The sequence below is a fragment of the Frigidibacter sp. SD6-1 genome, assembly GCF_030143255.1.
In the GTDB taxonomy this organism is placed as follows: domain Bacteria; phylum Pseudomonadota; class Alphaproteobacteria; order Rhodobacterales; family Rhodobacteraceae; genus TMP-24.
On the sequence record NZ_JARJNR010000010.1, the window covers coordinates 1 to 52,825 of the forward strand.

A 52,825-nucleotide genomic window follows, 5' to 3' on the forward strand; every position below is an offset into this window, starting at 1 on the left:
TCGATGCTGAAACTGTCCTCGGCATTGGCCCCGAAGATCCAGCCGTAGCGACCCTCGGCCGTCCATTCCTGCATCCGCTCGAAGAGATCGCCCTCGTCATCGGTCGAGACCAGCAGCGAGGCGAAATCCGACCAGTTTCGTAGGCCCGCATGTCCTGCGCTCGCGTTCTGGCGCACGACTTCCTGCAATCGGTTGGTCTGAACCGGGGTTAGCGGTCGATCGCGCCGCTCCAAGAGGCTCGCGAGCCAATCAGCAAGCCATGCCTGGCCCCGCACGTCGATCTCGGTCTGGAGCGGATTGAGGCCCGTGGGGCGCCCCGCTCGTACGGTCGAATAGCTGCCACCGAGCGCACGTACGGCCATTTCCATGCCAGCGCGATAGTCGAAGACGAAGACCCGCGCACCGGCGCGGCGGGCCATGGTCATCAGGAAGGCCGCCAGTACGGATTTGCCGGAGCCGGGACGGCCCAGGATCAGCGTGTGGCCTCCCGTGGGCTCGCGATCCGGCGCGCCCTGTTCGTGGAAGTTGAAGCGGAACCCGCTGCGCTCGGGCGTTGGGAAAAGCGTGATCGGCACGCCCCAAGGGACTTCCCGCCCTGTCTTTCCGAGCGGGGTGCGGTGGAAAGTGGCGAGGTCGGCGAAGTTGTGGTTCGTGATCGCAGCCTTGCGGCTTCGCGCCCCGGTATTGCCGGGATGCTGCGCCATGAAATGCGCCCGCGCCCCGAAGGCCTCCGAAATCAGGTTGATCCCGGAAGTGGCGGAGATGTTGCGGATTTCGGCCGCGATGTCGTCAAGCGCCGTCTGGGTGCGGGCATAGACCGCCACGGTCATGTGGTGCTCGCCGAAGATCAGGCGTTTGGATTCCAGATCGTCCTGCGCGAGTTCCAGTTCCTGGGCGAGGCTGACGGCCCCGTCATTGGCGGCTTGCATCAGGCGCAGCTGCCGCTTGATCCGGCCAGCCATGATGTTGGTGTTGATCGGCACAAAAGAGTGCGTGACGACCATGTCGACGGGCAGATTCAACTCGTCGAGCATCAGGCTATCGGTCTTGGCGGGGTAGTTCTTCACCGCGAAGATCGCGCCGAGCTTGTCGCCGACCGCACCGTCGGAGAGCGCGATGGTCGTGCCGCGGAAAGTGACGCGGGTATTGGCCACATCTTCGGCGATCACGCCAAGGCGCGACCTCGGGAAGAGCGGATGCTCCTCGCCCGTGTTGAGCGAGCCAAGGAAGCCAAGAAGCTCGCCAGTGCTGGCCGCAAGCAGGCGGGGCTTCAGCTCATCGAAGGACGACAGCAGAAACCCCACAACCTCGTCGAGTTTGCGCAAGCGGCGGGTGGTGTCGGCTGCATGCCGGGCGCGGGAAGCCCCAAGTCCGAATGGCAAGCGACCGCCGGTCTCTGGTCGCTTCAGCACCGTCAGGGTCAATGTCTTGTCGCGCAAGCCCGCGCGGCCGAGATGCGCGTGCCATCGTTTGTCGACGGCGGCAGCAAACCCTTCGCCCGGGATGGGCGGCAGGGTCACGTCGACCGCTTTCGAGACCTTGTGCAGGTAGAAGGAGAACTCGGTTCCGACCTGCGCGACGATCCCGGCGAGGAGCCCGCCGATCCGGTCGAGATGCGCGTCCTCGCTCGTGGTGCTGTTTACCCCTTCCAGCCGGATGCATTGCATCAGCTCGTTGCCGCGTGTCCGGATCGTCCGGTCGGTGACAAGGCTGACGTAAGGCAGCATGGATGAGAGCCGCTTCTCGCCCTTGACCCATGCGGGCAGCGCCGTCAGCGGATCGAGGGCCTCCTCCACGTCATTGGCAAGTCCATCACGGGGCATAGCTGTCACCTCCGTGCAGTTTGCGGTTCGCCGTGGGCGGGGTTTCCTGCAAGGTGATCACCAGGACATCGAGGAAGTTCGGATCCCAGTCCGCGGCTTTCCAAAGCGCCGGCCAGGCCAGCCCCGCGAACACAGCCACCACCCAGCTCTGGACCCAGAGGAACAGCAGCGTCGAGCTGAAGAGCCAGACCATGGCGTACATGATCGGCAAGCCCATCAGCTTGGGTGGCCTGAGAAGGCCGATGAACACGCGGGACTGGTCGGACATGGGTGCTTCTCAGGTCGTCCAGATGGCGGCGACAATGGTCGGCGCCGCGGCAATGCCCGCGATCGCGACCACGACCCAGAGCGCCTGACGGAAATCGAGGATGCCGAAGAGCCAGGAAAGGAACACGCCGATCAGCGCGAGTGTGCCGATCACGATGCCCAAGGGGCCGGTGATCGCATCGACAATGCCTTGAAGCAGGGTCTGCACCGGCGAAAGGTCAATGCTCTGCGCAAGCGCTGGACCCGCCAGCACGATAAGGGCCATCGCGCCGAGCGCAACGGTCGAAGGTCTCGGTGTCATGAAAGATCTCCTCTGAGCCGCTCAAACACGGCAGTCACACGGGCCACATGCCCTTGGGTTTCTCGAAAAGGGGGGATGCCGCCGTGGCGTGTGACCGCCTCAGGGCCAGCGTTGTACGCCGCAAGGGCCAGAGAGCCTTCGCCGAACTGGTCGAGCATCATCAGCAGGTAGCGGGCTGATCCGTCGAGGTTTTGCGCAATGTCATGTGGGTCCACGCCGAGGTCGTGGGCGGTATCTGGCATAAGCTGGCCAAGGCCTATGGCACCGACAGGGCTGCGTGCAGCCGGATTGTATGCGCTCTCGACTTCGATATTGGCCCGGTAAAGGAGCGCCCAATCAGTGACTGAAAGCCCTGCGCGACGCAGCGCACCATGCCCGGCATACCGCAGAGCCGTGGTCTCGATCGCATGGAGGATTTCTGGGGTGGCGCGGGCGGCAGATGGAGCCGGGATCGCTGTCTCAACAGTGGCGTCGGGAACGCGAGGTTCTGCGAAGAGAAAAAGACGCCCGTTTGCCCCTTGAGAAGTGGAAATCAATTGGCCGTCTGGGCGGACCTGGAAGATCAAACCGTCGGCCAGGGCCGGGGGCGCGGAACAAACGCCTGTACCCAAAGCAACGACGAGCGCAGTTGCGCGATCAGCTGCCTTTGACCGGAGGCGCGGCGTGGCGCTCGCGGCCACCTTCTTCAAGTGGGATGCTAGCGGTCGTACAGCCCATGTCGGCCAGGAAGCTGACAAGACCAACGATGGTTTTGAAGTCGCGGAGCTTGAGGACGCTTCGGCTGGTGACGAGCATTTTGTCGTCACGCCCATCAGTGGCGACGGCGCGGATGACCCACGAGCCGTACCAGCTGTTATGGCGCTTCTCCGCTCTCTCCTTGCAGACCACCTCAATGAGGTAGCCCTCGGCGAGCAAGCCGCGCAGTCCGTCTTCTGTAACCACATTCGGGGCTTCTTCTATCATGGCCTTCCCTTGGGTCCTTGTTCTGCCTGGGTGCAGTATCAGGCCCACGGGGTCGCAACACCGTGAGCGATACAAAACAACATTAATGATAGCAAGACAATAATAACGTGTTGACGAAGTTCGCCTTGCTCCGATAACGGTGATAGCCGACACAATGATAATCTTAAAGGCGGCAAAGGAGTTTTGCCCTGCGCTTGTTTATTGCGCACAACGCACCGTTGCTGTTCGCGCTCCTGCTTGGAAGCATGCCGGTAGCCGCGGCTGCGGATTGCGTACCTCCCGAGCGACCGTTCTTGCCTCAGTCGCGAGAAGACATTCGTGCCTATGCCGATCTGCTGCGTTCTGATTTCGAGGGCTACATTGCCGACATTCAGGAATACTTCCGCTGTCTTGATGCCGAGCGCCAACGCGCGTTTCAGGAGGCGCGCGAGGTCAGTGAAGACTATGGAAGACTGGTCGAGCTATTGGACTGAGCAAACGCATGGGCTTAACCGCCGTCGAGATCCTCGTAGTAGACGAGCGCGGGCATGTTACGGCGCTGATGCACGATGCGCAGGATGACTGCCGCGCCATCCGCCGCATCGAGCCGCTTGTAGAAGATCACGTGACGCTGGCAATTGACGGACCGCATCCCCGGGACAAAGAGACTCCTGTCCCGGCCCGCGTCGGGATCCCCAGTGATCCGCTCGAAGGCGGTGACCAACTGGCGGTAATAGACGAGCCATTGGTCCCTGCCCCAGGTCTCGACGGTGTAGGTGCGTATCTCTTCGAGGTCGGACTTGGCCTGTCCGGAAAGCCGAATCGTCATGCGGGTCAGCGATCAAACGCATCCGGCTCGAAGGCTTGGGCATCGAACTCAGCGAAGTCCCCATTCTCGGCCAGGGTGGCTGCCATCTCGAGATCGGCCTTGAGGGTATAGAACTGCCGCGCGCCATCCTTCTCCATCAGCATCCTTACGCCGGCGCGCACGACTTCGCTCAGATTGGCGTAGGCGCCGGACTCGATCTGCGCCTGCGCATATTTCTGCATCGGTTCGGTCAGGTGGACGTTTGGCATCAGACTCTCCTATCCATGCTCAATCGTATCAGATACTGCCATAAATCTTCAAGCGCATGTTCGATCCCAACATAGCCCACAACATAGGATCGTTGCTCCACCCGCCCTTCCGTTCCCGGATTCCAGCCGTGGAACCAAGCCCTACAGTTTTCCGGCACTGCCCTTCCCGGGACCATGGGCGCTGCGACACGCCGTTTGACGGGCTCATGCGGTCTGTTCTTCCGTGACCGCTTTCGTGGCCGCATGGAAACACGACATTTTCCTTTTTTCGCAAATGTTTGTTTGGCATCTAACGTGAAATGAAGCCGCAATTTTGGCCGCTTTCAAGACGCCACAAGAGCCCAAACCGGCGTCAGATCTTGGAAGCTGTCTCGCGACACAAGCGAATAATCGCAGGTCACCATCAATCAAATCTCCTTGCCATCATTAATGTTGTTTCGTATCGCTGCACCATTATAGATGGAGTCGGCATCATGAAGCACGTGATCCACGGCGTGGCCACGGCCACGGCACTAAGCATATCCGGACTATTGGCCTCGTCAGCACCGGCTCAGGCCTATCAGGTGGACTGTGCGATCCTCCTCTGCCTTGCGGGCGGCTGGCCTGCCTCCGCGCCCTGCGCCCATGCCAGAGCGGTCTTCATTCGGCGGATCACGCCATGGCCGATCGAGCCGCCCCTACAAATCTGGCGGTGTCCGATGGGTGTGTCGTTCAACGAACCAAGTCCGTTGTCGCCTATGGAACGCCTTTATGACATCACGTTTCGCGATCCGCCCGAACCGCAGGTATCGACTCCGATACCCCTTGTTCGCGTCCAGGCGGATGAACAAGCCGACATCGACATCTCGGGCGACGCCTTTGATTTCGTGCGCAGCATTCGCGTCTATCACATTCAGTACCGCCAGCACGAAAACCGAGATGGCGACTGCAATCGCAGCGACTCCACGCGGTTGGGGTCCTACGGCGTGCAGGGCGATTACCGATGGACAAGATCCAACGTAGGCCAGGTGCCGGCCGCATCCGGCCTGAGCATCCCGAATGGATGTGGCAGCTACTTCTACCGCTCCGTCTTCGTCGACTGGCGTGATCACGCCGGGAACTATGGTTCTGAAGAAGTTCGCTACTGACAAAATCTGCTCGCGGTCTTGCCGCGCGCGTCCTCATAACCCCGCACGGGAGGCTGTGCAAAACCCCCGAAAAGGAGACGACGCCAGACCGTGAAGCCTGACGCCGTGCAAGAAAACTCCGTGAACAAGAGTTTCCTAGCGCACGGCTAAGACACCTGCAACCAGCAAAGTTGTTTTGCTGGCAAGAATGTTGTTGTCTCACGACATGGCGTCGGATCTCCAAGGAGACCTCGACCATGGAACCTACGACCGGCCTGATCCTGCGACGGATCACGCAGACAAATCTTTCTGTTGCAGCGCACAAGCTGGCCACCCTCATCCTTGATGCCATCGCCTGGAAGGATGGCTACAACGGTTTGTCGCGCGGAACGGCAGCCTTCACCCTCTCTGCCCTGGCGGAGAAGATGGGTGTCTCACGACAATATCTTTCAGTTCTTTTGAGCGAACTTGAGACGTCGGAGTTGCAGCTCGAGCGGGCGAAGCCGAATGGCAAGTTCGCGCCTTGGATCTTTCGGTTTTCCGCCTTCGACGAGGAGATTGAAACCCATGATCTCGTGTCAGGTGAAGGTGACACATCACTATCTAGAGATAATAATAACAAAACTATCTTCTCAGGACTGATCGACATCACCGCGAGTTCGAACGTTTTTCAGACCAGTTGGGCAGAGCTCATCAAAGCAGCGAAGGCCACGCTGCCCTGCTGGAACGTTGACACCCAGGTCATCTGGGATCGCTTCCTCGCCTTCAACCGGTCCCGAGGCAACGGGAAGGTGCCGGCCGGCTTCCTGCTTGGCTTCATGCGCCGATGGCGGAATTCGTCGGGAACACCGCCTCGTCCCGCGGTCAAGCCGCCCGCGAGACCAATAACGGACCCCAAAGAGCGCGAATTGCTGAGACAGATGCAAGCCGCCCCGACTGCGAACCGCCAGTTCCACGCGTCCGACCTGTGTCGTTTGATCAGTCACGCTGCCTACGAAGCGCGGGTACTGGATGTAATCCGCAAGTTTGGGTGTCAGAGGTTTTCAGCAACTCTGGCGGTGCACGGAAGAGCGGTGTTGGCAGGGGAGATATCCAGGTGAACCCGGCTACAGAGCTGCGCTGGAGGGTCGGCCAGCCACGGTCTGACATCTCAAAATTGTACAGTCCAGCTTGGACTACTCTTTTGTAACGAGAGCCTATCCACAAGATTTGCTCTTGCGAGGCAGGAAAAATTTTAACTTTCGCCGGAAATGACCTTTCCATGTACTTCACTTGTCATCTTTTCAATGCGCTCGCTGAGATCACGCGTTAGCTCTGTCAGCTCCGTGTTCTGTTTCATCAGCTCGACGAGTTGGGCCGTCTGCTGTGCGGCAATGGTCTGGCGTTGCTCCGCGGCGGCGGCCAAGGCCTCGCGATGCTGCGCATCGGCGGCGGCGTCCAGCTTGTCGCGATCCGCCTGTCGCGTCTGGGCAAGAAGGATCAGCGGCGCGGCATAGGCCGCCTGAAGGCTGAACATAAGGTTCAGAAGAATGAAGGGATAAGTATCGAACCTGGTCCACCCGCCAACGTTGATCAGGATCCAGGCGGCCACGATCGCGGTTTGCGCAATGAGAAAGACGGGCGTCCCAAAAAACCGCGCAAAGGTTTCCGCACGTTTGCCGAACCAGTCATCTCCGAAGACCGACGTGGCGTGGTGTGTCGGCCAGTGGAAATGCCGAACTGATTTCGTGGGGAAGGCTTGCCGCCCCTCAGTTTCATAGCTCATGCATGGTTCCTTCAATATCTGCCGACCGGTGCTGCCGAAGTGCGGAGCCGATTAACTCGGCATCCGCTTCTCTATTCGGCGCTCGGCGGTGTACGTGATGGCATCCATTTCTGGTTGAACAGCCCAAAATAGTCCAGCGCCCAACCTGTCAATCCGCGGTTTCAGCTCCGCCCGGATCCTTTTCCACGTTCCCCTGAACTGCGGTGAAGCCGTCGGCCTGGACCGAGACCGTGACGTGCTTTCCAGCAAGGCTGGTCACATAGAGCGAGTTGGGGTTTGCCCGCAGATGGCTCGGTGCGGTGCCTTCGTCGACGTGGATGCGGACCTCTCCGCCGGCGGGCACGGTAACCTGCGGATGGTAGATGTAGCTTTCCTTCGCTCCGCTGTCGGCGTCGGTGATCGTGTAATAGACGGTCAGCCCCGAGAGATCAGCGGCGCCATCGTTCAGGACCTGGATCTCGAGGTGATCGGGCGCGTCCTTGTGCGTGGCGGGATCGACGTTGTTCTCGACCAGAACTTCGCCAATCCAGTATGTCGCCGCAGCACCGCCTGCGACGGTGGGATCGGCGGCGTTCACCGGATCGTTGTCAGCAAGATCGTTCTGACCGTCGCCATCGGTGTCGGGGTTCATCGGGTCGGTGTGCAGAAGCGGTTCGGAGATGTCGGGCACGCCGTCGCCATCGGTATCGGTCGTCGTGGTCTGGGCATGCGCAAGGCTGGTGCTCAGAAACAATGCTGTGAGGGTCATTGTCGTGATCGTCTTCATGTCAGGACTCCTTGGTCAGACGGTCGGGATTGATCGGACGCAGCAGCGCGAGGCCGCCCAGCCCGAGGGAGAAAAGGAAAAGGAAGAGCAGGTCGCCCTGCTTCTCGGCCATCACCTTGGCCAGCGGCGCACCGGTATAGGTGTCCTTGATGCCGAGTACGGCGAAGGTGAAGCGCTCGAAGTGCTTGGTGACAGACGCGACTTCGATCCCGTTGCGGAATGTCTCGTATCCGGCGAACCCGGCCTTGATCCGGTCTTGTTCGGCCTTGGGGATCGAAAGCTGGGCAAATACGCCGCCCGCGACCTGGTTGTCGGGGTCCATCGTGTCGCCGATCTGTGGCGCGACGAGCACGACGAGGATCCAGAGCGCGAAGGCGTAGATAAGGCCGCTGGCGGGGCTTTTTGCCCAGAGGCTGAGCCCGAAGCCGAGAGTGAAAAGAGCAGTAAGATACAAGACGCCAGCCGCCCATGTCAGGACCAGCCGCAGGGCATCGCCCATGGTCAGCCCGATTCCGGAAACGATGGGCAAGAGGATCGCCGTGGCGAGGAAGACGACGGCCAACGAGACCGCCGCAAGGCCCATGCCACCGATGATCTTGGCAAGGGTATAGGCCCAATGCGGCATTGGCCGGGTCAAGATCAGGGCCAGCGTCTGCCGCCCCCTCTCGGCTGCCGCAGCGCGGTAGCCTGCCACAAGGGCGATCACCGCACCCATGATCTCGATCTGCTCGATCATCCCGCGCATGAGTTTCAGCGGGTAGAATTCGGGCGCAGCGATGGCGGAGGCGCCCTTGCCGAGCGCCAGAAGCTGCGCCCGCGCGGCAGCATAGGTTGCGGCATCGCCATGGAGCGCGATGGCGCCCGTGACCAGCGATACGGCCGCGGCGGCGATGAGGGCCAGCGTCGCCCAGAGGAGAAATCGGTCGCGCAGTTGCTCGCGGGCATCGCGCAAGGCGATCGTCGTGACGCTGCCGGACAGGCTAGGAAGGAGATCAGGCATCGGGGCCTCCGGCGTTGAGATCGAGTTTCGCGGAAGAGTGCGCGGCGAACAGGCCGGCGAGTATCAGCGCGACCGGAAGAGCCACCGCCGGTGGGACCGGACCTCGCGGGGCCAGGCCATCAGGCAGGAAGCTCAGGAGATCCCCCGAAGCCCATGCGAAGCCCTCGGCCAGCGACAACGGCCCCAGGACCCGTGACATCAGATGGAAGAAGACTGAGTCTGGGGTGGTGGCCAGCGTCGAGACCGGGTTGATCGCGGCGGTCGGATGCACGTTCGCGGTCAGTTCGGGCAGGACGAAGGTGACGACCAGCCAGACCACAGTGGCAGCGATCAGACCGCTCGCGGTGGCGGGCATGCGGGCAGCCGCCCCAAGCGCCACGAACCCGAATATGGTGATGTAGGCCCAGCCGGCGACCAGGAACAGCGCGAGCCGCAGCAGGTCCCCCGGTCTGACGACCAGTGAGGGGATGGTAAACAGCATCGCGACCGAGATGACCGCGGCGACCGCCATCATCGCCCCGGTCGCCGTCACCATTGCCCGCATTTTGCCAAGGGCGAGGTCGCTGCGCTCGAATGGGCGCGCGCCGATCAGCGGCAAGGTCCCGGCACGGCGATCGGTCTCGATCAGAAGCTGGCCGATCACGATGGACCCGAAAGCGCCGATCAGGCTGATGTAGACGCCAAGGTTGCGCAGTACCGCCAGCGGTGCGGACTGGCTGACCGGGTTCGGCGGCACAGGCTGGCCCGAGGCGGCCAGATACGTGGCCGCGTCGACATAAATCGCGTCCACAGTATTCGTCGCAGACCAGCCGAGCCAGGCCGTGACCAGCACCATCGCCGCGAAGAAGGCGATCAGGATCAGCACGCTTCTGTCCCGCGTGAGTCCGGACAGGGATTGTCGGGCGATGAGCCGCGCCGGGGTCATGCCGCCACCTCGGGGCCACGCTCGGCCACGCCGACATAGAGGTCTTCGAGGCTGCGCTCGTCATATTTGTCCGCGACGGCCTGCATGCTGTCATGGAAGACAAGCTTGCCATGGGCCAACACCCCGATCGAGGTGCAGCTCCGCGCGACTTCGGACAGAAGATGCGTGTTCATGAAGATCGTCATGCCCCGCGCATGCAGCTTCTCGATGATTTCGCGAAGCTGGCGCACCCCCATCGGATCGAGGCCCGAGGTCGGCTCGTCGAGGAACAGGACCTCTGGCTGGTGCAGGATCGCCTGGGCAAGGCCGACGCGCTGCCGCATCCCCTTGGAAAAGGTGCCGACACGACGGTCAGCCAGCGGGGCGATGTCGAGGAAGTCGAGCGTTTCGCGCACGGCCTCCACTGGGCCTGCGACACCCGACAGACGGGCGAAGAAGGTCAGGTTCTCGCGGGTCGTAAATCGGTCATAGAGGCGCACGTTTTCCGGCAGGTACCCGATGGAGGCGCGGACTTTGATCGGATCGGATGCGACGTCATGACCGGCGACACGCGCGGTGCCGGAGGTGGGTGCGAGCAGCGTGGTCAGCAGGCGGATCGTCGTGGTCTTGCCGGCACCGTTGTGGCCGAGAAAGCCGAAGACCTCGCCCTTTGGCACGTCCAGCGACAGGGGATGCAGCACAACTGCGTCGCCGTAGGATTTGCTGAGGCCGGAGGTCGAGACGGCGGGAATAGCCTTGGTCATGGCCGAGGTCCTTTCAGGGAAGGCGCGGTCCCGGCGTAGGCCGGAACCGCACGTGTTTCAGGGGTGGAAGGTCATTCCGCGAGGTCGGGCGCGGCTCTGGTCGTCATCAGCACCACGGTCCCGGCGATCACCGCGAGGAAGGCAAGGCTGGTGACGATGGTTCCAAGCCCGAGGCCGCCAAACTCGGCCGGCTGTGCCAGGAAGTCACCGAAGGAAGCGCCAAGCGGGCGGGTGAAGATGTAGCAGAGCCAGAACGCCCACATCCCATCGAGGCCAAGCGCGAAGTATCCCAAGGCCAGCGAGGCGATGATCAGCCCGAAGAGGACGCCGGTTCCGGCGAAGCCGACACCGAAGGCCTCGGAGATCAGGTCGCCCACGGCGGTGCCAAGCGCGAAGGTGAAGAGGATCGCCAGCCAGTAGAAGGCCTCGCGACGGAAGGTGAAGACCTCGTGGATCGAAAGCGTCCGTTCCACCGCGAACCAGGCCGCGAAGGTGGCGGCGAGCGCCAGCGTGAAGCCGATGGTCGAGGTGATGAGCGGGATGCCAATCGCGTCGGTCATGTTGTCGGTGATCAGCGTGCCGACGACCGAGATCAGGACCACTGCGATCCAGTAAGTGGCGGGAACGTAGGCCTTCTGGCGGAACTGCCAGAGCATTGCCACGACAAGGACCGCGGTCATCAGGACCGTCGTCGCGCCAAGGCCAAGGCCGAGGTTGACCGCAAGGAAGTCGGCGGCGGTTTCGCCCATGGTCACGGCCATGAGCTTGATGAGCCAGAAGCCGGGTGTGACTTCGGGCACCCGATTTACGCCACCGGGTTGCGGCACGGGGCGGTCGAAATCGGCGAAAGTTGCGTCGGTCATGATGGAATCATCCGTTCAGAAGGGCCAGCGCCTGCGCCGAGAAGGCGTCGGCGTGAGCGTCATCGTCGGCATTGCAGCGCTCGAGCGCCTTGGACTGCAGGTCGGCGACAGCGGCGGGCGGAGTGGTGTTGCCGATTGCACTGCGAAGCTGGCCGATCAGGTCCTCGCAAGGGATGGCCCGGCCGCCCTCGTCGGTCACGGCGATGCCGGAGACGTATTGAATGGGGCCCGAGGCTGTTGCTGGCACAGGGGCATCAAGCGTGGTGGACAGGGCAGCAAGAGCGGCATCAACGGTCGCTTGGTCGGGAGTTCCCGCGCGCAAGGCCGCGAAGGCCTCGTCGGCGGCCGCATCGACCGTATTCCAGGCAGCCCGGTCGGCCTGACGCAGCGCCGAGGCGTTCTGGTCCCACAGAGTTTCAAGGTCGGTGATGCGGTGTTCGGCGGCTGCGAAATCGCCGGTGGCGGCGATTATCTGGGTATCGGCCACGATGGTCTTGTAGTCCGAGAGGTCGCCCAGCCCGGGCGATTGGGTTGCTGCGGTGGTTTGTGCGATGGGCGAGATCAACATCTCGGCCAGCGCGAACCCGGTCGCCGGGACAGCGATCAGCGTCGCTGACAAGGCAAGGTTCCTTAGGGTGGCGTTCATGGGAGGCGTCCTGTCTGAAAGCACGCGGGCCTCCAACCGAGGTCCGTATGCGCAGTTCTGACAGCGACTTTCCCGAAGCGTCTGGCGGACTTCTTACACTTCGGTAAGAAGCCGATTTTCTCAGGGACGGAGGATGGACACGACGTTGTCCGAGGTGTGCGACGCGGCGAGGACGGTCGCGCCACGTGCCACAAGGCCCTGAACAAGCGTATCTCGGAGCATCGGGCTGGCCCCAATGGTCTGAGTCGTTTCCGTCTCTCCTGCTTCGTCGACACCCACGGTTCCGACGAAGGCGCGCAACCCATCGGCGGTGACGAATTCGGTGCGCCAGAAGCGGAGTTTCGGATCGGCCAGCGAAGGCGTCGCCCCAGGCGGACGCTGCACGAAGGCGAGATCGTTGGGCTGCCCGCGCCAGAAATGCGAGACGGTCTCGACGGTTGGATCTTCGCTGCCGCCGACCGCTGCGAAAATTGCATCGAAGACAAGGCCCGGGGTCGGCAGCTGCGCCGCTGTCCAGTTCGATGCGAGGACAGCATCGGAAAGAGCAAATTCGTCTCGGGCGAAAACGACGAGCGAGACCGGATGCACCGGCGAGCCCATCAGCGACTCGGATTGCGCAGGGAGGCCCATTTGCGCCAGAGCAGCAGCATCTGACAGAACCTGATCAGCGACCTGGACAGGCACATTGCGGGGATGATCATAGCGCCAGACGTTTGACGCGGCCAGGACGGCCAGTCCTGCGGCCACGGCGAGTGCTGCGATCCTCGCTCTGCGGGCCATCGGCGCAGTCTCGACGGATGTCCGCGATAAACGCCATTCCGAAATCGCGATGCCGACCGTCACCCAGAGCGCACCGACCAGCCAGCCGTTCAGGACATCGCTGAGGTAGTGCTCGATCAGGTAGATGCGGCTGACGCCGATGGCGAAGGCCATGAGGCCAGCCAGCAGAAGCGCCATCTCGGCGCGGAACCTCCCCGCCCGCCAGACGACATACATCAGCATTCCATAGGCTGCGACCGAAGCCGCAGCATGTCCGGAAGGGAAGCTGCCAGAGGTCTCGGCGAAGACACCGAGAGGCGAGCGCGGGCGCCCGAAGGTGAGTTTGAGCACCGCAACGGTAATGGTGTTTCCGGCCACCGAAACCGCCAGTCCAACCGCGAGCGCGCGCCGCCCTTCCGTCATCAGCCAGATCAGCGCTGCCACCATGACCGGCAGAACGACCTGCCAGCCGCCAACTGCGGTGATGAACGACGCCACCTGGATCGGGCCCGGTGACTGGAAATGGTGGATCAGTTCGGACAGACGTGTGTCGAGCCCAAGCAATGGATCGCCGACGAGAAACTCGAAGACGGAATCGAGCCAGATGGCACCGATGTAGATAAAGACCACCGTCAGAAGGCTGAGCGTCAGCCCCGAAAACGCATTTCGGTCGAGGCGCGCCTCGACCCAGCGTGCCGTCTCGGGGTGGTCAGCGATCCGGCGCCGCACCGCAGGCAGGTCCGCGAGATTGCGCAGCGCGGCAGACATGACCGCCCATGCGAGCGGCAGAAGCCTCAGCGTCGAATAGAGCGTGGTCCAGAGTATGAGCAGCGCCAGAAGAACGATGCCGGTCAGTACAGCGACCCGGGTCAGCGATCCGCCGATCCGGCCCATGACATCGCCCAGGAAAAAGCCGATGGCGACATGGGCAAGCGCATAGGGAATGCTGCCCAAGATGTTCCAGATCAGGAACTTGCGGCGGTCCATGTCCGCCATGCCCGCGACGAGCGGCACGAGCCCCGCCACCGGCCCGAGGAACCGGCCGATCACCAGCGCCATTCCGCCCCGCCTCTCGAAAAGTCCTTTGGCGCGGGCAAAAGCGGCGGACTCCCCGATGCGCCGGCGGCCCGGAAGGCGGTTCATGGCCAGCTTGCCGGTCCAGTAGCTCAGTTCCGATCCGAGGACCGACCCGAGCGCGACGAACCAGGCGAGATCGAAGAAGTCCAGCAACCCGCGCTGGACGAGGATGCCGCCGGCATCCACGATCAGTGTTCCGGGAACGACGACGCCGGTGATGAAGAACGCTTCGAGCATCGAGCCCAGGCCGATGAGCCAGTAACTGAGAACGCCAAGCGCCTGGAGCGAAGGGAGGATCTGGTCGAGAGACAGGTTCATGAAGTCACTTCGCAATCAGGCCCCGCGCCGAGCCCGCAATCAGGAGGGCCACGTCACCCATTACGCGCATCGGCGAGACGTTGGGCGGCAGCGCCAGATAGCGCGGGCGCCAGTCCGGCTGAAACTTCTGCTTGAAGGTCCTGAGCCCCTCGAAGTTGTAGAATGCGCCGCCGTGACGATAGATGAGCCGCCCGAAACGGTTCCACGATCGCGCGACCGACCGCTCGGACAGCCCCGACAGAGGCGCGGTGCCGAGGCTGAATTCCAGCGCTCCTTTCGCCTTGTAGTGCTCGATCAAGCTGAGGAACATGTATTCCATCAGGCCGGAGGCCTCATCGGGCAAGTATCGCATCAGATCGACGGCCAGGTGCGCGCCGCCTTTTGACGCCAGGATGTTTGCGAAAGCGACGATGCGACCGTCCTTTCGCACAACCGAGATGTCGAACAGCGCCAGGTAGTCCGGATCGAAGCGCCCGACAGAAAAGCCCTTCTCGCGTCCCGTCTTGCCGCCAAGCCACGCATCCGAGATTGCACGAAGTTCTGCAATGAGTTCGGGGGTATGGGGCGATGTCAACATGGTGAACTCGTACCCGTCCCGCTGGCGCTTGTTCATCGCAGCGCGCATGGTCTTGAACCGACCGCCCGCGAGGCTGAACTCGGGAAGCCGGACGACCGCCTCCTCTCCGACCTTGTGCAGAGTCAGGCCGAGTTCGACCCAGAGCCCAAGGTTGCGCGCGCTGGCCTCGTAGAAGACGGGGCGCGCGTTGGACCGGGCGGCCTGGTCGGCAAAGGACCAGACAAGGGCCTCGAACTCAGCCCGATCGCCAACCGGGTCGCCGAGCGCAATCCACGATCCGCCCCGGACGGCATACATGATGAAGGCATTTCCGGTTTCGGAAAACAGGAACCGCTTGTCTCCGGTCTGGCTCAGCCAGGCCTGCGGGTCTTCGGACATGTCGCACAGGACGGCGGCCTGGGACATTACTTCTGGCCGCGCCTCCTCGGGCGGCTTCCGCCGGATCGGACGCGTCAGGAGGTAGATCCCGAAAAAGAACATGAGCGCGGTCGCCGCGAGCCCCGCTCGGAGCGCGCGGGGTGTGTTCGAGTCGTGCGAGAACTCCGACCACAGGTCATTCGAATACGGGACGGCCTTGTGCACGAAGAAGAAGAACGCGGCGGCTGCGACCCCGACGCCGATGACCGTGGCGAACCATCGGGTATCGAAGACGCCGGCCGTCAAGCGGCCGGGTCGGTCGAAGGCTTTCCTGAACGGCAGGAGCAGAAGCGCACCGGCCCCCAGGAAAGCCGCGTTCTCGAACCCGAAATCGTTCAGGAGCGACGCGACAGCCCCGGCCAACAGCGCACCGATGGCGAACCACCAGGCCGAGGAAACCCGGCGCGCGAGGCCTTGCGAAACGATGATCAGGGAGACACCGGCTACAGCGGATGCGAGAGTTCCGCCTTCGAGCAGAAGCACACCGACGAGATCGCCTTCTGCCATCGCTTCCGCGCGTACGGAAGGTAACATCGTGATGAGCAAGAGCCAGGCACCGAAGCCGAAGGCAACGGTCGCGACAAGACCCGGCGAGAACCCGTGCAGAGTGGCAAAGGCCGGTTGCAGGGCCGGTGCCCGGGCAAGAAGTCGGCTGCCAAAGCCGCTGGCCAGCCGGATCTCGTTCAGGGCGACCAGCAGGAACGCCAGAGCGAAAGGCACCAGATAGTAAACCAATCTGAAGAGGAGCAGCGCTGCGGCTGCATCTCCGACCGGCACCGAGGTCGGCAGCGTACCGATGACCACCGTCTCGAAGACACCGATGCCGCCGGGCACGTGGCTGAGCACTCCGATCATGGTCGCAGCGGCATAGACGGCGACGAAGGTCGCGTAGTCGGGCTTTCCCGCGGGCAGAAGAACCCACAAGGCGAACGAGGCAGCGGCGATGTCGATCAGGGTGACGACAAGTTGTCCGGCAAGGTCGGCAGGCGGCGGCAGGTGCAGTTCATGACCGCGAATGCTCAGCGAACGCTGCGAGACGGACATCCAGGCGATGAGGGCAACCGAAACCGCGGCAATCCCGGCGGCAACGATCTGGATAGTTGATGAGGAATAGGGGAGCCAGGCACCGACGGCGCCGGGATGGACGGCAAGGGACAAGATGCCAACGAGGGTCAATCCAGTGCCGAGGGCAATGGCAATGTAGCCTGAAACGGCGGCCACCTCGAACGCGTTCAGGCCGACGGCAGAATAGATCCGGTATCGCACCGCGCCGCCGGAGATGACGCTGACGCCAATCGTGTTGCCGAAGGCATATCCAAGGAAGCCGCCTAGCGCCACGATGCCCCGGTCAAGCGTTTTCCCGATGAAGCGAAGGCCGAACCAGTCATAGAAAATGAGCGCGACATATCCGATGGCGGTTGCCCCGAGTGCCGCGGCGAGCGCGCTTGCCGGCGTCGCCCTGATCTGCGCTGCGACGTCGGCCGGGTTGACGGGCTTCAGGAGGTGATAGAGCGCATAGAGCCCCAAGGCGAAGAGACCGGCGCCCAAAATGATGGGTGCGGCGCTTCGCAGGAATTGTAAGTTCAGGCGGGCCATCCCACACTCCGGTCCGTTCGGCATTCTTGTGATCGGGATGTGATTACCCTCAGGAAACCCTATCTGAAAACAGCAAAATTCCCAAAGCCTTGGTTCTTACGAAGTTGTAAAAAGCCGGAAAAGCGATCCTTGGACTCGATGCCCAGTTGTAGAATGCAGGCGAAAAGACCTGTGCATTAAAAGGAACCTATCCCATGCTTCGCAAGACCATGATCCTCCTTCCCGCCGCGCTCCTTGGGGCCCTGCCGTTCGCGGCATCGGCCGAAACCATGGACCAGAGCGAGCTCGACATGTTCCGCTCCGCATCGCTCACGATCAGCCAAGCAAGTGATGCCGCCCTTCAGGCCCATGCCGGCACGCTTGCGGCCGTCGCCTTTGGCGACGAGAACGGGCGCGCGGCCTACGAGGCGGTGGTGATCGGCGGCGACGGACAGCCCTGGACCGTCCTGATTGACGCCAAGACCGGCGAGGTCTTCGCCTCGGCGCTGTCTTCGTCTATGGATGATCACGAGGATCAGGGCGACGGCCAGGACGAAGAAGATCACGACGGCGAAACGAACGACGGCTGATCGAACGTCCCCTCGAAAATTCAGACCATTCCCCGGCCGCGTCATGCGGCCGGGACGCATTCTTGGAAAGACCGCGGCGCATGAAGATTCTTTTGGCCGAAGACGATAGCGAAACAGCCGCCTACGTGGTGAAGGGTCTCTCCGGGGAAGGCCATGTCGTCGACCATCTGACCAACGGGAAAGACACGCTGTCTCAGGCCATGTCGGGTGACTATGAGCTCTTGATCCTCGACCGCATGATGCCCGGGCTCGACGGTCTGTCGGTGTTGAAGTCACTGCGTGCGGCCAAGATCGACACACCCGCGATCCTGCTGACGGCAATGGGCGCGGTCGACGACCGGGTGGCGGGCCTGCGGGGCGGCGCCGACGATTACATCGTCAAACCCTTCGCCTTCGTCGAACTGCTGGCTCGGATCGACACGATCTGCCGAAGGCCAGCGACGCGCGATGAGGTACTGGAGCTCGTCATCGGTGACCTGCGGCTCGACTTGCTGAAACGCGAAGTCACGCGAGATGGCGAAAGTATCGACCTTCAACCCCGCGAATTCCTGCTCCTGAAGCATTTCATGGAACGGCCCGGTCGCGTTCAGACCCGCACCGTGCTTCTGGAATCGGTCTGGGGGCTCCATTTCGACCCCAAGACCAGCGTGGTCGAAACCCATATCAGCCGACTGCGCAACAAGATCGACAAGCCCTTCGACAAGCACTACCTCGTGACGCTGCACGGGGTCGGTTACGTGCTCCAGCCATGAGGCGGCCACTGTCCTGGTCGATGCGCTTCGCTCTGGCGCTGTCGGCGGTGTTTGCCATCGGCACACTGTCCGCGGGAGGGCTCTCCTACCTGTTCCTGTCGCGGGAAATGACTGCCCGTCTGTCGGCCGATGTGCGGTCCAGCGCGGAAAGCCTTGCACAGATCGCGGCGACAGGGGACAGGACTGACCTGCGGGAACAGATCCTCGCGCAAGTACGATCCAGTCGCGACGGTGCAAGCCTCTACGCATTTGTCGATGCCGGATCTGGTCAGGTGCTCGGATCATTGCATTTTGGCGAACCGTTCGAGGGCCCGCGACGGCTGCTGGTCGGACAGGACATTCCAGAAAGCGACGTGACCGGTACCGAGAACGCCGAGGCCTATCTTGCCTACGGAATCCGGACCGACCTAGGCTGGGTTATCGCGGCACGTGACGAGGCATGGGTCGCTGAAAGCGGCGAAATCCTGATCCAGACAATCGCCTGGTCGCTGGTTCTTGCCACGCTCCTGTCCATAGGACTCGCGGTCGTTATCGCCCGTAAGAACGAAAGGCGCATTGACGGGATGGACAGGGTCCTGGACGAAGTTGGCGAAGGCAGACTCGACCGCCGGATCGGCGACACCGGCAACGACGATCTGGCGGCGCTGGCAGTCCGGGTGGACCGGATGCTCGACCGGCTCGAAGCGGGGGTCGCGTCTATTCGGCAGGTCTCCACCGATGTCGCCCACGACCTGCGCGCCCCGCTCGCGCGTCTCCGGATGCGGCTAGAGCCTCAGGCCCTGTCCTCCGACGTGCCGACCGAGGCCCGGCACGAAATCGGCTCCGCCCTCATGGACATCGACGCCATCTCGGCGACATTCGATGCGATCCTGCGTCTTGCCCGCCTGCAGTCAGGCACGGAGGAGCGGCGCAACGATTCCATCGACCTGACATCTCTGGCCGCCTCAGTTCACGAAATCCTGCAAGCCACTGCCGAGGAAAAGGGCCATACCCTTGATCTCGACCTGCCCATGATGCCCATCAAGGTGGAGGGAGACGAGGAAATGCTCTCGCAGGCCCTGACCAACCTCGTGGCCAACGCCATCGGGCATTGCCCGCCCCCGACACACGTCCGGATCAGGGCCGGACTGCGCGATGCGCGGCCTTTCCTAGAGGTTTCGGACAATGGCCCGGGCATTCCCGAAGCCGACCGCGCCCGGGTACTGGAACGGTTCGTGCGGCTCGACGCCAGCCGATCGATACCCGGAACCGGGCTAGGTCTCAGCCTTGTCGCGGCCATTGCCGCCCTGCATCGGGCCGAGCTCGTTCTCGAGGACAACGGACCAGGACTGCGGGCTTCGCTGGTTTTCCAACCGCTCGCTCCAGTGGCAACAGTTCTTACGAAAGAGTAAGGTGGCGGCAAGGCAATCCGAGACGGCGGCTGCCATATGAGGCGAACAACCCGCCAAAAAGGCTTCCCTCCAATGTCCCTCGCACTCGAAACTCCCCAGCCGGATCAGCACGCACATTCTACTCGCTTGGTCCATGCAGGGCTCGCCCTGTCCATCTGCACCCAACTTGCCACAAGCCTCATCATGCAGGGCCCGACCGAAACTGCGGCAGGCGACGCGATCTTCCAGCTTCACCGCTATTCCGGTTTCGCGGCGCTGGCGTTTGCCTTCCTGTTCTGGATGACCCTGGTGTTCCGGCGTCGGGGGACGGCTCCCTCGGCACTATTCCCATGGTTCACAGGCGAGCGTCGCCGCGCCTTCGCGGCCGACTTGGGCAACCACTTGCGCACCGTTGTCCGGGGACGCCTACCTGCCTACGAGGAAACCGGTCCCCTCGCATCGGCCGTCCACGGCCTCGGTCTGCTCTTGATGACGACAATGGCGGTCAGCGGCGGTGTCTACGCAGCGCAGGTCTGGGCGGGCCTTCAATCGCCCGAGCCCGATGGTTCGGTGGCCATGACCGTTCACTTCGCTCTCGCCAACCTCGTGTGGGTCTACCTGATCGCCCATGCCGGCATGGCGACAATTCATCACTTTGCGAGATCGGCATCTCTGGCCAAGATGTGGAGGTTCAAAGGCTGAGGACGTACGAACGATCATGGCGGCGGCAAGAACCAATCGAGCCCGCAAAAAAAATGAACGTAGGCCAATTTTGACGCACGGCACGGTGTCAGATAGCGGCCCGCCACATCCGAAAGCGGCCCTGACCTGTGACTTCCCGGACCAAGCCTTTGTTTTCTAGCCACGTCAGGTTTCGCTGAACCGCGGCCCGGCTCGTGCCGGTCATTGCCTCGGCCATTGGCGCGGAGACAAGTGGCCACTCCGTCAGCACCTGGCGTAACGCTGGCGGCGTTTTCCCCGAAAGCGTGGCAGTGATTGCCTCCGCCCGCGCCGCCCAAGCTTCGATATCGTCCAAGTGACGCATCGCCGTTAGAATTGCGCTGTTCATCCCATCCAGCCAACGGGCCATGCGTTCGGGCGGCAAGCCCGAAACACGCAGCCCCCCCGAATGGTTCGCGGCCCCACCCATGGCGAGCGGTGCGAAGATGGCGCCGCTTCCATCGCTGGCCGCGATCCTGGACGCGGTGACGGCGGCTTCCATCTGGCCGCCGTGCCGTCCGAGACCGGCCAGGTTCCAGAGATGAAAGCCCATGCAAGCCCGCGTGATCGGGTGGAGCTCGGCTGCTGCAGCCATTACGTCCAACCATCCGCCCGCGCGATCTTCGAAACGCTCGGCACTGTCTTCGATATTCTCGGGATCGCGGCGATCCAGAAAGGCGGCCAAGTCGACTTTTGGTCCGGGACCGCCTGTCAGGCGCCGAACAGCCCATCCAACCCTTGCCAGGGCATGTGGGTCGTCCTGTGCGCCCGAGAGCCGCATCGACACCCAGAGCGCCAGACGATCAGAACTCACCCGGTCCCCTGCGAACCAGCTAAGGTCCGCTGCCTCGATCAGAGCAAGCCGATGCCGCCAGCCTTTCGGACTGCGAGCCAACCGGTCATCCAGAGCACCCAGGCGTCCAGCCACGCGTGCCAGCCGCGCAGCGTGAACGCCTTCTGCCTTTGCCCAGTCATGGACGACAGCGGTGTCGGGCGGTTCCGCACGCGGTCCGGGAGGCAAATCATCCAGTTCTTCTTCGAGTGGCCCAGGCAGGAACCAGAGATCCTCTTCGTGAGCCTCTTCATCCTCCTCGATGGTGTTGAGGGGGTCATTGAAATCATCAGTAAAAGCGGATGCTTGGATCTTCATATGCGCAAAATACTGTTCTTTTGCACATTACCCAAGTGATTTTGTGGCGGTTGCCTTCGCTCTTAATATAGTATGCGCGCGCGACTGCCGGTGAAGCCTCTCAGATCGCGCTCAGCGCAAGGAAGCCAAGTGTTTTTGGACGAGCGCGACGAGAGAGCACCTGCTTGCATTCGTTTACAAATGGTCGTTTATTAGTGGTATGTGAAACTGCAAACGGCCTGTTTTGATGCCCCTGATCGGCTATGCGCGCGTCTCAACCGAGGATCAGACCCCCCTGCCCCAGTCGCAGGCCCTGAAATCCGCAGGCTGCGTCGAGATCCACGAGGAGCAGGCCTCGGGCGGAAACCGCGCGCGGCCCGTGCTGGCCCGGGTGCTGGAGCGGATCGGCAAGGGCGACACGCTGGTGGTGGTGCGCATCGACCGTCTGGCGCGGTCGCTCTCCCACCTCCTCGAGGTGATCGAACGGCTGGAGGCCAAGAACGCCTTCTTCCGATCGCTCACCGATCCGATCGACACATCCTCCCCGCAGGGTAAGTTCACCCTCCAGGTCCTCGGCGCCGCAGCTGAGTTTGAGCGCGCCCTGATCCGCGAACGCACCAAGGCCGGCCTGGCCAGCGCACGAACCAAAGGCCGGGTTGGCGGCAATCCGGGCCTGCGCGTCCGGGATCCGGCGGCGCTGCGCAAGGTGCGGCTGGCCCGGCAGGACGGCTATATGGAACGCCTGAACGAGACGGCGCAGGACTGGGTGCCCCATGTCCGCCGCCTGCGGCCCGACTTGGCTTGGGAAGATGTGGTGCGCATCGTCAACGGCCCCCTGCCCCGCGAGCGGCATTGGACGCAAAGCCGACTCCTGCGCGCGGTCAACGCCTATGTCCGGGACGGCTTCCTACCGCCCACGGTACTGGACCGCGCCGGCCGCCGCGAAATCGACGACCGCCTGCCCGCCATTGTCGCCGCCATCAAGGGCGCGGACCCCGAGATCACGCTTCAGGCGATCTGCACCAGACTGGAAGCGATGCGCGAGCGCACGCCCCGCGGGCGGACAAGCTGGCAGCCGTCATCCGTGAAGATGCTGCTGGAGAGGGCTGAGAGACTGGGGCTGCTTGAGTAGTCGCGCTACCTTGCAAATCCTCCACGACATGGAAGGATTACAAGGCTGTGGTCAGGACCACGCTCAGTAGCTGTCCGGTCATGTAAAGGGGTTGACGATGCGAAGCTGGCCTTCGACCAGCAGGCCATCTTGCATGTCCTCGCTCCACAGCGTGGTGCAGCCCGCAACCAAAGCGCTGGCCACGATCATGGCGTCGTAGATCGAGAAGCCGTAGCGTTCCGCCAAGGCGCGGCCGACGTCGTGGGTCTGAAGGGTCAGGTCTTCGACGGGGCACAAGGCGCGAATGCCCTCAAGAAACGTCCCTGCTTCCTCCCACCTCAGGCCAGCCTTGCGGCGACAGTTCACCAGCGTCTCGTTCAGGACCTGAACGCTGATCCGGGGCCCCTGCCCCAGGATGACCTCGGCGCGATCGGCCTTCGAGCCGGTGTCGAGCAGGTAAAGAACGACATTCGTGTCCGCGAACTCAGCGCTCATGCGCGTCATCGCGGCTCAGGCGTTCCGCAGCGGGCAGCTTGCCCCGGAAGCGGCGCAGACCCGTCAGCACCTCATCCGCGCGCGCCAGACGACGGACTCTGACCTGGCCGTCGTCCTTGACCAGGTCGATCTGATCGCCTTCCTTGAGGCCAAGTTCGCGGACAAGCTCAGCGGGCAAACGGACGGCAAGCGAGTTGCCCCATTTCGCGACCTGCATCGTGACCTCCTGAGTGGATATACGATCAAGAATGTATATCATGCTGGTTGCATGGGCAACCCTGTCCACGAGCCCAGGCTACTCTTGTGCGTCACGCAGTGGCTGACACCAGATTTAGAAAGAGCTTGCACGAATCTGAGTCCTCCGGCAATAGTCACGGAAAAGGGCGACTAAACGCCAAATTCCGTGAACACGCCACGGGCGCGCGAGGGCAGATGAGCAGAGCCGATACACAGGAAGACCTGAACGCTGTGATCCGTCAGCATTCCGAGGTGCTGGCGGCGCAACTGCATTCGCAGCGTGAGAGCCTGTTCCCGCCCGACGCATCCAAGTCTATGCGCAAATTCACCTCTGGGGAAGCTGCTGCTCTGCTGGGTGTCAACGACTCATACCTCCGAAAGCTTCACCTTGATGGCAAGGGACCGTCGCCAGAAGTTTCATCGGGGAACCGGCGGCACTACTCAGCTGACGATATCCATAACTTACGAATTTTGTTGGAGAAAACGGCTCGAAAGCCCGGAGATTACCTGCCCGGTCGTCGCGCCGGTGACCACCTGCAGATCATCGGCGTGATGAACTTCAAGGGTGGGTCCGGAAAGACGACCTCCTCGGCGCATCTCGCCCAACGGTTGGCCCTCAAGGGTTACCGTGTCCTGGCAATCGACCTCGATCCGCAGGCTTCGCTTACGGCGTTGCATGGGGTTCAGCCTGAGTTTGACTTGCTGGACGGCGGCACGCTCTACGATGCGATCCGTTATGAAGACCCGGTTCCGATCGCCGCGGTGATCCGCAAGACATACATTCCGAATCTCGACCTGATTCCTGGGAATCTCGAACTGATGGAGTTCGAGCACGAGACGCCACGGGCGCTGTCTCGCGGCAACGCGGGTTTGTTCTTCTTCCGTGTGAAGGAGGCGCTGGCGCAGGTCGATGAGCGGTATGACGTCGTCGTCATCGACTGTCCTCCGCAGTTGGGGTTCTTGACCATGTCCGCGCTGTCGGCCGCGACAGGCGTTCTCGTGACGATCCATCCCGAGATGCTCGACGTGATGTCGATGAGCCAGTTCCTCAGAATGACGGCCGACCTGATGGACGTCATTGCCGACAGTGGGGCTGACATGTCGCATGACTGGATGCGGTATCTCTTGACCCGGTATGAGCCGACAGACGCACCGCAGAACCGTATCGTCGCCTTCTTGCGGACGATGTACGGCGACAAGGTTTTGAACGCGCCGATGCTCAAGTCGACGGCCATCTCGGATGCCGGTTTGACCAAGCAGACCCTTTACGAGGTCGAACGCAGCGCGTTCACCCGGACGACCTATGACCGGGCCATTGAAAGCCTGAATGCGGTCAACGACGAGATTGCCCAGCTCATTCAGAAGACTTGGGGGCGCTGATGACCGACAGCAAGAAGAAGCGCATGTCCATGCTGGATAGTCTTGCAGCGGCGGGGACGCCCCCTGCTCCCGGTAGCATGATGTCTAGCAATCGGGCCCTGCGGTCGGCGCGTGATGCTGTCGATGCTCACCATGTTTGGGAGCTCGATCCGGCTGAGATCCAAGACGAGCGATACTCGGATCGCCTCGACCCAAAGGATGTGCACGATCTTCGCGCGTCGATTGAACAAAACGGGCAGACTGTGCCCATCCTTGTTCGGCGCCATGCGACCGAGCCCAATCGGTATCTCCTCGTCTATGGACGCCGCCGTCTTGAGGCCATTCGTGCCTCCGACAAAGTGAGCAAGGTTCGCGCCCTCATCGCTAACCTGGACGATACGGCGGCACTGCGCGCTCAAGTTTCAGAGAATACTGGTAGACGTGACCTGAGTTACATCGAGCGCGCCCTCTTCGCTCAGGAACTGCTCGATAGTGGCTTTGGCTCGCAGGCACAGATTGCCGAAGTGCTCAACGTGACCCGTTCGGCGGTATCGATGTCGATCTCGGTTGCCAAGGCGATAGGAACTGCACTGGCCCATGCAATCGGACCGGCGCACGGCGTCGGCCGTCCCAGATGGGAAGCTTTGGCCAAGGAGCTTGCCGACAGCCGGATCGAGAACGACGATCTCTCCCGAGTTGCTCTTGATGTTCGCGCCAAGGCGGCCGCGAACGAAGAGGCGGATGAGGATCCGCAGGTTGATCCTTCGGTGGCGGCTTTTGAGGCCGTTGCGCGGCACGTAAAAAAGAGTGTGAGCTCGACGCTCGGCAAGAAGCCGAGATCGAAGACCACTGCCCTTGTGATCGATGGCACCCCCGTGGGCGCTATCAAGAGATCTGGCCGGGCGCTTCGCCTGGACCTGACGGATGTGGATGATGCCTTTGCGGAGTGGCTTGATGCCCGCGCGCAGGACGTCCTCGAAGAGCTTCACGATCGCTGGAAAGGCGAGACATGAAGAGAGGCAGAGCAGCAACAAAAAGGAGGCACGGTACAGGCTAAAGAAAAGGTCCCGCAAAGCTTGCGCTCCACGAGACCCCAACTTTGATCTTAGCACTTTCAAGGTAGTGGGCCGGCGCGCAAACCGCAAGTCATATGTGATTCGCGGACCAGCTTTTCTATGCCTTCGTGAATGACATCATGGAGTACACACCGATTTCGCCGTTTATGCGGCCGATCTCGCATGCCCATCTGCGCGTGGTCGAGCGGCCTGAGGCGTCTGTTCCGGGCAAGCCCGTCAACAAGTGGGAGCTCCTTCGCGAGCTGTCCAAGGCGCAGGCGGCCTTTGGGGTTTCCGAACGCGATCTGACCGTTCTGCAGGGGCTTCTCAGCTTCTTTCCGGATGACGCGCTTGGCGGGAATACCGAGATGGTCGTCTTCCCGTCGAACAAGGCAATCTGCGAGCGGCTGAACGGCATGCCCTGCTCCACGATGCGCAGGCACATTGCCCGCTTGGTGGATGCTGGCTTGCTCATGCGCCGCGATAGTCCCAACGGCAAGAGGTATGTCCGCAAGCATGGCGAAGAGCGCGTGGCCTTCGGCTTCGATCTCTCGCCGCTCTACTGCCGCTCCGAAGAGGTGGCTCGAGCCGCAGAGGCCGTGCGCGAGGGCGAAGACCGAGTGCGGCGACTGCGGGAGGTTGTGAGCCTCATGCGGCGCGATCTCGCCGCCCTGGCGGAATTTGGAGAGGAGATCCAGCCGGGCCTTGGCCTCTGGGATCAGCTGCGTGACAAGGCTGTCCTGACAGCGCGCGCCCTGCGCCGCAAGCTGACGCTCGATGAGCTCTTGGCGTATCGGGCAGATCTCGAAGCTCTTCTCGATCATGCACGCAACGTCATTGATGGCCCTGAAACAGAAGAAATGAACACCAATGATGCCAGTTTTGAGCGTCACCATCATAATTCAAATGAAGAATCTATAGATCTTGAACCTGCCTTAGAAAAAGGCGGGGCGGCGGCCGGCGCGCCAGATGTTGAAACGGATGCGCCTGGTGCTGACGTGGAAGAAGCCGACGCAAGACGCGTACCGAAGATCCCGCTCCATCTGGTAATCGCGGGCTGCCCGTCGCTCAAAACCTTTTACCAGGGCGACATCCGCCACTGGCATCAGCTTTTCGACGCGGCTTGCCATGTACGGCCGGCCATGGGGATCAGTGTGTCCGCTTGGGAAGAAGCGCAACGGTTCATGGGGCCCGAGCAGGCATCGATCGTTGTTGTCGCCATGCTGGAACGCTTTACCGACATCCGATCGCCCGGCGGATACCTCCGTGCGCTGACTTCGAAGGCGGCGGCGGGCGAGTTCTCTTGCGGGCCGATGGTCATGGCGCTGATGTCCCGGCGAAACGCGGCGTGATGTTCACAGCTGTGAACATTCTCCCCGTCGACGCCCCAATCGACGAAGTTCACAGCTGTGAACTCTCTGCGCCGTCTGATGAGCAACCAGCAGACAGAGGGAAAGGTTGGGGGTTTGAGGGGTGACGGGAAGTGAGATCGGGAGAGTGGCTTCCGGCGCCCGTCGTGGAGAAGATCTGATGGCGAAAGCAGCCCAGAAAATCACGCTGTCCCCCTCGCGGGACATCCCCTTCGACAAGCTCGTCCTGAGCCAGTCCAACGTACGGCGCATCAAGGCTGGCGTCTCAGTCGAGGAACTGGCCGAGGACATCGCGCGACGCGGGCTCTTGCAGGGATTGAACGTCCGGCCCATGCTCGATGCCGATGGGGTCGAGACCGGCATGTTCGAGATCCCGGCCGGTGGCCGCCGCTTCCAGGCGCTGTCGCTGCTGGTGAAGCAGAAGCGGCTGGCCAAGACCGCGCCGATCCCCTGCATCGTTCGGGATGCCGCGTCGGATATCCTGCCCGAGGACGACTCGCTGGCGGAGAACATGCAGCGCGTCGCCCTGCACCCGCTGGATCAATTCCGCGCCTTCGTGGCTTTGCGCGAGAAGGGTCAGGGCGACGAAGCGATCGCGGCGGCCTTCTTCGTCACGCCCCAGATCGTGAAGCAGCGCCTGAAACTCGCGTCCGTGGCCCCTGCCCTTTTGGAAGTCTATGCCGAGGATGCCATGACGCTCGAGCAGCTGATGGCCTTCACGGTGAACCCGGATCATGCGCGTCAGGTGCAGGTCTGGGAAGCGGTGAAGAACTCCTGGAACAAGGAGCCCTATGCCATCCGGCGCATGCTGACCGAGGCCTCGGTTCGGGCTTCGGATCGTCGCGCGGTCTTCGTTGGTGTCGATGCCTATGAGGCGGCGGGCGGTGTTGTCCTCCGTGATCTCTTCCAGGGCGACGACGGTGGCTGGCTGGAGGACCCTGCCCTGCTCGACCGCTTGGTCGCCGAGAAGCTCCAAGCTGAAGCCGAGGCTCTGGCCGCCGAGGGCTGGAAGTGGATCGAGGTCGCGACCGACCTGCCCTATGGCTACAGCCACGGTCTGCGGCGTCTGGCCGGTGATCCCGCCCCGATGACCGACGAGGAACGCGCGGCCCATGCGACGCTCCTCGCCAAGTATCGTGCGCTGGAGGAGGAGTACTCCGGCCAGGACGAATATCCCGAGGAGATCGATGCCCGGCTCGGTCAGCTCGAGATGGCGATGGAAGCGCTCGAGCAGCGGCCGCTGATCTACGATCCGGCCGAGGTCGGGCGCGCGGGCGTCTTCGTCACGCTTGATCGGGACGGCAGTCTCGCGGTGTATCGCGGCTATGTCCGGCCCGAGGACGAGCCGCGCGAGGAGACCGCGGTTCAGGATGCCGATGGTGCGGATGTCATGGGGCAGGGGGGTGATGTCGGTGTTTCCAGTTGGAAACCGTCGGCGACCTCCGCCGGGGGCACGGTCATCACCTCGGGTGGTCAGCCGATCGGTGCCGATCCGACCGAGGAGGACGATGACGGCGCGATGAAGCCGTTGCCCGAACGGCTGGTCATAGAATTGACCGCCCACCGGACCTTGGCGTTGCGTGAGGCCATCGGACGTTCGCCGGACGTCGCGCTGACGCTCCTGCTCCTGAAGCTGGTGACGGATACCTTCCGCACCTCCTCTGCCTCGGACAGTTGTCTCGAGGCCTCGGTGCGTCACGTCTACATGTCGGCGCAGGCGCCCGATCTGAAGGACAGCATCGTGGCGAAGCTGGTCGATGAGCGGCACGCCGCTTGGGAGGCCGATCTGCCTCTTGGTGACGATGCCGCGCTCTGGGACTATCTGACGGTCCTCGACCAGGGCAGCCGTCTGGCTCTGCTGGCGCATTGCCTCAGCTTTGGGATCAACGCGCTCCATGAGAAGGTGAACCCCTATGGTGCGGGCATCTCCGCCAACGGTCTGACGCGCCGCATGGCCCATGCCGATCTGGTGGCCCGCGCAGTCGATCTCGACATGGTCGAGGCTGGTTGGGAGCCGACGGTCGATGGCTACCTCAACCGCGTGCCCAAGGCTCGGATCCTCGAGGCCGTGCGCGAGGCGAAGGGGGAGGGGACCGCGCAACTTCTCGATCACCTGAAGAAGGGCGAAATGGCGACCGAGGCCGAGCGGCTTCTCAAGGGCAGCGGCTGGTTGCCCGAGGTCCTGCGCCGGGTCGATCTCGCAGCGCGCGACGGCGAGGCGATCGCAGAAGGGCAGGGGGAGGATGCGGCAGAACCCGAGGATGTCGATCTCCCGGCTTTCCTGACGGCTGATTTGCCCGACGGCAATGCGTCGATGATGGCGGCAGAGTGATCTGAGCCATCCGGGGGGGCGGGGGTGCCCGCCCCCTATCTCACAAAATACAGCAATATCAATACGATGAATGCGAATATTCGCATTCGGGATGAGGAATCATGTCTGCAACAACCATCATCGACACAGCCCCTCTCGGGGCGCTCATTCGCTACACCGACGGCAGTCCCAAGCCGCCGGCACGGTTCACGAAGAAGCTCGCGGCCTGGGAGCGTTCGAACGGCGTCGGTCGACTCGTGAAGAAAGAGCCGCCCCGGGTCTATCTGACCTGGACCGCTCCGGCCTCCTTCACGCTGCATGAGGGGAATTTCTCCTCGGACGGGGTCATCCTCGTCACCATCATGCGCAGCCACTCGGCGGACAGCCGGCTGGTATTCGAGGTCGACGAGGAGCCGAAGCCCGGGCAGGTCCGCGTACTCCTGGACTTCGGAGGCAACACCGAGCTGCTGCATCTTGCGGAGTCGATCACCGCGGCCGAGCTCTGGATCGCGCGGGAGGGCTACCGAAACGCGCGGCTCGAGATCGTCGGTGCCGAGGACGGCGATAGGGCAGGGGGCGCGGACCTGGCCGCCTGAGCCCTGACAAGGCGTGAGGGGCCCACCCATGTGCGGGCCCCTCACCGACCACAAGAACCTCGTCCCGCGATGCCGCGGGGCGCAGAGTTATCCATCCCCCAATTCGGAGGTTTTCAACCAAGAGTCTGCCCGGGAGGTTGGCGGCGTTAGCAACATCAGCGGGACAATTGGCTCCAGTCGTCAGGGCACCTCCCCCGCTCGCCATTCCCTTCCTTGCCCCGAACCCTGTCTTCGAGATCAACCCGCGAGGGGTCGGACTACGGGCGAGCCCGTGCCGCCGGGTGGATTCGGGCAAGCCGAACGCACCCGGTGATGTCAGCCAGTCTTCGGGCCTGCGGGGTCCTGTCGCGCGGGGGATGGTCCCCCGCCTCCAAGACAGGAGCCAAACAGATGTCCCGTAAAGATGCTCACGCTTTCGCCGCCTCCCTCGCCGCCACGCTGATGGTCTCGATCGTCGTCTTCCAGGCAGGGGATGGAACCTTCGGCGCCGTCCCCGCCGATGAAATCGACGGCGACGAGGTCGTGATCGTCTCGGAATACGATCCCTTCGGGTGAGGCTTCGGCCTCACTTCCCAAGGGCCCGGGCACGGCGCTGGTGCGCCTCCGGGCCTATCGCCGACCGAGTGGCCTTGCGCCGATCAAATGGACGGTCATCGAACTATTGCGCGCCTGCCATCAATGGCAGGCCATCCTCGCGCCATTCCGGCAAACCGCCGTCAAGGCGGCGCGCATTGAGGCCGTGTTTGCGAAGTGCGGCGACAGCCTGGTGGGCATAGATGCAATAGGGGCCCCTGCAATAGGCCACGATTTCGGTGGCCGGATCGAGCGTCGGGACGATCCGCTCGATCTCCGTCAGCGCCATGTTGAGCGCACCCGGAATGTGGCCCGCGGCGTATTCGTCGGCCGGCCTCACGTCGAGCACGGTGACGGAGCCTTCCGCGAGCCGTGCGGCGAGGTCCGCGCGGCTGACGGCTTCGGGGGCGTCCTTGCCGCCTGAAAGCCCTCGCAGGATACGCTCGACTTGCGCGAGGTTCCGTTCTGCCACGATGCGCAGCAGATCCATCAGCGCGAGTGTCTTGGCATCGGTCAGCCGATAGATCACTGCCTTGCCGTCGCGGCGGCTGGTGACGAGAGCGGCGCGGCGCAGCTGTTGCAGATGCTGCGAGCAGTTGGCGATCGTGAGGCCTGTCTTGTCCGCAAGTGCCTCCACCCCGCGTTCGCCTTGCGCGAGTTGTTCCAGCAGCATCAGACGCGCCGGTGCTGATAAGGCGCGTGCGACGAGGGCATATTCCTCCAGCAGGGCCAACTTCGGGCTGATTGACAAGGCCTGTCTCCTGACGCTAGATCATTCAAGCGATAACTTGAATAATAGCGATTCCATCGCGCCCCACAAGCCCCAAGGCCAGCGATCCATGTCCGAGACCATCCTTGCCACCGAGGCGACCATCCGTCTTGCCATCTTTCTGGGTGTTCTGGCGGGCATGGCGCTGTGGGAAGTGGCGGCCCCGCGGCGCAGGCGAGAAATCCCGCGCGTCATCCGTTGGACGAACAACCTTGCTCTGGTGGTGGTGGATACGGTCATCCTGCGGCTGAGTTTTCCGATCCTCGCGGTCGGTCTGGCCGTCATGGCCGAGGATCGTGGCTGGGGCCTGTTCAACAATCTCGATGTGCCAGTTTGGGTCGCAATCATCGTCTCGATGCTGCTGCTCGATCTGGCGATCTACCTTCAGCACGTGATGTTCCACGCCGTGCCCGGGCTCTGGCGGCTGCACCGGATGCACCACGCCGATCTCGATTTCGACGCGACCACGGGACTGCGTTTCCATCCCGTGGAGATCCTCATTTCCATGGGGATCAAGCTGGCGGTGGTCGCGGCGCTCGGCCCCCCCGCCGTCGCGGTGCTACTGTTCGAGGTGATCCTGAACGCCACCGCGCTTTTCAACCACGCCAACATCGACCTGCCGCGCCCGGTGGACCGCGTGCTGCGCCTCATCGTCGTGACGCCGGACATGCACCGCGTCCACCATTCCACCGACCCGCGCGAGACCAACTCGAACTACGGCTTCAACCTGCCGTGGTGGGACAGGCTCCTCGGCACCTACATCGCCCAGCCCGCCAAGGGACACGAGGGGATGGAGATCGGCATCGAGCAGTTCCGGACACGCCGCGATCTCTGGCTCGACCGGATGCTGGTCCAGCCGCTGCGCGGACCGGCATCGGGCCATGCGCTCGATCCCCGGAACACGACAAGGAGCCCGCAGAATGACCGCAAGTGAATTCACGCGCGGCATCCGCGAGAATAGGGTCCAGGTCGCGCATCAGCTGATCCAGGTGATGCTGGTGGGTTTCGCCATCGGCATGACTCGCACGGTGGTCCCGGCGCTGGCCGAGAGCGAGTTCGGGCTCGAGCGCGGCTCGTTCCTGCTGCTGGCGTCCTTCGTCGTGGCCTTCGGTGCGGTCAAGGCGGTGATGAACTTCGTCGCCGGGCGCTGGTCCGAGCGGATCGGTCGCAAGCGGGTGCTGGCCTTCGGTTGGGTCATGGCGCTGCCGATCCCGGTGATGATCTGGTACGCGCCCGACTGGAACTGGATCGTCGCGGCGACCGTGCTGCTGGGCGTCAACCAGGGCCTCTGCTGGTCGATGACGCAGACCGCGAAACTCGACATCACGCGCGCCGAGGAACGCGGCCTCACCATGGGGCTCAACGAGTTCTCCGGCTATGTCGGCGTGGCAATCGCAGGCATCCTCACCGCATATGCCGCGGAAGGGCTGGGCGCGCGGACGGGCCTGCTGGTCTTTGGCATGGCCGTGGTCCTGCTGGCGCTGATCCTGACCGTGGTCTGGGTGAAGGACACGCTGCCTTGGGCCAAGGCCGAGACGGCCGCGCACAAGGCAGCACCCCCGAAATCCCTGCCGCGTTATCCGCAGGGCAGCTCCGAACACCCGACGACGCGCGAGGTCTTCGCGCTGATGAGCTGGCGCGACCGGCGGCTCTTCGCGATCTCCCAGGCGGGGCTGGTCGAGAAGTTCGTCGATGCGCTGGTCTGGGCGCTGTTCCCGGTCTTCCTTGTGACCCAAGGCGCGACCCTGACCGAGGTCGGCTGGATCGTCGGCACCTATGGTTTCGTCTGGGGCGGCTCGCAGCTCTTCACCGGGCGGCTGTCGGACCATGTGGGCCGCTTCTGGCCCAACGTGCTCGGCATGTGGATCTGCGGCGCGGGCGTGGCGATGGTGGTCATGGGCACGGGCGCGCTCTGGTGGTCGGTCTCGGCCGGGGTGGCGGGCTTCGGCATGGCGCTTCTCTATCCGAACCTCTCGGCGGCGGTTGCGGACATCACCCCGCCGGCCTGGCGCGGCTCGGCCATCGGCATCTACCGCTTCTGGCGCGACCTCGGCTACGCCATCGGCGCGCTCGGCCTCGGGCTAGCGGCCAGCCTGACCGGCGCTGCGGAAGCGGCCTTCTGGTTCGTCGCGATCTCCATGTTCGTCTCCGGCGGCCTGCTCTTCTGGCTCGGCGAGGAGACGCACCCGCGTCTCAACCCCGCCACCCAAGAGGCCCCTGCATGAAACACCTGATCCTGCTGAACGACCCACCCTACGGAACCGAGCGCAGCTTCAACGGCCTGCGCATGGCCTACGCACTGGCGAAGAACGATCCCGAGGCGGATATCACCGTCTTCCTGATGGCCGACGCGGTGCTCTGCGCCAAGGCGGGGCAGAAGACGCCCGATGGCTACTACAATCTCGAGCGCATGCTCCGCCGGGTCCTGTCCGCCAAGGGGCGCGTCCTGATGTGCGGCACCTGCCTGGACGCGCGCGGCCTTGCAGAGGGCGACATGATGGAGGGGACGAGCCGCTCCACAATGGACGAACTCGCCCAAGCGACGCTGGCCGCCGACAAGGTCCTGGTGTTCTGATGGCCGGGATGCTTACGCTCGCCGCCCTCGCGGCCGACCCGGATCGCTTCCACCTGATCGACGTCCGCGACGCGGAAGACTTCGTCGCCGCCCATTTGACGGGCGCCGTCCATATCCCGCTGGCCGAACTCGAAGACCGGGCGGGAGAACTTCCTGCTGGCAGAACACCCGTGACCATCTGCGGCAAGGGCGGCGGTCGGTCGGCAGAGGGCGCGGATGTCCTGAACAGGCTCGGCCACCCGGACGCCCTATGGCTCGAAGGCGGCACGATCGGCTGGCTTGCGCAGAACACCTGAACACCAAGAAACCGAAACGGAGGAGACCCCCGGATGACCCTGAAGCACCTACTTTTGGCGACAACCGTCGCGCTCGGGATGCACACATTGCCCGCCTTTGCGCAGGACGCGGCTATCGACGCCATGCAGGAATACATGATGTTCTCGGAATACGAGGCCGGCATCATCCTGCCCCAGCAACTCGACCAGACCGTCTTCGAGACCGCGCTTTTCGTCGACACCCGGGACGCTGGCCAGTTCGAGGCAGGCACGATCCCCGGCGCAGTCAACATCGAGTGGCGCGAAGTGCTGGACCGCATCGACGAGATCCCCGAGGATCGGATGACCATCCTGTTCTGCAACACCGGCAGCCTGTCGGCGCAGGCGGCCTTCGCGCTGCGTGTTGCGGGCAGGTCGAACGTGGTCGTCATGCAGACCGGCTTCACAGGCTGGCAGCAGGACGCGGCCTACAGACCCTGATCCGTTAACCCCTCGGTCGGGTGATGGCCCGCTGGGCCCGCCTCGCAGGAAACACCATGTCCGACGCCAAAAAGCCGCTCCCGCCGATCCTGTCGGACAAGCATCATGATGCCCCGTCGGCCTTCACGCCCGAAAGCCTGCTGCGCGAGGCACGCCGCCAGAAAGGGGCGGCGGCCGTCACGGTGCCAAGGATTTGCCTGCTTGACCCTGACGGCGATATTGTCCGCCAGCTCCGTATCGGAGGCCGCGCGCGGCGGAATGAGGGGTGGGTCTGCTACCACACCGAGATGTGGGTGTTCGACCTGGATGGCCATGACATCGGTGTGGTTGGTTGTGCCGTCGGCGCGTCATTCGCTGTACTGGTCGCCGAGGAGATGTTCGCGTCAGGTTGCGAACTTCTGATCAGTGTCACCTCATCGGGGCAGATCACGCCACAAGGCCCGCCGCCGTACTTCATTGTGATCGAGCGGGCGCTGCGCGACGAGGGCACGAGCTATCATTACATTCCTCCGTCTGACTGGAGTGAGGCGCCCTCGCACTTGCTCTCGCAGCTGACGGGCGCGTTCACCGAAGGCCCGCGTGTGCTGACCGGTGCGACTTGGACCACTGATGCGCCGTTTCGTGAGACCGAAGTTGCAATCGCCGCAGCGCGCGATCGTGGAATTCTCGCGGTCGAGATGGAGGCGGCAGCGCTCTACGCCTTTGCCCAAGCGCGAGGGCGGGCAGTCATCTGCCTGGCACATGTCACAAACCAGATGGGCACGATCGAAGGTGATTTTGAGAAAGGCAAAGCGAACGGTACGTCTGACGCCTTCATCGTACTTTCGCACATCGCCAAGCGCTGCGGATGATGACGTCGCCTTGATCTTGCATCATCTCGCAATGCTCAACCAATAGCCAAATCAGCTGCAGTTTTTCCGCCCGCCAACGCCTCAACGAACCACTGCGGTTTGCGTCCCCGGCCGGACCAGGTGAGCGCCGGGTTCTCAGGGTGCCGGTATTTCGCCGCGGCCGGTGCACGGGAGGACTTCGCCTCGGTTCCGACAAGTTCGGCCAGGGAGTAGCCGAGGTCTCGGGCGAAAGCTTCCACCTTGGCGCGGGCTTCCGCCTTCTGCCGATCCTCGAATGTGGAAATCGCCTTGGCGACGTCCTTCTGCATTTTCTTCAGCTCGCTGAGCGACAGTGCCTCGAGATCGTAATCAGCCATTGGTGCGGTCCGTGTCCTGAATGATCCGGTATCGATAGCCCGTCGCGGCAGGGCGCCGCAACTCCCGGAAGGCTGGGGCAGGGTTGGCGGAGGCTGTTGATCGCCGTTTCGTCGCCAGTAAGGGGCTGGACTGGGGGTCAGGCTGTTCCGATGGGCAAGGTGACGGGTTCAGGCATGGGCTCCCCGCGCATCTCTTTCTTCTGGGCCATCCCTTCGACTGACAATCCCCTAATCCCGTTCGTTTGCCTGCGTGCAACCCCGCGTCGGTCCGGGCCGTGTTGCCCCTTCGGGGCTGCCCGCTCCACCCCGGTCCTCTGGGGGTTTCCGGCGTCCGTTCCGTCCACCGTGCACGCGTCACCCGACGGGCTTTTTCCGGGTCTTGTCGAAGGGACGGTCCCGAAGACAGGAAACACAGGAGCTTAACATGCAGAACATCGTCATCCTCGCCGGCAACATCGGTCAGACCCCCGAAGTCCGCACCACCCAGGGCGGCACCAAGATCACCAACTTCAGCCTCGCCACCTCTCGCCCCCGCCTCTCGGAAGGTCGCGTCCTGCGCGACGAGAACGGCTACCGGGTCATGGACACCGAATGGCACCGCATCACCTGCTTCAACGGTCTCGGCAAGACGGTCGCGGAGCATTGCGAAAAGGGCATGAAGGTCCTCGTCCACGGCCGCATCCACTACACCAAGTGGATCGACAGCATGGGCAACGACCGCTACGGCTGCGAGATCATCGCCGAGAAGGTCGACTTCCTGAGCCGCCAGAAGTCGGCCGAGAACGAAAACCCCGAGCTGGTCGACCGCGACGACGAGATCCCGTTCTGAAGAGAACGGGGTCTCCCCCTCGGGCCCGGCGGGGAAACCCGCCGGGTTCGGGCGATCTCGGCTATAAGCCGACCATCATCATGCTCGGTCTCGCGCGCCCGAGACCGGGCATTCGTTCATGCCGCAGTATGCCGCGGCTCACTGTGTGATGGGAGCCTCTGGCTGAGAGCCTCGCCTCCGCTTCTCCATCCGGAGCCTCGGATTGTCGCAGGACAAGTCGGTCCGAGGAGGGGTGACGTTCGACCCTTGGCCAGTCTGGACAACGGAACCCCCTACGCCCTCGGCGCGAACAGGATGACGGCGGCACCGGCGAGGCAGATTGCGACGCCGGTCATGTCCCAAGTGTCCGGGCGTTGCTTCTCCACTGCCCAAAGCCAGACGAACGACGCGGCAATGTACACGCCACCGTAGGCCGCATAAGCGCGCCCTGCGAAATCGGAGGGGGCCAGGGTCAGGAGCCAAGCGAAAACGGCGAGGCTGAGGAGGCCCGGGACCAGCCAAAGCGGGCTCGCCCCTTGCCGCATCCAGGCCCAGACGGCAAAGCAGCCCGCAATCTCGGCCAAAGCGGCACCGATGTAGATGGCGAGTGTGCCCGGCGCTGTCATGACTGCACCTCGCTTTCCGGATGGCGGTGATCAGTTGCGCAAAGGGAATGGTCGCTCAAAACCTCGATCACCCGGCAATCGGCAATGCTCCCGCCCGCACATTGCACGACCATGCGTTCCAGTTCGGTCTTGAGGGCGGTCAGGCGCGCGAGCCGGCTTTCGACCTCGGCCAGTTGCGCCTTGGCGATGGCATCGGCGGCGGCGCAGGATTGGTCAGGTCTGTCGGACAGGCTGAGCAGGTCGCGGATCGCCTCCAGCGTGAAACCCAGATCGCGGGCGTGGCGGATGAATGCCAGCCGTTCCTGCGCCTTGCGGCCGTAGAGCCGCTGGTTGCCCGCGCTGCGTTCCGCCTCGGGCAAGAGGCCGATCTGCTCGTAGTAGCGGATCGTCGGAACCTTCACCCCCGCGGCCTCGCCCAGTTTTCCGATGGTCAGCATCAGATTCCCCTTGAAGCTATAGTTGCTAGAGACATTAGGTTCCTGATTCGATGAAAGCAACTGCCCGCACTGCGGCAGGAGGAATGACGATGTCGGAAGCTGCACGCGAAACGTCCTGCGACTGGACTGTGACGGGCATGGACTGCGGATCCTGCGCGACCAAAATCAAGGATGCGGTGGCTCGCCTGCCGGGGGTGAGCGGCGTCGAGGTCGGGATCATGACGGAACGCCTGCGGCTGACGCTGGATGAGGCGCAGACCGGGCGGGACAAGATCGAAAAGACCGTCCGGGCACTTGGCTACCAGATTGCGCCGCGCGCTGCCGGTGCGAAGAAGGATTTTGTGCTGCCTGATGCCCACGATGGGCATGACGATGACCATGCGACACATGAGGGCCACGATCACGCCGGGCACGACCACGGCCCCAAGGTCACCAGCGCAAAGCGCGATGACAGTGGCCACGGCAGCCCCGGCCATGTCCATGATGACCCCGCTGACCGGGGCAAGCGCTGGTATCAGACGGCCAAGGGCAAGCTGGTCATCTTCACCGCGTTGTTGCTCGGTGCCGCCTGGGTTATCGAGTATCTTGCACCCGAGATCGGCAAATGGGCCTTCGTCGCTGCTTGTCTGATCGGGGTAGCCCCAGTAGCGCAACGCGCCTTTGCAGCGTTGCGGATGGGTCAGCCCTTCACCATCGAAAGCCTGATGACGATTGCAGCCGTCGGGGCCTTGTTTATCGACGCAGCCGAAGAGGCGGCGTTGGTCGTCTTCCTGTTCGCCGTGGGCGAGGTTTTGGAAGGCGTGGCCGCAGGCAAGGCGCGCGACGGCATCAGGGCCTTGGCGAACCTTGTCCCGAAGACCGCGCAACTGGTCACCGGCGACATCACGCGCGAGGTGCCGGCCGCAAGCCTGACCATCGGCCAGACCGTGCTTGTTCGCCCCGGCGACCGGATTCCGGCCGATGGCGAGATCGTGGATGGCACCTCGGGCGTGGACGAAAGCCCGGTCACCGGCGAAAGCGTCCCCAAAACGCGCGGGCCGGGGGATGCGGTCTTTGCAGGCGCAATCAACACTGAGGCGGCGCTGCGGGTGAAGGTCACCAAAGGCGCGGAAGACAACACCATCGCGCGCATCATCCGGCTGGTCGAAGAGGCCGAAGAGGCCCGCGCGCCGACCGAACGCTTCATCGACCGCTTCAGCCGCTGGTATATGCCCGCCATCGTCGCGGTTGCCGCGCTGGTGATCGTGGTGCCGCCGCTGGCATTTGGTCAGCCTTGGGACACGTGGATTTACCGGGGGCTTGCGCTTCTCTTGATCGGGTGCCCCTGCGCGCTGGTCATCTCAGTCCCCGCCTCCATCGCCTCTGCCATGTCCACCGGCGCGCGGCGCGGGCTCTTGATGAAGGGTGGTGCGGTGATCGAAGCCGCAGCGAAGGTCGATGTCGTGACCTTCGACAAGACCGGAACGCTGACGCATGGCCGCCCGCAGGTGACGGATGTGGTGCCGTTCGGGTCAACGACCGAGGCCGAGCTTCTTGCCGTTGCTGCGGGCGTAGAAACAGGGTCGAGCCACCCGCTGGCGATTGCGATCCTGAACAAGGCCAAGGATGCGGGCGTTTCCGCGCTGCTCTCGCAAGACGCCAAGGCGCTGATGGGCAAGGGCGTTGTTGCAACCGTGGGCGGCGCTGCGGCCTATGTGTCCTCGCCCCGTTATGCGATGGAGCATGGCGGGCTCGATGGCTTCGGTCTTCGGCAGGCCACGATTTTTGAGGAGGACGGCAAGACCGCCGTCGCCGTGTTCCGCGAAAAGACCCCGCTTGGCCTGATCGCCATGCGGGACGAGCCGCGCGCGGATGCCAAGGACGCGGTGCGCCAGTTGACGGCGATGGGGGTGACTTCGGTGATCCTGACCGGGGACAACCCGCGCACGGCCGCCGCCATCGCCGGAAGCCTCGGGCTGAAGTTCGAAGCCGACATGATGCCCGAGGACAAGCTTGCCTACATCCGCGAGATCGGCACCCAAGGCGGCGTAATGATGATCGGCGACGGTATCAACGACGCCCCCGCGCTGAAACAGGCGAGTGTCGGCGTGGCGATGGGATCGGGCACCGACGTGGCGCTGGAAACCGCCGATGCGGCGATCCTGCGCGACCGGGTGACGGACATTCCGGCCACGATCCGCCTGTCGCGCGCTGCGATGGCCAATATCCGCCAGAACGTCACTATCGCTTTGGGGCTGAAGGCGGTTTTCCTGGTGACCTCGGTCTTCGGCTTGACCGGCCTCTGGATCGCAATTCTGGCCGATACCGGCGCGACTGTGCTGGTGACGCTGAACGCCCTGCGCCTGCTGCGGTTCAATCCGGAACGGGAGGCGTAAGGCCATGATCTCCGGTTTCGGCTGGGCAGCATTGGCCCTTCTCTTCGGCTATCTGGCTCTGTTCTTCTGGGGCAGCGCGCTGGCCGCGAAAGCGGTGGGTCGGCCGGTCTGGCTGTTCGCCCGTGCGACCGGACGCGACCGGCTGGCGGCAATCGGGTTCCGCGTGGCCTTTGCGCTCGCCTTCTTCGGGCCGCTTCTCTGGCTCGCCGTGCCTATCCTGCACAAGATCGATCCGCTTTGGACCGAGGGGCGCGCCGTACTTCTTGGCTTGGTCGGGGTCTTTGTCGCAGGGCTCGGCGCGATGGTGGCCTTTGCCGCGCAGATGTCGATGGGATCCTCCTGGCGCGTCGGCGTCGTCGGCGGCGAAACCGGCGATCTGGTCTCCGGCGGGCTTTACCGCTTCAGCCGCAACCCGACCTTTGTGGGGCAAGCGGCGCTGCTGGCGGGTGTTACCCTGGCAGTGCCCTCTGTCCCGACGGTCCTAGCCCCACTCCTGTTTCTCTGGTCCGCCACCACGCAAGTCCGGTCAGAGGAGGCTGCCCTGCGCATGGCAATCGGGCCGGACTATGACCGCTACACCGCATCGGTTCCTCGCTGGATCGGCATGAAGAGCAAGGCTGCGGAATGACCAAGATGACGCTGATTTCGCTGATTGCTGCCGCAGTGGTGGCAGACCAGTTGACCAAGGCAGCGGCACTATCGCTGCTGTCGCAAGGGACGGCTGTCCCTGTCTTTCCGAGTTTCAACCTCTCCCTCGGGTTCAACACAGGCGCGAGCTTCGGCATGATGGGCGGGATAATGGCGGGTAAGCCCCTTCTGATGGCCGCGCTGACGGGCGCACTGACCATCGCCTTCGCCGTCATGGCATTCCGGGCGCAGCACGCGCTGGAACGTGCCGGCTTTGCACTGGTCGTGGGCGGGGCGCTTGGCAACATCATCGACCGGCTGCGACAGGGTGCCGTGACTGATTTTCTCGATTTCTATTGGCGTGACTGGCACTGGCCCACGTTCAACGTCGCCGATATTGCGATCACCCTGGGCGCGGTCCTGATCCTCGCCGCATCTCTTCCCGTTCGCCGCCGCAAGGAGCCGGTTCTTGACCAAAGCTGACTCGGAAACCCTGTCGCGCGACGACCTTGCCTTGACTGCGGCCTTCCTGATTGCGCTGGCGGCCACACTTGGCGCGCTTTTCATCGGTGAGGTGCTGGGCCAGATGCCCTGCACGCTCTGCTGGTATCAGCGCATCGCCATGTTCCCGCTGGTGCCGATCCTTGGCTTGTCACTCTGGCGGGGCGACGGCGTGGCGCGCGCCTACGGCTTGCCCCTGGCCCTCGCCGGGCTGGCGCTGGCGGCGTGGCATTCGGGCCTTTACGCTGGGTTTTTGCCCGCGCCAATCGTGCCCTGCACCGAAAATGGCCCCTCCTGCACCGGTGAGGCGCAGATGATCCTTGGCCTGCCGATCCCCTATCTTTCCGCGGTCGCCTTTGCAGCGATCCTTGCCTGTCTCATCCTTCCGAAAGGACACCGCCCATGAACCGCCGCACCCTTCTGATCGGAGCCTCTGCGCTTGGCCTTGCCGCCTTCGCGGGTGGCGCCTACGTGCTGAACCAGCGCCGCGCCGCCGAGGCAGAAGTGGCGGCCGCTGCCGCGCCAACAGCCGATCAGGCACTACTGATCCGGGACTACTCCCCCAGCTTCGGTCCTGCCGATGCGCCCGTCACACTGGTTGAATTCTTCGATCCGTCCTGCGAGGCCTGCCGCGCCTATCACCCGGTGGTGCAAGAGATCCGGCGGCAGTTTCCGACTCAGGTCCGGGTCGTGCTGCGCTATACCGTCTTCCACGAAGGCTCGGACGAAGCCGTGCGCATCCTTGAGGCTGCACGGATGCAGGACAAGTTCGAGCCGGTACTGGATGCGCTGCTGGAACAGCAACCGGGCTGGGCCGTGCATGGTTCGCCGCAGCTGGACGTGGCCTGGGAAATCGCCGGGGCCGCGGGGCTCGATCTCGAAAGGGCGGAAAGCGACAAGCTCTTTCCGGGGATTACTGGCATCCTCAACCAGGACGCAGCCGACGTCGAAGCCTTGGCCATTCGACAGACGCCGACCTTCTTTCTGAACGGCAGGCGGCTGGAGAACTTCAGCGCAGACAGCCTGATCGCAGATGTGCGGTTTGCAATCGAGAACAGCTGATGCCGATCAGGACCGATTGGCGAAGGCCGCGAAGAGCGCCAGCGTTCGTTCGCTGACGTGATGCTCGATGCCTTCGGCGTCGCGCTCTGCCGTCTCGGGGTCAAGGCCAAGGCTGATCAGGAACCGCAGCACGATCTCGTGCCGCCGCCGACATTCCTTGGCCAGCGCGCGGCCCGTGTCGGTCAGAAAGACCGACCGATACTTTGCGCGGGTGATCAGCCCTTCGCGCGCCAGCCGGTCGAGGGTCTTGCTGACCGTCGGCACCTTCACGCCAAGGCGGGTGGCGATGTCCACCGGGCGCGCCTCGCCCTGTTCGTGGATCAGCTCAGCGATCAGTTCGACATAATCCTCGGCCAGTTCATTCCGCCGTGCCTCGCGCACGCCCTGAAACGCTTCGGTGCGCGGGTCTGCGGGGCCGTCGAGCGGCGCGGTGCGGGTGTCAGGGTGGAACTCGGTCATCTGCAGAGTGTCGCATGGGATGGATTGACAAGTAAAGTCGCGGGACAGATTGTTAGCACTGTCTAACTTTATGCGCCACGTCTTGTCGGGATCGTGACGAAACCCGGGAGCGCCCTAAACCATGTCCATCCCAGCCTGGCGACAAGAGCGCGAGACGCCCTCACTTTCCGAGGTCTTCCGCACCATTGCGGTCGGCAACGGCGGCACCAGCCGGTTCCGCCGGTTCCTCGCCTTCATCGGCCCCGGCTATCTGGTGGCCGTGGGCTACATGGACCCCGGCAACTGGGCGACCTCGCTCGCCGGCGGGGCGGCCTTCGGCTACACGCTGCTGTTCGTAGCCCTTCTGTCGAACATCATGGCGATCCTCCTGCAATCGCTCTGCGCGCGGTTGGCGGTCGCCTCGGGTCGCGATCTGGCGCAGGCCTGTCGAGATGCCTTTCCGAAATGGATGTCGGTGCCCCTTTGGGTTTTCGCCGAGCTAGCCATCATCGCCACCGATCTGGCCGAGGTGATCGGCACCGCCATCGGCCTGAACCTGCTGTTCGGCATCCCGCTGGAGATCGGCATCTTCATCACCGCCGCCGACGTGTTCCTGATCTTGTGGCTGCAGAACAAGGGGTTCCGCTGGATCGAGGCGCTGATCATCTCGCTGATGGCACTGATCGCGGCCTGTTTTGTCGTGCTGATCGCGCAGTCCGATCCGGTCTGGGGCGACGTCATCGCCGGGTTCGCCCCGAGCCGTGAGATCGTCAGCAACCCGACCATGCTCTACCTTGCCCTTGGCATCATCGGAGCCACGGTCATGCCGCATAACCTCTATCTGCATTCGGGCATCGTGCAGACCCGCGCCTTTGGCATGGACCTGCCCGCCAAGCGCGAGGCGTTGCGGTTGGCGACTTGGGACAGCACCATTGCGCTGATGTTCGCGTTGACGATCAATGCCTCGATCCTGATCCTTGCCGCTGCCGCCTTCTACACCGTCGGCGAAAATGACGTGGCCGAGATCGACAAGGCGCACCTGTTGCTGGAGCCGCTGCTGGGGTCGTCACTGGCGCCGGTCCTGTTCGGGGTGGCGCTTTTGTGCGCAGGCCTGAACTCCACTGTCACAGCCACGATGGCCGGGCAGATCGTGATGGAAGGCTTCATTCGGCTGCGCATCGCCCCCTGGGCGCGGCGGCTGATCACCCGCGGCCTTGCCATCATCCCGGCGGTCTTCGTGATCCTGCTCTACGGCAGTGAGGGCGTGGGTGAGCTGCTGATCCTGAGCCAGGTGGTGCTGTCCTTCCAACTGCCCTTCGCCATCGTGCCTTTGGTCATGTTCACCGCCAGCCGCGCCAAGATGGGCGAACTGGTCGCCCCACGCTGGCTGACGGGCCTCTGCTGGTTGATCGCCGCCGTCATCATCGTGCTGAACGTGAACCTGTTGTCGACCGTGCTTTTGGGCTGACCCTTCACCCTTCGGTGAGAGCACGAATTCGGGCTTGAACCTCAAGCGGCTGGAGGTTTTAGACAGAGAGCAATAAACAGGCAGGTTACGGATGCGGTTGACAAGGTTACAGAAAATCCTCTGGGCGGCGGCGGGACTGGCCACGCTGGCCTATGGGCTGCTCGTGCTGTTGCCAAACCGCGCGTCGGAGGCTGTCCCGCAAGCCGCCTTCCGACCGACCTTCACGCTGCCGGATGCCGAGGGTCGGGTGCGCACCCCTGCCGAGTTTGCGGGCCAGCATCTTCTGGTCTTCTTCGGCTTCACCAACTGCCCGGACGTCTGCCCGACAACACTTTCCGAAGTGGCGCAGGTGATGGACGATCTGGGCGACGACGCTGCCCTTGTGCAGCCTCTGTTCATCTCGATCGATCCCGAGCGGGATCGCAGACTGGGGCTGGCCGAGTTCACTGCGGCGTTCCACCCGTCGATCATCGGGCTTGCCGGGGACGAGGCACAGACCCGCGCCGCGGCGGACAGCTTCCGCATCTTCTACGCGCGCGAGGGTGATGCCGCCGCCCCCGACGGCTACACCATGTCGCACAGCCCGGCGCTCTACCTCATCGGGCCCGAGGGTGACTGGCTGCGTCAGTTCACCTACGGCACGCCCGCCACCGATATCCTTGCCGACCTTCAACCCAGATTGTGACCGCCATGAAATCCCTGATCCTCTCGGCCCTCCTCACCCTATCCGCCGCCCCCGTGCTGGCCTGCGAAACCTTCACCCTGGGCGATCTGAATATCGAACACGCCTGGTCCCGCGCCACCATCGGCGCGGACCGGCCGGGGGTATTCTATGTCGAGATCACCAACAACGGCAGCACAGATGATGCGCTGATCGGCATCGCGACCCCGGCTGCTGGCATGCCGATGCTGCACGAAACCGTGGTGACCGACGGCATCGCCTCCATGCCACACGCCATGTCGATCCCGGTTCCGGCTGGCCAAACCGTCGAGCTGGCGCCCGGCGGCTATCATGGGATGCTGATGGGCCTGACCACGACACTGGCCGAAGGCGACAGCTTCCCGGTGACACTCTCCTTCCAGAATGCCGGGGAAGTCGTCGTCAATGTCGAGGTTCTGTCGCTACGGGCGGAGGGTCCGGATTGCGACGACGCCAACTGATCCTTGGTCTGGGAGGCGCGAGCGGTGCATTGGCCTTCACGCTCGGCCTCGGCTGGTTGCAAAGCCGCGGCCGCGCGCAGCCGCCCGCCGCGCTTCTGCCACTGCCCATCGGCGAGATGGGCTTTGCCCTGACCAACCATCGCGGTGAACCGGTGCGCCCGGCAGACTGGATCGGCCGCCCGACCATGGCCTTCTTCGGCTTCACTTGGTGCCCCGATGTCTGCCCAACCACCCTCAGCGACATCTCGGGCTGGCTGGATGAGCTCGGGCCCGACGCCGACCGGCTGAACACCGTCTTCATCACCGTCGATCCCGAACGGGATACACAGCAAGTTCTGGCCGACTACCTGGCAAACTTCGATCCACGGATCACCGGCCTGACCGGCCCGCTGGCCGAGGTCGAACGCGCCGTCGCAGGCTTCCGCGCCCGGTTCGAAAAGGTGCCCCGCGACGGGGATTACACCATGGACCACACTGCCGGTGTGTTCCTGTTCCGCGCCGATGGGCGCTTTGCCAGCATCATCGACTACCACGAGGACCGCCGCTTCGCCCTGCCGAAGATACGCAGGGTTCTGACCTGACAGCCACACCTGTTCCGGAGAGCCACATGACCAACACGCCCCTTCTGACCCGCCGCACAATGCTGCTGTCCGGCCTCGCCGTCGCGACTTTCGCGGCCAGTCCGGTGCGCAGCGCGGGCCCGTCGATCCATGTCGTAAAGGGAACCGGCTGCGAATGCTGCAACGCCTGGGTCGCCTATCTTCGGGACGAGGGTTTCACCGTGACGGACGAGGAGCGCTACGGCACGCTCCTGATGACCTACAAGGCCGAAGTGGGTGTGCCTCAAAGAATGATCTCCTGCCACACAGGGATGATCGAGGGCTATGTGCTCGAAGGCCATGTCCCTGCGGCCGATATCCGGCGCCTGCTCGAGGAGCGGCCGGACGCGATCGGGCTTGCCGTGCCTGGGATGCCCTATGGATCGCCCGGCATGGGACCGGAGGACAGCCGCGAGGCCTACGACGTCCTGCTGATCGGCCGCGATGGCTCAACCGAGGTCTTCACCCGCTATCTGGCCGCCTGACAATTGTGTCGCCCGTGCTTCATGCCGCCTTCGGCCAACGGCGATGCAGGGTGTCGATGAAGACGGCATGGGTGTGGTGGGGCCCGTGTTCCGACAGGTGGAGATAATCGGCGGACAGGTCAGGAAGGTCGTGCCGCAAGAACGTCTGATCGTTCGCGGGCCAGAGGCGCAGCACCGCAACGAGGCCAGCCGCGCCGATGAGCGCCGTGACGCACAGACCGGGCACCGGCGCCGATCCCGCCGGCCAGCGGGTAGGTGACCAGCCAGCAGGCGCGCGAGAGGGCGAAGCTGCCATTCATGATGACCTTAGCGACTGACCGCCTTCTAGAGTGAGAGGAGTGCCGGTTTCCCGGTGACGGGTTAAAGGCTCGGGAGAGTGGCTCCCGGCGCCTGTCACGGGAGATAGCCGATGGGCGTTGTGGAAGTTCTGGATCCGGTCGCGCCGGCGCGAGCCGGTGGCTGGAAGGTGGATGTGAGCCGGGGTGAGCGGAACGGGCGAGTGTCGTCCGAATGGTTCAACCGCCCCGACGACGAGCGGTATCTGTCGCTCGACGATCTCTGGGCCAATGTGAAGGGTCGGTCCGAGCGCAGCCGCAGCCGGGTGGTGCAGACGGCGGACATCCGAGTCGAGGCCGCGCGCGACAGCGCCGAGCGGCTACATCTGGTCCTGCCGAAAGCACATGAACCGGTGGCACCTACGCACTGGGCCTTCGGCCAGCTTGCCAGCATCGTCGGCGCACCGGCCTCCTACCTGCGGCAACTGCCCGCGCCACTGGCGGGGATCAACCTGCAATACGGCCTAACCAACCACCGCGCAGAGCAGGTGAAGACCTTCGAGACCGAGGATGGCCGCACTGAATTGCGCGCGGTGACTGGCCCCGACTACGGCCGCATCCATGACCACGAACTGGTCGAGGCGGTGCAGCGCATCGCGGGCAATGGCACCGGCGACACGCGCTGGAAGGTGCCGGGCGTGCTCGACTGGTCGACCGGGGTCTACAACCCAGATGTCGAGATCAGCCGCGACACGACCACGCTTTATGCCTCTGACCGCGATGTCTTCCTGTTCCTGGTCGACGATCACAATCCGATCGAGGCGGGCCGCCTGCCTGATGGCTCCCCTGATCTCTACTTCCGGGGCTTCTATTGCTGGAACTCCGAGGTCGGGGCCAAGACACTCGGCATGGCGAGCTTCTACCTGCGGGCCGTCTGCCAGAACCGCAACCTCTGGGGCGTCGAAGATTTTCAGGAGATCAAGATCCGCCACTCGAAATACGCCGCCTCGCGCTTCGCCCATGAAGCGGCCCCGGCGCTGACCCGTTTCGCTAATTCCTCGCCGCAGGGTTTCGTGAACGGCATCAAGGCCGCGCGGCAGCAGATCGTCGCGCGGACGGATGAGGACCGGGATGACTTCCTTCGCAGGCGCGGCTTCTCGAAGGCCGAGTCGGGCAAGATCATCGAGAAGGTGTTGATGGAAGCGGGCCGCCCGCCGGAGAGCATCTTCGACTTCGTGCAGGGCATCACGCGGTTGGCGCGCGACAAGACCCAGCAGGATGCTCGCCTCGACATGGAAGGGCGCGCGAAGAAGCTCCTCGACCGGGTCGGCTGACGCCGGGGCCCGCCACAGCGACCGCCCGCATGCGCGGCGGTCGCGCTTTCCCCTTCCACAGGCACGCCAGTTGCCCCGTCCCGATAGGGCAGGGGGCTTCGGCCTGCGCAATTCAGCGAAACCCCCATGACCCCCCAGGAAGAAACCGTCATCCTCGAGGCCCGTGATATCCTCGGCCGCTATCTCAGCCAGAACCCCGTCATTGGCAGCTGGCAGGCGCTGATGGACTATTGTGCTCTGACCGTCCGAGGTCCCAACGAGCGGTTCCATGTCCTCTATCTTGACCGCAAGAACCGCGTCATCTCCGATGAGCGTCTCTCGACCGGCACGGTTGATCATGTCCCGGTCTATCCGCGCGAGGTGATCAAGCGGGCGCTGATGCTGAATGCCAGCGCCCTGATCCTGATCCACAACCACCCGTCAGGCGATCCGACGCCCTCGGAGGCCGATCTCGGCATGACCAAGGAGATCCAGAAGGGGTGCAAGTATCTTGGTCTGATGCTGCACGATCATATCATAGTCGGGGCCGGGACCGAGCTGAGCCTGCGGGCCCTCGGCAAGCTCTGAGGGCCCATCGGACCCATCACCGCTGCCCCTTCGAGGAAGAGGGCGGCGGTTTGGTCTTTGACGGATGAGGCGGGGAGAGCGGCTTCCCGCGCCGTCGGAGATCTTCCCATGTTCGACCTGCCATTGCCCATCCACCCGACCACTTACGCGCGGGTCGTCCCACCGCACTTTTCAACTGGTGATGTCGACCCCAATCACCCCTTCGCCCTGACCCTGTCTCGCCGCGCGCCGGCCGATCTGATGTCGGGCCGGGCCGCCCCGCTCGTCCTGGCACGCTTCGAGAAGTTGGCTGAGGCCATGCAGGGCGCGATCGACTATGCCGAGGGGATTGCCCCGGATGCTGCGCCCCAGCTCCTAGCGATCCTTGACCGTGACGAGCGCCTTGTGCTGGCCGGGGCCGCCAGTGAGCAAGCTGTCGCCTGGTGCCACCCGGTGACGAGCGCGGCCGAGGCGCGGGGCGTCGTGACCGAGGCGAGCCAGCTGCGCGCGCAAGCGGGCCGCGCGGCCGCCTGGGGTGAGGCCGATCTGGCGGTTCGGCTACGCCTCCGCGCCGATCTTCTGGACGGGCGTCTCGTCGACCCACTCTGGCGCGCTTTCGCCGCCCGCGCGCTGCAGGTCGCGGCGTGACGCCCGAGAGGCAGAGAAGGGCAGGGGGGATTTGGAGCTTGTCCGGGGGAGAGAGATCGCCCGGCCCGACTCCGATCCCTTTCCTTTTCCGGAGATACCCGATGAACATGACTGAACCCACCCTCACGCCGCCGATGGCACCCTCGACCGTCGACATGGCACAGATCTTCGCCGCGCATGCCGCGCGCGCGGCCCGGATCGAAGCGCTGCGCCCGGGCAACAAGGACCGCCTTTTCGACGGCCTCACGGCCGCTGGCATCACCCATGTCACTGTCACCTTTGACGGTGCCGGGGACAGTGGCCAGATCGAAAGCATCGGCGCCTGGTCCGGCGAGACCGCCGTCGATTTTCCCGCCACCGTGATCGCATACGCCGCGCTCACCTGGGACGATCCCGAGGTCGAGATGCGGCAGCTCTCGCTGGAGGATGTCGTCGAGCAACTGGCCTATGACTTTCTCTCCGACACCCATGGCGGCTGGGAGAACAACGACGGCGCCTGGGGCGAATTCTGCTTCGACGCCGCGGTCCGCTGCATCCACCTCGAGTTCAACGAACGGTTCACGTCGTCCGAACTCCATACCCACGATTTCTAAGGGGGCGGCGATGGCACATCCTTATCACCACGCCCTGTCCTCAGTGAAAACATGGGGCGGCACGGTCGACGACTTCATCGCGGTGCATGCCTGGTTCGACCAGAGCAAGGAGATTACTGCGGACTTTCGGCACCGGGCGCTGCGCCACCATGCCGAGGGCATTTTCATGGCCGAGACGATCTTTGGGGTGACCCTCACGCTCTCGACCGGGCGCATCATTCCGACCCGCTGGGTCGGCGAACAGCATGTGAAGGAAGATCTGGGCTTCATCCCGAGCTTCGCTGATTGGGTGAAGGCCATCCGACCCGAGCCATGGATGGGCCGGGCCGCGCAGATTGAGGCGCTGGTCGATCCACATCTTGCCTCACCCGTGGTCGAGGTCACCTGAGATGACCGACCCCGCATATCAGCGCCTCGGCCTGCCCGTGACGGCCTCGCCCTTCACCGTCCTGCGCGCGGCGATCCGGGCGCTCCACCCCGACACGCGCGCCGTTCGCGGCTTTCGGACGGCGCGTAAGCGCTTCTACCGGCAGATGCTCTGCGCGCATGTCGCGCGACAGGCGGCGGGCGACAAGCCCACCGGCTGATCGCGCCCAACCACCCCCATCATCCCGACACACCGCCCGGCCTCTTGGCCGGGTCTTCCCCATTCAGGAGGTTCCCATGGCGGATTACTTCACCCATTTCTCGTGCCTGCTCGACGTCGGCACTCCCGACAAGGCCGCTCGCGCGCTTGCCCTGTTCCAGAGCTTGCGCGAAACCGATCAGGATGCCGACGACCCGGAGGTCACGGGCTTTGATCTCGTGCGCCAAGATGCACCCGAGGGCAGCACCCTCTGGATCCATGACGATGACCACGGCGATGTCGATGCGGTCATCCGTTTCGTGCTGCGCCTTGCCGAAGAGCTCGACCTCACCGGTCTCTGGGGGTTCCAGTACGCCCTGACCTGTTCCCGGCCTCGCCTCGACGCCTTCGGCGGCGGCGCGCATGTCATCGACCTCGGCGCGCGCAAATCCGTCGGCTGGACGAGCGGCCAGGAATGGCTGGCCGCCGCGCTGAACGGGGAGGACGCACATGCCTGAGGTCATCTGCACCACAGTCTACCAGTTCCCTGAACTCTCCGATGCCGCCAAGGAAAAAGCGCGCAGCTGGTATCGCGAGCTTGGCCCCCACGACGATTGGTGGGACGCGGTCTACGAGGATTTCGAGCGGGTCTGCGAAATCCTCGGCATCCGCCTGAAGACCACGCCCGTCCGCCTGATGGGCGGCGGCACGCGGGCAAAGCCCTGCATTTGGTTCTCCGGGTTCTGGAGCCAGGGCGACGGGGCCTGCTTCGAGGGCTACCTTAGCCACGCCAAGGGCGCGGCCGCGCGCATCCGGGACTACGCCCCGACCGACGCGACGCTGCGCGGCATCGCCGACCGGCTGCAGGCCATCCAGCGGCGGAACTTCTATCAGCTCGCCGCCGAGGTCAGCCATCGCGGGCGCTACTACCATGAATACACCATGGCAGTTGACGTCACGCGCGACGGTCCGACCTGGCAGCCGCCCACCGAGGACGCCGAGGAGATCGTGACCGAGGCGCTGCGTGATCTGGCCCGCTGGCTCTACCGCCAGCTTCAGGCTGAATACGACCACCTGACCTCTGACGAGGCCATCGAGGAGGGGATCATCGTGAACGAGTACACTTTCACCGAAGCCGGGCGCAGGTTTGGGTGAGAGCGCGGACAGTTCATTTGAGCTTTACAATGAGGCCATATGATCTATATTCAGGCCAATGGAGGGCGCCATGTACATTGCTGAGAAAATCCGGGAACCCGCACAGATCAACGCCGTTGCGTTGAAGGCCTATGCGCGCGTGGCCGATGCCTGGGGTCTCAGCCTCAAGGAAGCGGCTGGCCTTGCCGACATGTCGGAAAGCACGTGGAAGCGCGCCAAGAAGCCGGATTTCGCGGGGGAACTGACCAAGGATCAGCTTCTGCGGCTCAGTGCGGTGATCGGCATCTACAAGTCGCTCGAACTCTACTTCTCCGAGCCGCTCGCGCGAAGCTGGTTCACCCGACCGAACACGGGGCCGCTCTTTGGGGGAAGCCGTCCGGTTGACACCGCCATCGACGGGGGCTTGCCGCAAATTCTCGCGGTTCGGACCTATCTCGATGCGTTGCGTGTTGGGGCATGAAGCAGACCGAGATTTCTGATCGCGGTCTCGTTCGTCTCCTGCCCGCCACTTACCACAAGCCGCCATCCCTGCGTGGTCTCGTCGATACCGATGACGAGATGGAGATCCTCGCAGAGATCGAAGGTCTGACCAGCGGCCGTCTTCTGGCGGAACGTGGCCGCAACCCGCATCTGGACCCGCGCGAGCTTGCCTGGCAGCGGCGCAGCCGTGATCAGCGTATTTATGGCGACAGTCATGTCAACGCCGCCTTCACCTATACCCGCGCCGGCGGAAATCGCTTCAACACAGAGGAGCGCGGCGCATGGTATTGCGCATGGGATGTGATGGTGTCCGTCAGCGAAGTGGCCTGGCACCGCACGCGCGAACTCGGCTTTACCGGCAGCTTCCATGACAGCGCTCGCTATGTGGAATTGCTGGCTGACTTCATCGGCGTCTTTGACGACCTGACCGACGAGCCGGGCCATCCGGCTCTGCATCCGGATCCGGCTGTCGGATATCCCGAGGGCCAAAGCCTGGCCCAGCATCTGCGCCGGGCTGGATCGCGTGGCCTGATCTACCCCTCGGTCCGAGCTGCCGCGCCGGGCGGGAATTGCCTCGTCTGCTTCGAGCCCCACGCCATCCAGAATGTCCGGCCTGGCGCGTCTTGGGATCTTGTTTGGGATGGGACACCGCACTACTCGGTTACGGCTGTCGGCTGACGAGTATCGGCGCATGCGTTTTGGAGGGGCCGAAGAAATGGAA

66 protein-coding genes are annotated in these 52,825 nt (G+C 63.7%); 41 read left to right on the top strand and 25 right to left on the bottom strand.

All coding sequences use genetic code 11. The annotated features are described in order from the left end of the window. From P0645_RS16320 to P0645_RS16340, 5 genes are all read right to left on the bottom strand, one after another. Positions 1-1,823: VirB4 family type IV secretion/conjugal transfer ATPase (locus tag P0645_RS16320; RefSeq protein WP_284165662.1), on the bottom strand; the 1,823-nt coding region annotated here is incomplete at its 3' end. Then, positions 1,813-2,091: a VirB3 family type IV secretion system protein gene (locus P0645_RS16325; protein WP_284165663.1), complete on the bottom strand. Its 279-nt coding sequence runs from the start codon at positions 2,089-2,091 to the stop codon at positions 1,813-1,815. The genes P0645_RS16325 and P0645_RS16320, both read right to left, overlap by 11 nt. Before the next feature lie 9 nt (positions 2,092-2,100). Next, positions 2,101-2,391 (bottom strand): TrbC/VirB2 family protein, encoded by a 291-nt coding sequence (locus P0645_RS16330; protein WP_052642869.1) that lies wholly within the window; start codon positions 2,389-2,391, stop codon positions 2,101-2,103. Next, positions 2,388-3,071, bottom strand: coding sequence for a lytic transglycosylase domain-containing protein (locus tag P0645_RS16335; protein WP_284165715.1), 684 nt, complete (start codon positions 3,069-3,071; stop codon positions 2,388-2,390). The genes P0645_RS16330 and P0645_RS16335 overlap by 4 nt, the downstream gene beginning before the upstream one ends. Further along, positions 3,028-3,354 carry a hypothetical protein gene (locus P0645_RS16340; RefSeq protein WP_010138156.1) on the bottom strand — a complete coding sequence of 109 codons (327 nt, stop codon included), beginning with the start codon at positions 3,352-3,354 and terminating at the stop codon, positions 3,028-3,030. The genes P0645_RS16335 and P0645_RS16340 overlap by 44 nt, the downstream gene beginning before the upstream one ends. 245 nt (positions 3,355-3,599) lie before the next feature. Here P0645_RS16340 and P0645_RS16345 point away from each other — a divergent pair, with 245 nt between their 5' ends. Continuing rightward, positions 3,600-3,827 carry a hypothetical protein gene (locus P0645_RS16345; protein WP_066819060.1) on the top strand — a complete coding sequence of 76 codons (228 nt, stop codon included), beginning with the start codon at positions 3,600-3,602 and terminating at the stop codon, positions 3,825-3,827. 14 nt (positions 3,828-3,841) lie between these two features. On the opposite strand, the gene P0645_RS16350 is transcribed toward P0645_RS16345, so the two are convergent. Next, positions 3,842-4,162, bottom strand: a complete 321-nt coding sequence (locus P0645_RS16350) for a type II toxin-antitoxin system RelE/ParE family toxin (protein WP_017468227.1) — start codon at positions 4,160-4,162, stop codon at positions 3,842-3,844. A gap of 5 nt (positions 4,163-4,167) precedes the next feature. Beyond that, on the bottom strand, positions 4,168-4,410 hold the full coding sequence (locus P0645_RS16355; protein ID WP_284165664.1) for a type II toxin-antitoxin system ParD family antitoxin: 243 nt from the start codon (positions 4,408-4,410) through the stop codon (positions 4,168-4,170). 473 nt (positions 4,411-4,883) lie between these two features. Between P0645_RS16355 and P0645_RS16360 the strand changes: the two genes are divergently transcribed. Both P0645_RS16360 and P0645_RS16365 read left to right on the top strand, forming a co-directional pair. Further along, entirely contained in the window at positions 4,884-5,537 is a 654-nt protein-coding gene (locus P0645_RS16360) for a hypothetical protein (RefSeq protein ID WP_284165665.1), read from the top strand. A gap of 236 nt (positions 5,538-5,773) precedes the next feature. After that, positions 5,774-6,616, top strand: a complete 843-nt coding sequence (locus tag P0645_RS16365) for a hypothetical protein (protein ID WP_284165666.1) — start codon at positions 5,774-5,776, stop codon at positions 6,614-6,616. A gap of 134 nt (positions 6,617-6,750) precedes the next feature. Here the strand turns inward: P0645_RS16365 and P0645_RS16370 are convergent, their stop codons facing one another. From P0645_RS16370 to mprF, 9 genes are all read right to left on the bottom strand, one after another. Beyond that, positions 6,751-7,281 carry a DUF1003 domain-containing protein gene (locus tag P0645_RS16370; RefSeq protein WP_284165667.1) on the bottom strand — a complete coding sequence of 177 codons (531 nt, stop codon included), beginning with the start codon at positions 7,279-7,281 and terminating at the stop codon, positions 6,751-6,753. Between the two features lie 148 nt (positions 7,282-7,429). Continuing rightward, the gene (locus P0645_RS16375; protein ID WP_284165668.1) at positions 7,430-8,047 is read right to left on the bottom strand and encodes a hypothetical protein; all 618 of its coding nucleotides are present in this window, start codon (positions 8,045-8,047) and stop codon (positions 7,430-7,432) included. Position 8,048: 1 nt separating this feature from the next. Next, entirely contained in the window at positions 8,049-9,047 is a 999-nt protein-coding gene (locus tag P0645_RS16380) for an ABC transporter permease subunit (protein ID WP_284165669.1), read from the bottom strand. Beyond that, positions 9,040-9,972 (bottom strand): ABC transporter permease, encoded by a 933-nt coding sequence (locus P0645_RS16385; protein ID WP_284165670.1) that lies wholly within the window; start codon positions 9,970-9,972, stop codon positions 9,040-9,042. The genes P0645_RS16380 and P0645_RS16385 overlap by 8 nt, the downstream gene beginning before the upstream one ends. After that, on the bottom strand, positions 9,969-10,715 hold the full coding sequence (locus P0645_RS16390; protein ID WP_284165671.1) for an ABC transporter ATP-binding protein: 747 nt from the start codon (positions 10,713-10,715) through the stop codon (positions 9,969-9,971). Before P0645_RS16390 ends, P0645_RS16385 begins: the two co-directional genes overlap by 4 nt. Before the next feature lie 71 nt (positions 10,716-10,786). Next, on the bottom strand, positions 10,787-11,578 hold the full coding sequence (locus P0645_RS16395) for a COG4705 family protein (RefSeq protein WP_284165672.1): 792 nt from the start codon (positions 11,576-11,578) through the stop codon (positions 10,787-10,789). Positions 11,579-11,585: 7 nt separating this feature from the next. After that, positions 11,586-12,224 carry a hypothetical protein gene (locus P0645_RS16400; RefSeq protein WP_284165673.1) on the bottom strand — a complete coding sequence of 213 codons (639 nt, stop codon included), beginning with the start codon at positions 12,222-12,224 and terminating at the stop codon, positions 11,586-11,588. Positions 12,225-12,344: 120 nt separating this feature from the next. Continuing rightward, a complete protein-coding gene (locus P0645_RS16405) occupies positions 12,345-14,378 on the bottom strand; it encodes a bifunctional DedA family/phosphatase PAP2 family protein (RefSeq protein ID WP_284165674.1) in 2,034 nt (677 codons plus the stop codon). 4 nt (positions 14,379-14,382) lie between these two features. Next, entirely contained in the window at positions 14,383-16,968 is a 2,586-nt protein-coding gene (gene mprF / locus P0645_RS16410; RefSeq protein ID WP_284165675.1) for a bifunctional lysylphosphatidylglycerol flippase/synthetase MprF, read from the bottom strand. A gap of 194 nt (positions 16,969-17,162) precedes the next feature. Here mprF and P0645_RS16415 point away from each other — a divergent pair, with 194 nt between their 5' ends. From P0645_RS16415 to P0645_RS16430, 4 genes are all read left to right on the top strand, one after another. Beyond that, positions 17,163-17,537, top strand: a complete 375-nt coding sequence (locus tag P0645_RS16415; protein WP_284165676.1) for a PepSY domain-containing protein — start codon at positions 17,163-17,165, stop codon at positions 17,535-17,537. A gap of 80 nt (positions 17,538-17,617) precedes the next feature. Continuing rightward, positions 17,618-18,289, top strand: coding sequence for a winged helix-turn-helix domain-containing protein (locus tag P0645_RS16420; protein ID WP_284165677.1), 672 nt, complete (start codon positions 17,618-17,620; stop codon positions 18,287-18,289). A gap of 20 nt (positions 18,290-18,309) precedes the next feature. Then, a complete protein-coding gene (locus P0645_RS16425; RefSeq protein WP_284165678.1) occupies positions 18,310-19,680 on the top strand; it encodes a sensor histidine kinase in 1,371 nt (456 codons plus the stop codon). A 72-nt stretch (positions 19,681-19,752) separates the two neighbouring features. After that, complete coding sequence (locus P0645_RS16430; RefSeq protein WP_284165679.1) at positions 19,753-20,361, top strand: cytochrome b/b6 domain-containing protein; 609 nt, start codon at positions 19,753-19,755, stop codon at positions 20,359-20,361. An 88-nt stretch (positions 20,362-20,449) separates the two neighbouring features. On the opposite strand, the gene P0645_RS16435 is transcribed toward P0645_RS16430, so the two are convergent. Further along, positions 20,450-21,529, bottom strand: a complete 1,080-nt coding sequence (locus tag P0645_RS16435; RefSeq protein ID WP_284165680.1) for a helix-turn-helix domain-containing protein — start codon at positions 21,527-21,529, stop codon at positions 20,450-20,452. 226 nt (positions 21,530-21,755) lie between these two features. Between P0645_RS16435 and P0645_RS16440 the strand changes: the two genes are divergently transcribed. After that, positions 21,756-22,640: a recombinase family protein gene (locus P0645_RS16440; protein ID WP_107754763.1), complete on the top strand. Its 885-nt coding sequence runs from the start codon at positions 21,756-21,758 to the stop codon at positions 22,638-22,640. Positions 22,641-22,718: 78 nt separating this feature from the next. On the opposite strand, the gene P0645_RS16445 is transcribed toward P0645_RS16440, so the two are convergent. Together P0645_RS16445 and P0645_RS16450 are read right to left on the bottom strand one after the other, a co-directional pair. Further along, positions 22,719-23,114: a PIN domain-containing protein gene (locus P0645_RS16445; protein WP_107754805.1), complete on the bottom strand. Its 396-nt coding sequence runs from the start codon at positions 23,112-23,114 to the stop codon at positions 22,719-22,721. Beyond that, positions 23,104-23,331 carry an AbrB/MazE/SpoVT family DNA-binding domain-containing protein gene (locus P0645_RS16450; RefSeq protein ID WP_018065893.1) on the bottom strand — a complete coding sequence of 76 codons (228 nt, stop codon included), beginning with the start codon at positions 23,329-23,331 and terminating at the stop codon, positions 23,104-23,106. The genes P0645_RS16445 and P0645_RS16450 overlap by 11 nt, the downstream gene beginning before the upstream one ends. Before the next feature lie 215 nt (positions 23,332-23,546). Here P0645_RS16450 and repA point away from each other — a divergent pair, with 215 nt between their 5' ends. The 6 genes from repA to P0645_RS16480 all read left to right on the top strand — a co-directional run bounded on the left by repA (position 23,547) and on the right by P0645_RS16480 (position 30,597). Next, positions 23,547-24,731 (top strand): plasmid partitioning protein RepA, encoded by a 1,185-nt coding sequence (gene repA / locus P0645_RS16455; RefSeq protein WP_107754764.1) that lies wholly within the window; start codon positions 23,547-23,549, stop codon positions 24,729-24,731. After that, complete coding sequence (gene repB, locus P0645_RS16460) at positions 24,731-25,723, top strand: plasmid partitioning protein RepB (RefSeq protein WP_107754765.1); 993 nt, start codon at positions 24,731-24,733, stop codon at positions 25,721-25,723. The genes repA and repB overlap by 1 nt, the downstream gene beginning before the upstream one ends. Before the next feature lie 182 nt (positions 25,724-25,905). Beyond that, positions 25,906-27,117 carry a plasmid replication protein RepC gene (repC, locus tag P0645_RS16465; RefSeq protein ID WP_107754766.1) on the top strand — a complete coding sequence of 404 codons (1,212 nt, stop codon included), beginning with the start codon at positions 25,906-25,908 and terminating at the stop codon, positions 27,115-27,117. 178 nt (positions 27,118-27,295) lie between these two features. Further along, positions 27,296-29,467 carry a ParB/RepB/Spo0J family partition protein gene (locus P0645_RS16470; protein ID WP_108130787.1) on the top strand — a complete coding sequence of 724 codons (2,172 nt, stop codon included), beginning with the start codon at positions 27,296-27,298 and terminating at the stop codon, positions 29,465-29,467. A 101-nt stretch (positions 29,468-29,568) separates the two neighbouring features. Continuing rightward, the gene (locus P0645_RS16475) at positions 29,569-30,042 is read left to right on the top strand and encodes a UCP036055 family protein (protein WP_108130786.1); all 474 of its coding nucleotides are present in this window, start codon (positions 29,569-29,571) and stop codon (positions 30,040-30,042) included. A 390-nt stretch (positions 30,043-30,432) separates the two neighbouring features. Beyond that, complete coding sequence (locus P0645_RS16480) at positions 30,433-30,597, top strand: hypothetical protein (RefSeq protein WP_007803240.1); 165 nt, start codon at positions 30,433-30,435, stop codon at positions 30,595-30,597. A gap of 103 nt (positions 30,598-30,700) precedes the next feature. Here P0645_RS16480 and P0645_RS16485 read toward each other — a convergent pair whose 3' ends face one another. Then, positions 30,701-31,348, bottom strand: a complete 648-nt coding sequence (locus tag P0645_RS16485; RefSeq protein WP_284165681.1) for an ArsR/SmtB family transcription factor — start codon at positions 31,346-31,348, stop codon at positions 30,701-30,703. Between the two features lie 106 nt (positions 31,349-31,454). Between P0645_RS16485 and P0645_RS16490 the strand changes: the two genes are divergently transcribed. Genes P0645_RS16490 through P0645_RS16515 form a run of 6 tightly spaced genes read left to right on the top strand, consistent with a single transcriptional unit; the run spans position 31,455 to position 35,565 of the window. Continuing rightward, the gene (locus tag P0645_RS16490) at positions 31,455-32,318 is read left to right on the top strand and encodes a sterol desaturase family protein (RefSeq protein WP_108130785.1); all 864 of its coding nucleotides are present in this window, start codon (positions 31,455-31,457) and stop codon (positions 32,316-32,318) included. Beyond that, positions 32,305-33,609, top strand: a complete 1,305-nt coding sequence (locus P0645_RS16495) for an MFS transporter (protein ID WP_107754771.1) — start codon at positions 32,305-32,307, stop codon at positions 33,607-33,609. Before P0645_RS16490 ends, P0645_RS16495 begins: the two co-directional genes overlap by 14 nt. Beyond that, positions 33,606-33,959: a DsrE/DsrF/TusD sulfur relay family protein gene (locus P0645_RS16500; protein ID WP_107754772.1), complete on the top strand. Its 354-nt coding sequence runs from the start codon at positions 33,606-33,608 to the stop codon at positions 33,957-33,959. Before P0645_RS16495 ends, P0645_RS16500 begins: the two co-directional genes overlap by 4 nt. Continuing rightward, positions 33,959-34,255 (top strand): rhodanese-like domain-containing protein, encoded by a 297-nt coding sequence (locus tag P0645_RS16505; RefSeq protein ID WP_107754773.1) that lies wholly within the window; start codon positions 33,959-33,961, stop codon positions 34,253-34,255. Before P0645_RS16500 ends, P0645_RS16505 begins: the two co-directional genes overlap by 1 nt. Before the next feature lie 33 nt (positions 34,256-34,288). After that, on the top strand, positions 34,289-34,714 hold the full coding sequence (locus P0645_RS16510; protein ID WP_107754774.1) for a rhodanese-like domain-containing protein: 426 nt from the start codon (positions 34,289-34,291) through the stop codon (positions 34,712-34,714). Between the two features lie 56 nt (positions 34,715-34,770). Beyond that, the gene (locus tag P0645_RS16515; RefSeq protein ID WP_284165682.1) at positions 34,771-35,565 is read left to right on the top strand and encodes a nucleoside phosphorylase; all 795 of its coding nucleotides are present in this window, start codon (positions 34,771-34,773) and stop codon (positions 35,563-35,565) included. 35 nt (positions 35,566-35,600) lie between these two features. On the opposite strand, the gene P0645_RS16520 is transcribed toward P0645_RS16515, so the two are convergent. Further along, a complete protein-coding gene (locus P0645_RS16520; RefSeq protein ID WP_107754776.1) occupies positions 35,601-35,921 on the bottom strand; it encodes an H-NS histone family protein in 321 nt (106 codons plus the stop codon). Between the two features lie 424 nt (positions 35,922-36,345). On the opposite strand from P0645_RS16520, the gene P0645_RS16525 reads away from it, so the two are divergent. Further along, positions 36,346-36,750, top strand: coding sequence for a single-stranded DNA-binding protein (locus tag P0645_RS16525; protein ID WP_107754777.1), 405 nt, complete (start codon positions 36,346-36,348; stop codon positions 36,748-36,750). Between the two features lie 272 nt (positions 36,751-37,022). Here the strand turns inward: P0645_RS16525 and P0645_RS16530 are convergent, their stop codons facing one another. Both P0645_RS16530 and P0645_RS16535 read right to left on the bottom strand, forming a co-directional pair. Next, entirely contained in the window at positions 37,023-37,355 is a 333-nt protein-coding gene (locus P0645_RS16530; protein ID WP_107754778.1) for a YnfA family protein, read from the bottom strand. Beyond that, positions 37,352-37,792: a MerR family transcriptional regulator gene (locus tag P0645_RS16535; protein ID WP_107754779.1), complete on the bottom strand. Its 441-nt coding sequence runs from the start codon at positions 37,790-37,792 to the stop codon at positions 37,352-37,354. Before P0645_RS16535 ends, P0645_RS16530 begins: the two co-directional genes overlap by 4 nt. A gap of 83 nt (positions 37,793-37,875) precedes the next feature. Here P0645_RS16535 and P0645_RS16540 point away from each other — a divergent pair, with 83 nt between their 5' ends. From P0645_RS16540 to P0645_RS16560, 5 genes are read left to right on the top strand one after another with little or no spacing between them, the layout of a single operon-like run. Next, entirely contained in the window at positions 37,876-40,167 is a 2,292-nt protein-coding gene (locus P0645_RS16540) for a heavy metal translocating P-type ATPase (protein WP_107754780.1), read from the top strand. A 4-nt stretch (positions 40,168-40,171) separates the two neighbouring features. Beyond that, positions 40,172-40,795, top strand: coding sequence for a methyltransferase family protein (locus P0645_RS16545; RefSeq protein ID WP_107754781.1), 624 nt, complete (start codon positions 40,172-40,174; stop codon positions 40,793-40,795). Further along, a complete protein-coding gene (gene lspA, locus P0645_RS16550) occupies positions 40,792-41,277 on the top strand; it encodes a signal peptidase II (protein ID WP_107754782.1) in 486 nt (161 codons plus the stop codon). Before P0645_RS16545 ends, lspA begins: the two co-directional genes overlap by 4 nt. Beyond that, on the top strand, positions 41,264-41,701 hold the full coding sequence (locus P0645_RS16555; RefSeq protein WP_107754783.1) for a disulfide bond formation protein B: 438 nt from the start codon (positions 41,264-41,266) through the stop codon (positions 41,699-41,701). The genes lspA and P0645_RS16555 overlap by 14 nt, the downstream gene beginning before the upstream one ends. Continuing rightward, positions 41,698-42,357 carry a DsbA family protein gene (locus P0645_RS16560; RefSeq protein ID WP_107754784.1) on the top strand — a complete coding sequence of 220 codons (660 nt, stop codon included), beginning with the start codon at positions 41,698-41,700 and terminating at the stop codon, positions 42,355-42,357. The genes P0645_RS16555 and P0645_RS16560 overlap by 4 nt, the downstream gene beginning before the upstream one ends. A 6-nt stretch (positions 42,358-42,363) precedes the next feature. Here the strand turns inward: P0645_RS16560 and mntR are convergent, their stop codons facing one another. Further along, positions 42,364-42,816 (bottom strand): manganese-binding transcriptional regulator MntR, encoded by a 453-nt coding sequence (gene mntR, locus P0645_RS16565; protein WP_107754785.1) that lies wholly within the window; start codon positions 42,814-42,816, stop codon positions 42,364-42,366. 121 nt (positions 42,817-42,937) lie between these two features. Between mntR and P0645_RS16570 the strand changes: the two genes are divergently transcribed. The 5 genes from P0645_RS16570 to P0645_RS16590 all read left to right on the top strand — a co-directional run bounded on the left by P0645_RS16570 (position 42,938) and on the right by P0645_RS16590 (position 46,508). After that, a complete protein-coding gene (locus P0645_RS16570) occupies positions 42,938-44,263 on the top strand; it encodes an Nramp family divalent metal transporter (RefSeq protein WP_107754786.1) in 1,326 nt (441 codons plus the stop codon). A 91-nt stretch (positions 44,264-44,354) separates the two neighbouring features. Beyond that, positions 44,355-44,948: an SCO family protein gene (locus P0645_RS16575; RefSeq protein ID WP_107754787.1), complete on the top strand. Its 594-nt coding sequence runs from the start codon at positions 44,355-44,357 to the stop codon at positions 44,946-44,948. A 5-nt stretch (positions 44,949-44,953) separates the two neighbouring features. Next, a complete protein-coding gene (locus P0645_RS16580; protein WP_107754788.1) occupies positions 44,954-45,424 on the top strand; it encodes a copper chaperone PCu(A)C in 471 nt (156 codons plus the stop codon). Further along, the gene (locus P0645_RS16585; RefSeq protein WP_107754789.1) at positions 45,406-46,005 is read left to right on the top strand and encodes an SCO family protein; all 600 of its coding nucleotides are present in this window, start codon (positions 45,406-45,408) and stop codon (positions 46,003-46,005) included. The genes P0645_RS16580 and P0645_RS16585 overlap by 19 nt, the downstream gene beginning before the upstream one ends. A 26-nt stretch (positions 46,006-46,031) precedes the next feature. Then, positions 46,032-46,508: a DUF411 domain-containing protein gene (locus P0645_RS16590; protein ID WP_107754790.1), complete on the top strand. Its 477-nt coding sequence runs from the start codon at positions 46,032-46,034 to the stop codon at positions 46,506-46,508. Positions 46,509-46,527: 19 nt separating this feature from the next. Here the strand turns inward: P0645_RS16590 and P0645_RS16595 are convergent, their stop codons facing one another. Then, positions 46,528-46,734 carry a hypothetical protein gene (locus tag P0645_RS16595; protein ID WP_107754791.1) on the bottom strand — a complete coding sequence of 69 codons (207 nt, stop codon included), beginning with the start codon at positions 46,732-46,734 and terminating at the stop codon, positions 46,528-46,530. Between the two features lie 183 nt (positions 46,735-46,917). Here P0645_RS16595 and P0645_RS16600 point away from each other — a divergent pair, with 183 nt between their 5' ends. From P0645_RS16600 to P0645_RS16645, 10 genes are all read left to right on the top strand, one after another. After that, positions 46,918-48,117: a DUF932 domain-containing protein gene (locus P0645_RS16600; protein ID WP_284165683.1), complete on the top strand. Its 1,200-nt coding sequence runs from the start codon at positions 46,918-46,920 to the stop codon at positions 48,115-48,117. Positions 48,118-48,243: 126 nt separating this feature from the next. Then, positions 48,244-48,684, top strand: coding sequence for a JAB domain-containing protein (locus P0645_RS16605; RefSeq protein WP_107754793.1), 441 nt, complete (start codon positions 48,244-48,246; stop codon positions 48,682-48,684). Between the two features lie 108 nt (positions 48,685-48,792). Further along, the gene (locus tag P0645_RS16610; RefSeq protein ID WP_284165684.1) at positions 48,793-49,311 is read left to right on the top strand and encodes a DNA repair protein RadC; all 519 of its coding nucleotides are present in this window, start codon (positions 48,793-48,795) and stop codon (positions 49,309-49,311) included. 101 nt (positions 49,312-49,412) lie between these two features. Further along, entirely contained in the window at positions 49,413-49,904 is a 492-nt protein-coding gene (locus P0645_RS16615; RefSeq protein WP_284165685.1) for a DUF6878 family protein, read from the top strand. A 10-nt stretch (positions 49,905-49,914) separates the two neighbouring features. Beyond that, positions 49,915-50,292, top strand: a complete 378-nt coding sequence (locus P0645_RS16620; RefSeq protein WP_107754796.1) for a DUF6915 family protein — start codon at positions 49,915-49,917, stop codon at positions 50,290-50,292. A gap of 1 nt (position 50,293) precedes the next feature. Then, positions 50,294-50,491 (top strand): hypothetical protein, encoded by a 198-nt coding sequence (locus tag P0645_RS16625; protein ID WP_107754797.1) that lies wholly within the window; start codon positions 50,294-50,296, stop codon positions 50,489-50,491. A gap of 76 nt (positions 50,492-50,567) precedes the next feature. Beyond that, positions 50,568-50,987, top strand: coding sequence for a hypothetical protein (locus P0645_RS16630; protein WP_107754798.1), 420 nt, complete (start codon positions 50,568-50,570; stop codon positions 50,985-50,987). Then, positions 50,980-51,624 carry a DUF8835 domain-containing pootine gene (locus P0645_RS16635; protein ID WP_107754799.1) on the top strand — a complete coding sequence of 215 codons (645 nt, stop codon included), beginning with the start codon at positions 50,980-50,982 and terminating at the stop codon, positions 51,622-51,624. Before P0645_RS16630 ends, P0645_RS16635 begins: the two co-directional genes overlap by 8 nt. 58 nt (positions 51,625-51,682) lie before the next feature. Beyond that, positions 51,683-52,084: an MbcA/ParS/Xre antitoxin family protein gene (locus tag P0645_RS16640; RefSeq protein WP_284165686.1), complete on the top strand. Its 402-nt coding sequence runs from the start codon at positions 51,683-51,685 to the stop codon at positions 52,082-52,084. Beyond that, on the top strand, positions 52,081-52,782 hold the full coding sequence (locus P0645_RS16645) for an RES family NAD+ phosphorylase (protein ID WP_035714335.1): 702 nt from the start codon (positions 52,081-52,083) through the stop codon (positions 52,780-52,782). The genes P0645_RS16640 and P0645_RS16645 overlap by 4 nt, the downstream gene beginning before the upstream one ends. Positions 52,783-52,825 lie beyond the last annotated feature (43 nt).

Excerpts from the sequence above, each read along its gene's own strand:
- P0645_RS16325 (WP_284165663.1), bottom strand. The coding sequence starts at position 2,091 with ATGTCCGACCAGTCCCGCGTGTTCATCGGCCTTCTCAGGCCACCCAAG.
- P0645_RS16330 (WP_052642869.1), bottom strand. The coding sequence starts at position 2,391 with ATGACACCGAGACCTTCGACCGTTGCGCTCGGCGCGATGGCCCTTATC.
- P0645_RS16340 (WP_010138156.1), bottom strand. The coding sequence starts at position 3,354 with ATGATAGAAGAAGCCCCGAATGTGGTTACAGAAGACGGACTGCGCGGC.
- P0645_RS16345 (WP_066819060.1), top strand. The coding sequence starts at position 3,600 with ATGCCGGTAGCCGCGGCTGCGGATTGCGTACCTCCCGAGCGACCGTTC.
- P0645_RS16350 (WP_017468227.1), bottom strand. The coding sequence starts at position 4,162 with ATGACGATTCGGCTTTCCGGACAGGCCAAGTCCGACCTCGAAGAGATA.
- P0645_RS16355 (WP_284165664.1), bottom strand. The coding sequence starts at position 4,410 with ATGCCAAACGTCCACCTGACCGAACCGATGCAGAAATATGCGCAGGCG.
- P0645_RS16360 (WP_284165665.1), top strand. The coding sequence starts at position 4,884 with ATGAAGCACGTGATCCACGGCGTGGCCACGGCCACGGCACTAAGCATA.
- P0645_RS16365 (WP_284165666.1), top strand. The coding sequence starts at position 5,774 with ATGGAACCTACGACCGGCCTGATCCTGCGACGGATCACGCAGACAAAT.
- P0645_RS16370 (WP_284165667.1), bottom strand. The coding sequence starts at position 7,281 with ATGAGCTATGAAACTGAGGGGCGGCAAGCCTTCCCCACGAAATCAGTT.
- P0645_RS16375 (WP_284165668.1), bottom strand. The coding sequence starts at position 8,047 with ATGAAGACGATCACGACAATGACCCTCACAGCATTGTTTCTGAGCACC.
- P0645_RS16380 (WP_284165669.1), bottom strand. The coding sequence starts at position 9,047 with ATGCCTGATCTCCTTCCTAGCCTGTCCGGCAGCGTCACGACGATCGCC.
- P0645_RS16385 (WP_284165670.1), bottom strand. The coding sequence starts at position 9,972 with ATGACCCCGGCGCGGCTCATCGCCCGACAATCCCTGTCCGGACTCACG.
- P0645_RS16390 (WP_284165671.1), bottom strand. The coding sequence starts at position 10,715 with ATGACCAAGGCTATTCCCGCCGTCTCGACCTCCGGCCTCAGCAAATCC.
- P0645_RS16395 (WP_284165672.1), bottom strand. The coding sequence starts at position 11,578 with ATGACCGACGCAACTTTCGCCGATTTCGACCGCCCCGTGCCGCAACCC.
- P0645_RS16400 (WP_284165673.1), bottom strand. The coding sequence starts at position 12,224 with ATGAACGCCACCCTAAGGAACCTTGCCTTGTCAGCGACGCTGATCGCT.
- P0645_RS16405 (WP_284165674.1), bottom strand. The coding sequence starts at position 14,378 with ATGAACCTGTCTCTCGACCAGATCCTCCCTTCGCTCCAGGCGCTTGGC.
- mprF (WP_284165675.1), bottom strand. The coding sequence starts at position 16,968 with ATGGCCCGCCTGAACTTACAATTCCTGCGAAGCGCCGCACCCATCATT.
- P0645_RS16415 (WP_284165676.1), top strand. The coding sequence starts at position 17,163 with ATGCTTCGCAAGACCATGATCCTCCTTCCCGCCGCGCTCCTTGGGGCC.
- P0645_RS16420 (WP_284165677.1), top strand. The coding sequence starts at position 17,618 with ATGAAGATTCTTTTGGCCGAAGACGATAGCGAAACAGCCGCCTACGTG.
- P0645_RS16425 (WP_284165678.1), top strand. The coding sequence starts at position 18,310 with ATGCGCTTCGCTCTGGCGCTGTCGGCGGTGTTTGCCATCGGCACACTG.
- P0645_RS16430 (WP_284165679.1), top strand. The coding sequence starts at position 19,753 with ATGTCCCTCGCACTCGAAACTCCCCAGCCGGATCAGCACGCACATTCT.
- P0645_RS16435 (WP_284165680.1), bottom strand. The coding sequence starts at position 21,529 with ATGAAGATCCAAGCATCCGCTTTTACTGATGATTTCAATGACCCCCTC.
- P0645_RS16440 (WP_107754763.1), top strand. The coding sequence starts at position 21,756 with ATGCCCCTGATCGGCTATGCGCGCGTCTCAACCGAGGATCAGACCCCC.
- P0645_RS16445 (WP_107754805.1), bottom strand. The coding sequence starts at position 23,114 with ATGAGCGCTGAGTTCGCGGACACGAATGTCGTTCTTTACCTGCTCGAC.
- P0645_RS16450 (WP_018065893.1), bottom strand. The coding sequence starts at position 23,331 with ATGCAGGTCGCGAAATGGGGCAACTCGCTTGCCGTCCGTTTGCCCGCT.
- repA (WP_107754764.1), top strand. The coding sequence starts at position 23,547 with ATGAGCAGAGCCGATACACAGGAAGACCTGAACGCTGTGATCCGTCAG.
- repB (WP_107754765.1), top strand. The coding sequence starts at position 24,731 with ATGACCGACAGCAAGAAGAAGCGCATGTCCATGCTGGATAGTCTTGCA.
- repC (WP_107754766.1), top strand. The coding sequence starts at position 25,906 with ATGGAGTACACACCGATTTCGCCGTTTATGCGGCCGATCTCGCATGCC.
- P0645_RS16470 (WP_108130787.1), top strand. The coding sequence starts at position 27,296 with ATGGCGAAAGCAGCCCAGAAAATCACGCTGTCCCCCTCGCGGGACATC.
- P0645_RS16475 (WP_108130786.1), top strand. The coding sequence starts at position 29,569 with ATGTCTGCAACAACCATCATCGACACAGCCCCTCTCGGGGCGCTCATT.
- P0645_RS16480 (WP_007803240.1), top strand. The coding sequence starts at position 30,433 with ATGTCCCGTAAAGATGCTCACGCTTTCGCCGCCTCCCTCGCCGCCACG.
- P0645_RS16490 (WP_108130785.1), top strand. The coding sequence starts at position 31,455 with ATGTCCGAGACCATCCTTGCCACCGAGGCGACCATCCGTCTTGCCATC.
- P0645_RS16495 (WP_107754771.1), top strand. The coding sequence starts at position 32,305 with ATGACCGCAAGTGAATTCACGCGCGGCATCCGCGAGAATAGGGTCCAG.
- P0645_RS16500 (WP_107754772.1), top strand. The coding sequence starts at position 33,606 with ATGAAACACCTGATCCTGCTGAACGACCCACCCTACGGAACCGAGCGC.
- P0645_RS16505 (WP_107754773.1), top strand. The coding sequence starts at position 33,959 with ATGGCCGGGATGCTTACGCTCGCCGCCCTCGCGGCCGACCCGGATCGC.
- P0645_RS16510 (WP_107754774.1), top strand. The coding sequence starts at position 34,289 with ATGACCCTGAAGCACCTACTTTTGGCGACAACCGTCGCGCTCGGGATG.
- P0645_RS16515 (WP_284165682.1), top strand. The coding sequence starts at position 34,771 with ATGTCCGACGCCAAAAAGCCGCTCCCGCCGATCCTGTCGGACAAGCAT.
- P0645_RS16520 (WP_107754776.1), bottom strand. The coding sequence starts at position 35,921 with ATGGCTGATTACGATCTCGAGGCACTGTCGCTCAGCGAGCTGAAGAAA.
- P0645_RS16525 (WP_107754777.1), top strand. The coding sequence starts at position 36,346 with ATGCAGAACATCGTCATCCTCGCCGGCAACATCGGTCAGACCCCCGAA.
- P0645_RS16530 (WP_107754778.1), bottom strand. The coding sequence starts at position 37,355 with ATGACAGCGCCGGGCACACTCGCCATCTACATCGGTGCCGCTTTGGCC.
- P0645_RS16535 (WP_107754779.1), bottom strand. The coding sequence starts at position 37,792 with ATGCTGACCATCGGAAAACTGGGCGAGGCCGCGGGGGTGAAGGTTCCG.
- P0645_RS16540 (WP_107754780.1), top strand. The coding sequence starts at position 37,876 with ATGACGATGTCGGAAGCTGCACGCGAAACGTCCTGCGACTGGACTGTG.
- P0645_RS16545 (WP_107754781.1), top strand. The coding sequence starts at position 40,172 with ATGATCTCCGGTTTCGGCTGGGCAGCATTGGCCCTTCTCTTCGGCTAT.
- lspA (WP_107754782.1), top strand. The coding sequence starts at position 40,792 with ATGACCAAGATGACGCTGATTTCGCTGATTGCTGCCGCAGTGGTGGCA.
- P0645_RS16560 (WP_107754784.1), top strand. The coding sequence starts at position 41,698 with ATGAACCGCCGCACCCTTCTGATCGGAGCCTCTGCGCTTGGCCTTGCC.
- mntR (WP_107754785.1), bottom strand. The coding sequence starts at position 42,816 with ATGACCGAGTTCCACCCTGACACCCGCACCGCGCCGCTCGACGGCCCC.
- P0645_RS16570 (WP_107754786.1), top strand. The coding sequence starts at position 42,938 with ATGTCCATCCCAGCCTGGCGACAAGAGCGCGAGACGCCCTCACTTTCC.
- P0645_RS16575 (WP_107754787.1), top strand. The coding sequence starts at position 44,355 with ATGCGGTTGACAAGGTTACAGAAAATCCTCTGGGCGGCGGCGGGACTG.
- P0645_RS16580 (WP_107754788.1), top strand. The coding sequence starts at position 44,954 with ATGAAATCCCTGATCCTCTCGGCCCTCCTCACCCTATCCGCCGCCCCC.
- P0645_RS16590 (WP_107754790.1), top strand. The coding sequence starts at position 46,032 with ATGACCAACACGCCCCTTCTGACCCGCCGCACAATGCTGCTGTCCGGC.
- P0645_RS16600 (WP_284165683.1), top strand. The coding sequence starts at position 46,918 with ATGGGCGTTGTGGAAGTTCTGGATCCGGTCGCGCCGGCGCGAGCCGGT.
- P0645_RS16605 (WP_107754793.1), top strand. The coding sequence starts at position 48,244 with ATGACCCCCCAGGAAGAAACCGTCATCCTCGAGGCCCGTGATATCCTC.
- P0645_RS16610 (WP_284165684.1), top strand. The coding sequence starts at position 48,793 with ATGTTCGACCTGCCATTGCCCATCCACCCGACCACTTACGCGCGGGTC.
- P0645_RS16615 (WP_284165685.1), top strand. The coding sequence starts at position 49,413 with ATGAACATGACTGAACCCACCCTCACGCCGCCGATGGCACCCTCGACC.
- P0645_RS16620 (WP_107754796.1), top strand. The coding sequence starts at position 49,915 with ATGGCACATCCTTATCACCACGCCCTGTCCTCAGTGAAAACATGGGGC.
- P0645_RS16625 (WP_107754797.1), top strand. The coding sequence starts at position 50,294 with ATGACCGACCCCGCATATCAGCGCCTCGGCCTGCCCGTGACGGCCTCG.
- P0645_RS16630 (WP_107754798.1), top strand. The coding sequence starts at position 50,568 with ATGGCGGATTACTTCACCCATTTCTCGTGCCTGCTCGACGTCGGCACT.
- P0645_RS16635 (WP_107754799.1), top strand. The coding sequence starts at position 50,980 with ATGCCTGAGGTCATCTGCACCACAGTCTACCAGTTCCCTGAACTCTCC.
- P0645_RS16640 (WP_284165686.1), top strand. The coding sequence starts at position 51,683 with ATGGAGGGCGCCATGTACATTGCTGAGAAAATCCGGGAACCCGCACAG.
- P0645_RS16645 (WP_035714335.1), top strand. The coding sequence starts at position 52,081 with ATGAAGCAGACCGAGATTTCTGATCGCGGTCTCGTTCGTCTCCTGCCC.